Annotated in this window: 52 protein-coding genes (2 of these 52 running past the window's edge); 30 read left to right on the top strand and 22 right to left on the bottom strand. The window is 70.6% G+C overall.

Annotated features, from left to right (window positions below; genetic code table 11):
- Positions 1-862 carry the 3' portion of an allantoinase AllB gene (gene allB, locus QRX50_RS42470; protein ID WP_285968730.1) on the top strand. It extends 548 nt beyond the left edge of the window, so the window shows 862 of its 1410 coding nt (coding positions 549-1410); its start codon lies off the left edge, out of view; it ends in the stop codon at positions 860-862.
- Between the two features lie 552 nt (positions 863-1414).
- Here the strand turns inward: allB and QRX50_RS42465 are convergent.
- Genes QRX50_RS42465 through QRX50_RS42455 form a run of 3 tightly spaced genes read right to left on the bottom strand, consistent with a single transcriptional unit; the run spans position 1415 to position 5324 of the window.
- The gene (locus tag QRX50_RS42465; RefSeq protein WP_285968729.1) at positions 1415-3433 is read right to left on the bottom strand and encodes a dipeptide ABC transporter ATP-binding protein; all 2019 of its coding nucleotides are present in this window, start codon (positions 3431-3433) and stop codon (positions 1415-1417) included.
- 21 nt (positions 3434-3454) lie between these two features.
- Positions 3455-4351: an ABC transporter permease gene (locus tag QRX50_RS42460; protein ID WP_285968728.1), complete on the bottom strand. Its 897-nt coding sequence runs from the start codon at positions 4349-4351 to the stop codon at positions 3455-3457.
- Positions 4352-4376: 25 nt separating this feature from the next.
- On the bottom strand, positions 4377-5324 hold the full coding sequence (locus tag QRX50_RS42455) for an ABC transporter permease (protein WP_285968727.1): 948 nt from the start codon (positions 5322-5324) through the stop codon (positions 4377-4379).
- Between the two features lie 350 nt (positions 5325-5674).
- On the opposite strand from QRX50_RS42455, the gene QRX50_RS42450 reads away from it, so the two are divergent.
- Genes QRX50_RS42450 through QRX50_RS42425 form a run of 6 tightly spaced genes read left to right on the top strand, consistent with a single transcriptional unit; the run spans position 5675 to position 11531 of the window.
- Positions 5675-7312: an ABC transporter substrate-binding protein gene (locus tag QRX50_RS42450; protein ID WP_285968726.1), complete on the top strand. Its 1638-nt coding sequence runs from the start codon at positions 5675-5677 to the stop codon at positions 7310-7312.
- Entirely contained in the window at positions 7309-8289 is a 981-nt protein-coding gene (locus QRX50_RS42445; RefSeq protein ID WP_285968725.1) for a Gfo/Idh/MocA family protein, read from the top strand. Before QRX50_RS42450 ends, QRX50_RS42445 begins: the two co-directional genes overlap by 4 nt.
- Positions 8286-9023, top strand: a complete 738-nt coding sequence (locus QRX50_RS42440; protein ID WP_285968724.1) for an SDR family NAD(P)-dependent oxidoreductase — start codon at positions 8286-8288, stop codon at positions 9021-9023. Before QRX50_RS42445 ends, QRX50_RS42440 begins: the two co-directional genes overlap by 4 nt.
- Positions 9024-9043: 20 nt before the next feature.
- Positions 9044-9970: a polysaccharide deacetylase family protein gene (locus QRX50_RS42435; protein ID WP_285968723.1), complete on the top strand. Its 927-nt coding sequence runs from the start codon at positions 9044-9046 to the stop codon at positions 9968-9970.
- A complete protein-coding gene (locus QRX50_RS42430; RefSeq protein WP_285968722.1) occupies positions 9967-10773 on the top strand; it encodes a sugar phosphate isomerase/epimerase family protein in 807 nt (268 codons plus the stop codon). The genes QRX50_RS42435 and QRX50_RS42430 overlap by 4 nt, the downstream gene beginning before the upstream one ends.
- The gene (locus QRX50_RS42425; RefSeq protein ID WP_285968721.1) at positions 10770-11531 is read left to right on the top strand and encodes an SDR family NAD(P)-dependent oxidoreductase; all 762 of its coding nucleotides are present in this window, start codon (positions 10770-10772) and stop codon (positions 11529-11531) included. The genes QRX50_RS42430 and QRX50_RS42425 overlap by 4 nt, the downstream gene beginning before the upstream one ends.
- Positions 11532-11591: 60 nt before the next feature.
- On the opposite strand, the gene QRX50_RS42420 is transcribed toward QRX50_RS42425, so the two are convergent.
- Positions 11592-12314: a GntR family transcriptional regulator gene (locus QRX50_RS42420; protein ID WP_285968720.1), complete on the bottom strand. Its 723-nt coding sequence runs from the start codon at positions 12312-12314 to the stop codon at positions 11592-11594.
- Positions 12311-13669, bottom strand: coding sequence for a dihydroorotase (locus tag QRX50_RS42415; RefSeq protein ID WP_285968719.1), 1359 nt, complete (start codon positions 13667-13669; stop codon positions 12311-12313). Before QRX50_RS42415 ends, QRX50_RS42420 begins: the two co-directional genes overlap by 4 nt.
- A gap of 72 nt (positions 13670-13741) precedes the next feature.
- Between QRX50_RS42415 and QRX50_RS42410 the strand changes: the two genes are divergently transcribed.
- From QRX50_RS42410 to QRX50_RS42355, 12 genes are all read left to right on the top strand, one after another.
- Positions 13742-14506, top strand: coding sequence for an SDR family oxidoreductase (locus tag QRX50_RS42410; protein ID WP_285968718.1), 765 nt, complete (start codon positions 13742-13744; stop codon positions 14504-14506).
- Positions 14507-14897: 391 nt separating this feature from the next.
- Positions 14898-15851, top strand: coding sequence for a LysR family transcriptional regulator (locus tag QRX50_RS42405; RefSeq protein ID WP_285968717.1), 954 nt, complete (start codon positions 14898-14900; stop codon positions 15849-15851).
- 118 nt (positions 15852-15969) lie between these two features.
- Positions 15970-17328 (top strand): MFS transporter, encoded by a 1359-nt coding sequence (locus tag QRX50_RS42400; protein ID WP_285968716.1) that lies wholly within the window; start codon positions 15970-15972, stop codon positions 17326-17328.
- Positions 17329-17435: 107 nt separating this feature from the next.
- Positions 17436-19058, top strand: a complete 1623-nt coding sequence (locus QRX50_RS42395; RefSeq protein WP_285968715.1) for a dihydroxy-acid dehydratase domain-containing protein — start codon at positions 17436-17438, stop codon at positions 19056-19058.
- 9 nt (positions 19059-19067) lie between these two features.
- The gene (locus QRX50_RS42390) at positions 19068-20357 is read left to right on the top strand and encodes an FAD-dependent oxidoreductase (protein ID WP_285968714.1); all 1290 of its coding nucleotides are present in this window, start codon (positions 19068-19070) and stop codon (positions 20355-20357) included.
- Positions 20358-20360: 3 nt separating this feature from the next.
- Positions 20361-21656 carry an aconitase X gene (locus tag QRX50_RS42385; protein WP_285968713.1) on the top strand — a complete coding sequence of 432 codons (1296 nt, stop codon included), beginning with the start codon at positions 20361-20363 and terminating at the stop codon, positions 21654-21656.
- Positions 21653-22072, top strand: a complete 420-nt coding sequence (locus tag QRX50_RS42380) for an aconitase X swivel domain-containing protein (RefSeq protein WP_285968712.1) — start codon at positions 21653-21655, stop codon at positions 22070-22072. The genes QRX50_RS42385 and QRX50_RS42380 overlap by 4 nt, the downstream gene beginning before the upstream one ends.
- 156 nt (positions 22073-22228) lie before the next feature.
- Entirely contained in the window at positions 22229-22981 is a 753-nt protein-coding gene (locus QRX50_RS42375) for an SDR family oxidoreductase (RefSeq protein WP_285968711.1), read from the top strand.
- Entirely contained in the window at positions 22978-23748 is a 771-nt protein-coding gene (locus QRX50_RS42370) for an SDR family oxidoreductase (protein ID WP_285968710.1), read from the top strand. Before QRX50_RS42375 ends, QRX50_RS42370 begins: the two co-directional genes overlap by 4 nt.
- Before the next feature lie 212 nt (positions 23749-23960).
- Complete coding sequence (locus tag QRX50_RS42365) at positions 23961-25616, top strand: AMP-binding protein (protein ID WP_285968709.1); 1656 nt, start codon at positions 23961-23963, stop codon at positions 25614-25616.
- A gap of 12 nt (positions 25617-25628) precedes the next feature.
- The gene (locus tag QRX50_RS42360; RefSeq protein WP_285974695.1) at positions 25629-26603 is read left to right on the top strand and encodes a phosphotriesterase family protein; all 975 of its coding nucleotides are present in this window, start codon (positions 25629-25631) and stop codon (positions 26601-26603) included.
- Between the two features lie 54 nt (positions 26604-26657).
- On the top strand, positions 26658-27269 hold the full coding sequence (locus QRX50_RS42355; RefSeq protein WP_285968708.1) for a TetR/AcrR family transcriptional regulator: 612 nt from the start codon (positions 26658-26660) through the stop codon (positions 27267-27269).
- 58 nt (positions 27270-27327) lie between these two features.
- On the opposite strand, the gene QRX50_RS42350 is transcribed toward QRX50_RS42355, so the two are convergent.
- From QRX50_RS42350 to fabG, 10 genes are all read right to left on the bottom strand, one after another.
- A complete protein-coding gene (locus QRX50_RS42350) occupies positions 27328-27888 on the bottom strand; it encodes a GrpB family protein (RefSeq protein ID WP_285968707.1) in 561 nt (186 codons plus the stop codon).
- A gap of 56 nt (positions 27889-27944) precedes the next feature.
- Positions 27945-28145 carry a hypothetical protein gene (locus QRX50_RS42345; RefSeq protein ID WP_285968706.1) on the bottom strand — a complete coding sequence of 67 codons (201 nt, stop codon included), beginning with the start codon at positions 28143-28145 and terminating at the stop codon, positions 27945-27947.
- Positions 28142-29974 carry an amidase gene (locus QRX50_RS42340; RefSeq protein ID WP_285968705.1) on the bottom strand — a complete coding sequence of 611 codons (1833 nt, stop codon included), beginning with the start codon at positions 29972-29974 and terminating at the stop codon, positions 28142-28144. The genes QRX50_RS42345 and QRX50_RS42340 overlap by 4 nt, the downstream gene beginning before the upstream one ends.
- A 202-nt stretch (positions 29975-30176) precedes the next feature.
- Complete coding sequence (locus tag QRX50_RS42335; protein ID WP_285968704.1) at positions 30177-31031, bottom strand: alpha/beta fold hydrolase; 855 nt, start codon at positions 31029-31031, stop codon at positions 30177-30179.
- A gap of 156 nt (positions 31032-31187) precedes the next feature.
- Positions 31188-32306, bottom strand: a complete 1119-nt coding sequence (locus tag QRX50_RS42330) for an acyl-CoA dehydrogenase family protein (protein ID WP_285968703.1) — start codon at positions 32304-32306, stop codon at positions 31188-31190.
- Complete coding sequence (locus QRX50_RS42325) at positions 32303-33481, bottom strand: acyl-CoA dehydrogenase family protein (protein ID WP_285968702.1); 1179 nt, start codon at positions 33479-33481, stop codon at positions 32303-32305. The genes QRX50_RS42330 and QRX50_RS42325 overlap by 4 nt, the downstream gene beginning before the upstream one ends.
- The gene (locus QRX50_RS42320) at positions 33478-34701 is read right to left on the bottom strand and encodes an acyl-CoA dehydrogenase family protein (protein ID WP_285968701.1); all 1224 of its coding nucleotides are present in this window, start codon (positions 34699-34701) and stop codon (positions 33478-33480) included. Before QRX50_RS42320 ends, QRX50_RS42325 begins: the two co-directional genes overlap by 4 nt.
- Before the next feature lie 2 nt (positions 34702-34703).
- Positions 34704-35729, bottom strand: coding sequence for a phosphotransferase family protein (locus QRX50_RS42315; protein ID WP_285968700.1), 1026 nt, complete (start codon positions 35727-35729; stop codon positions 34704-34706).
- A 156-nt stretch (positions 35730-35885) separates the two neighbouring features.
- Entirely contained in the window at positions 35886-36338 is a 453-nt protein-coding gene (locus QRX50_RS42310; RefSeq protein ID WP_285968699.1) for a MaoC family dehydratase, read from the bottom strand.
- A gap of 5 nt (positions 36339-36343) precedes the next feature.
- Entirely contained in the window at positions 36344-37105 is a 762-nt protein-coding gene (fabG, locus tag QRX50_RS42305; RefSeq protein WP_285968698.1) for a 3-oxoacyl-ACP reductase FabG, read from the bottom strand.
- A gap of 216 nt (positions 37106-37321) precedes the next feature.
- On the opposite strand from fabG, the gene QRX50_RS42300 reads away from it, so the two are divergent.
- From QRX50_RS42300 to QRX50_RS42280, 5 genes are all read left to right on the top strand, one after another.
- Positions 37322-38095 (top strand): LuxR C-terminal-related transcriptional regulator, encoded by a 774-nt coding sequence (locus QRX50_RS42300; protein WP_285968697.1) that lies wholly within the window; start codon positions 37322-37324, stop codon positions 38093-38095.
- A gap of 5 nt (positions 38096-38100) precedes the next feature.
- A complete protein-coding gene (locus QRX50_RS42295) occupies positions 38101-38724 on the top strand; it encodes a TetR/AcrR family transcriptional regulator (RefSeq protein WP_285968696.1) in 624 nt (207 codons plus the stop codon).
- Between the two features lie 136 nt (positions 38725-38860).
- Positions 38861-40078: an acyl-CoA dehydrogenase family protein gene (locus QRX50_RS42290; RefSeq protein ID WP_285968695.1), complete on the top strand. Its 1218-nt coding sequence runs from the start codon at positions 38861-38863 to the stop codon at positions 40076-40078.
- Positions 40079-40117: 39 nt separating this feature from the next.
- On the top strand, positions 40118-42049 hold the full coding sequence (locus QRX50_RS42285) for an AMP-binding protein (protein ID WP_285968694.1): 1932 nt from the start codon (positions 40118-40120) through the stop codon (positions 42047-42049).
- A gap of 119 nt (positions 42050-42168) precedes the next feature.
- On the top strand, positions 42169-42561 hold the full coding sequence (locus QRX50_RS42280) for a hypothetical protein (protein ID WP_285968693.1): 393 nt from the start codon (positions 42169-42171) through the stop codon (positions 42559-42561).
- A 20-nt stretch (positions 42562-42581) separates the two neighbouring features.
- Here QRX50_RS42280 and QRX50_RS42275 read toward each other — a convergent pair whose 3' ends face one another.
- Complete coding sequence (locus QRX50_RS42275; RefSeq protein ID WP_285968692.1) at positions 42582-43247, bottom strand: DUF998 domain-containing protein; 666 nt, start codon at positions 43245-43247, stop codon at positions 42582-42584.
- 204 nt (positions 43248-43451) lie between these two features.
- Between QRX50_RS42275 and QRX50_RS42270 the strand changes: the two genes are divergently transcribed.
- Entirely contained in the window at positions 43452-45908 is a 2457-nt protein-coding gene (locus tag QRX50_RS42270; RefSeq protein ID WP_285974694.1) for a M14 family zinc carboxypeptidase, read from the top strand.
- A 50-nt stretch (positions 45909-45958) separates the two neighbouring features.
- On the opposite strand, the gene QRX50_RS42265 is transcribed toward QRX50_RS42270, so the two are convergent.
- Both QRX50_RS42265 and QRX50_RS42260 read right to left on the bottom strand, forming a co-directional pair.
- The gene (locus tag QRX50_RS42265) at positions 45959-46564 is read right to left on the bottom strand and encodes a LysE family translocator (protein ID WP_285968691.1); all 606 of its coding nucleotides are present in this window, start codon (positions 46562-46564) and stop codon (positions 45959-45961) included.
- A 196-nt stretch (positions 46565-46760) separates the two neighbouring features.
- Complete coding sequence (locus QRX50_RS42260) at positions 46761-47849, bottom strand: J domain-containing protein (RefSeq protein ID WP_285968690.1); 1089 nt, start codon at positions 47847-47849, stop codon at positions 46761-46763.
- Between the two features lie 225 nt (positions 47850-48074).
- Between QRX50_RS42260 and QRX50_RS42255 the strand changes: the two genes are divergently transcribed.
- Positions 48075-48701 carry a TetR/AcrR family transcriptional regulator gene (locus tag QRX50_RS42255; RefSeq protein ID WP_285968689.1) on the top strand — a complete coding sequence of 209 codons (627 nt, stop codon included), beginning with the start codon at positions 48075-48077 and terminating at the stop codon, positions 48699-48701.
- Between the two features lie 3 nt (positions 48702-48704).
- Here the strand turns inward: QRX50_RS42255 and QRX50_RS42250 are convergent, their stop codons facing one another.
- Positions 48705-49766 carry an ROK family protein gene (locus QRX50_RS42250; protein WP_285968688.1) on the bottom strand — a complete coding sequence of 354 codons (1062 nt, stop codon included), beginning with the start codon at positions 49764-49766 and terminating at the stop codon, positions 48705-48707.
- A 100-nt stretch (positions 49767-49866) separates the two neighbouring features.
- On the opposite strand from QRX50_RS42250, the gene QRX50_RS42245 reads away from it, so the two are divergent.
- Genes QRX50_RS42245 through QRX50_RS42235 form a run of 3 tightly spaced genes read left to right on the top strand, consistent with a single transcriptional unit; the run spans position 49867 to position 55117 of the window.
- Positions 49867-51318, top strand: coding sequence for an APC family permease (locus QRX50_RS42245; protein WP_285968687.1), 1452 nt, complete (start codon positions 49867-49869; stop codon positions 51316-51318).
- Positions 51315-54230, top strand: coding sequence for a glycosyl hydrolase 2 galactose-binding domain-containing protein (locus QRX50_RS42240; protein ID WP_285968686.1), 2916 nt, complete (start codon positions 51315-51317; stop codon positions 54228-54230). Before QRX50_RS42245 ends, QRX50_RS42240 begins: the two co-directional genes overlap by 4 nt.
- On the top strand, positions 54227-55117 hold the full coding sequence (locus QRX50_RS42235) for an ROK family protein (RefSeq protein ID WP_285968685.1): 891 nt from the start codon (positions 54227-54229) through the stop codon (positions 55115-55117). Before QRX50_RS42240 ends, QRX50_RS42235 begins: the two co-directional genes overlap by 4 nt.
- 85 nt (positions 55118-55202) lie before the next feature.
- Here QRX50_RS42235 and QRX50_RS42230 read toward each other — a convergent pair whose 3' ends face one another.
- Genes QRX50_RS42230 through QRX50_RS42220 form a run of 3 tightly spaced genes read right to left on the bottom strand, consistent with a single transcriptional unit; the run spans position 55203 to position 57406 of the window.
- Positions 55203-55814 carry a class I SAM-dependent methyltransferase gene (locus QRX50_RS42230; RefSeq protein ID WP_285968684.1) on the bottom strand — a complete coding sequence of 204 codons (612 nt, stop codon included), beginning with the start codon at positions 55812-55814 and terminating at the stop codon, positions 55203-55205.
- Positions 55811-56371 (bottom strand): TetR/AcrR family transcriptional regulator, encoded by a 561-nt coding sequence (locus QRX50_RS42225; RefSeq protein WP_285968683.1) that lies wholly within the window; start codon positions 56369-56371, stop codon positions 55811-55813. Before QRX50_RS42225 ends, QRX50_RS42230 begins: the two co-directional genes overlap by 4 nt.
- A gap of 39 nt (positions 56372-56410) precedes the next feature.
- Positions 56411-57406 (bottom strand): LacI family DNA-binding transcriptional regulator, encoded by a 996-nt coding sequence (locus QRX50_RS42220; protein WP_285968682.1) that lies wholly within the window; start codon positions 57404-57406, stop codon positions 56411-56413.
- A gap of 250 nt (positions 57407-57656) precedes the next feature.
- Here QRX50_RS42220 and QRX50_RS42215 point away from each other — a divergent pair, with 250 nt between their 5' ends.
- Positions 57657-57671: the beginning of an NADPH-dependent FMN reductase gene (locus QRX50_RS42215; protein WP_285968681.1), read on the top strand. 555 nt of this gene lie beyond the right edge of the window; the window shows 15 of its 570 coding nt (coding positions 1-15); it begins with the start codon at positions 57657-57659; the stop codon falls past the right edge of the window.

Below are 57671 nucleotides of genomic sequence, written 5' to 3'. Positions count from 1 at the left end.
ACTGGTGCATGCCCTGCACTGCGAGCACGAGCAGATCCTCACCGTGGCGGGGGAAGCCGCCCGGCGGCAATACGGCCTGCCCGGCGCGATCCATGCGGCGGCCCGGCCGGAGATCGCCGAAGACGCCTCGGTGGCGACGGTGCTGGCGCTCGCGGCTGCCACCGGTGCGCGGGTGCAGCCCGTCCACGTGTCCAGCGCCGAATCGGTGGTGCTTGCCGCCGAGGCGCGGGCGCGCGGGGTACAGGTGACCGTGGAGACGTGCCCCCACTACCTGCAGCTCGACGAGAAAGCGCTGTTCGAGTTCGGCTCGTGGGCGAAGTGCAATCCGCCGCTGCGCAGCGCCGCGACGGTGGAGCGGCTGTGGGACGAGCTGCGCGCGGGCCGGATCGACGTGATCGGCACCGACCACTGCCCCTACCGTCCGGAGGAGATCGCCACGGGCGAGGACGACATCTTCCTCTCGCCACCCGGACTGCCGGGGCTGGAGACGATGCTGCCGATCCTGCTCACCGCCGTGCACCAGGGCCGGCTCACGATGCCCGACGTCGCCCGGCTCACGTCCGGCCGGGCCGCCGAGATCTTCGATCTGCCGGCCAAGGGCCGGATAGCTCCGGGTGCGGACGCGGACCTCGTGCTGGTCGACACCGCCAGCGAATGGACGTTCCGCCCGGAGGGTTTCTCGAAGGCCGCACCGAACGCCACGTTCCTCGACGGTTCCCGGTTCACGGGGCGTGTGGTAACCACTTTCGTACGCGGGCAGCGTGTTTTCGATCGAGGGCAGATCGTCGCCGAACCCGGCCACGGCCGGTTCGTCAGGCCCGATCGGGCTCGTGTGTCGGCTCGCCGCGCAGTGGCGAGCTGACACGGCGGGGTCCCTCGGTTTGTTCCCGGTATCAGACGTGCGCCACTTCGGATTCGAGCGGCGATCGCCTGCGCCTCGACTTGTCGAGCGTGCCGCTCACAGCTGTGACGCCGTGTGACCGCGACATGCAATTGAGGACAGTCCTACAGATCCCCGGGATGCGGGGCGCTCGGGGTGCCGTGCCACTGGCCGCTGCGAACACCAAGCACGGCCTTCGAAGACTTCCTCGGCGTTCTCGGGATGCAGGCTCCCGAAGCGTTCGGCGCACAAGTCGACTTGCAACAGGCCGTCGAAGCGGGTGAACCGAGGCGGATCGCAGAGCCTCCAGGAGAACCCGACCCGCTCGTCGATGCGGAACCGTTGCACGTCGAGCAGGTCCAGGGATACCGGTTCCGAGCGAAGATTCTCGCTCAGGACTCTGGCGTCGATCACGAGCCTGGCGACCCGTGTTGCTGGCGGGCCGCAGTCGGGGTACTGGTCCTGGAACGCCACTCAGGGGGAAAGGCGGTTCCGGCCGGGGTCGGGGGTCGGCCGGAACCGCCTGAGTCTGTCCTACTCGGACTTGATCCTGCGCAGGAGGTCCTCCGGCGCGATGTGGCAGCGGTATCGGTTGCCCTTCCCGGTGTCCTGCCACGGCGGCTCCTGCGTGCGGCACACGTCCCCGAGCGCCCGGGGGCACCGCGTGTGGAACCGGCACCCGCTCGGCGGAGCGGAGGCGCTGGGGTAGGTGCCGTCCAGGCGGATGCGCTGGCGGGTCTCGTCCGGGTCGAGGTCGGGTGCCGCCGAGAGGAGCGCTTCGGTGTAGGGGTGGTGTGGTGGCTGGAAGACGGCGTCGGCCGTACCGATTTCGACGAGCTGGCCGAGGTAGAGCACCCCGATCCGGTCGGCGAGATACCGGACGACGGACATGTCGTGCGAGATGAACAGATAGGCCACGTCCTTGGCCACCTGGAGTTCGACCAGCAGGTTCAGGATCGCGGCCTGCACCGAGACATCCAGGGCCGAGACCGGCTCGTCGCACAGCACGAGCGAGGGCGATCCTGCGAACGCCCGCGCGATCGCCACGCGCTGCTTGAGCCCGCCGGACAACGCGCTGGGTCGCACGTCGAGGTGGCGCGGTTCGAGTCGTACCGACGATGTGAGCTCTTCGACGCGGTCTTCGCGCCCCCGGCCGCGGAGGCGGTCGTTCAGCAGGGCCACGGCGCGACCCAGGATCCGCCGCACGGGGTGCCGCGGGTTGAGCGCGTTGTCGGGGTTCTGGAAGACCATCTGGATCTTCCGGCGCGTCGTTCGCTCGGCGCGCCGGGGGCTCTTGGAAAGCGTGATGTCCTCGAACTGCAGCGTGCCTTCGGACGGGTAGGTCATGCCCGCGATGCACTTGGCGATGGTGCTCTTGCCGCTCCCGGATTCGCCGACCAGGCCGAAGACCTCGCCGCGGTGCAGGTCGAAGGAGACGTCGGAGACGGCGGTGAACTCGTGTCCACCGGTGCGGTAGCGCTTGGTCAGGTTGCGGACTTCCAGCAGCACTTCCTCGGTCGTCCGCTCGGTTTCGGAGAACCGTTCGACCTCGCCCACGGTCCGGGTCTGGTCGTGGTGGAAGCAGCTCACGGCGTGGGCGGTGCCGAGCGATTCCGACGGCGGCGTTTCGCGGTGGCAGCGGTCGGTGGCGAGTTCGCAGCGCGCGGCGTACGGGCACCCGGTGAGTGCGGCGCCAGGCGCCGGCAGCGATCCGGGGATCGTCGCGAGCAGACCGGCCGACTTTGTCACGCCGTGCCGTGGCACCGAGCGCAGCAAGTCGCGGGTGTACGGGTGCCGAGGAGACGCGAACAACTCGTCCGCGGGCGCTTCTTCCACCAGTCGGCCCGCGTAGAGCACGCCGACGCGGTCGCAGATCTGTGCCACGATGCCGAGGTTGTGGCTGATGAAGAGCACGGCGGTGTGGAATTCTTCGCGCAACTGCTTGATCAGCTCGAGTACCTCGGCTTCGACGGTCGCGTCCAGGCCGGTGGTGGGTTCGTCGAGCACCAGGAGGTCGGGATTGCCGGAGAGCGCCATCGCGATCATCACGCGTTGCTGCTGGCCACCGGAGAGCTCGTGCGGGTAGCGGCGAGCGCACGAGTCCGGGTCCGGGATCCGGACGTTGGCCAGCATCTCGAGCGCCTTCTCCTTGCACTCGGCATTCGACAGTCCACTGTGCACCCTGATGCCCTCGGCGACCTGCGCTCCAATGCGCATGGACGGGTTCAAGGACGCGCCAGGGTTCTGGTACACCATGGCGATCCGTCCGCCGCGCCACTGGCGAAGCGTGCCCTTTCCCGCAGCCAGGGCGTCCTCACCGGAAAACGTGATGCCGCTGCCGTCGCTGACGACCGCGTTGTCCGGCAGATACCGCATGATCGACATGGCTACGGTTGTCTTGCCGCAGCCGGATTCGCCGACGAGACCGTATGCCTCGCCCGGTTGGATCGTGAACGATACGTCGCGCACGACCGGCGACACCCTTGAACCCCTGCGGTAGCTGATGTCCAGGTTGCGCACGGCCAATGTCGGCTGTTCCAGCGTGGTGGTCATAACGTTGCCTTCCGGGGGAGATCAGGCGTCCAGCACGCGCTGGAAGCCGTCGGCGACGAGGTTGACGGCGACGACCAGCGTCGCCAGCGCCAATGCGGGGAACAGGACGATCCACGGCGCGACCTGCAGGTAGACCTGGCCCAGCGAGATCGTGAGACCCCAGTCCGGCGACGGCTGCTGGATGCCGAGCGTGAGGAACGACAGCGTTGCCGACGTGAAGATGGCGTAGCCGAGCCGGACCGTGCCTTCGACGATGATCGGACCGGTCACGTTCGGCAGGATCTCGGTGAACATGATCTTCGGGCCCGACGCGCCGGCCAGCTTGGCGGCGGCGACGTACTCGAGCTCCCGCTGCGTGAGCACCGCCGCGCGCACTGTCCGGGCGACGCCGGGGACGAAGGTGACCGCGATCAGCAGGATCACCGGCAGCTCGCCGGAACCCAGCACCGTGAGCACGAGCACGGCGATGATCACGAGCGGGAACGCGAGCACCGCGTCGACGATGCGCATCGCGACGTCGTCGAGCACGCCGCGGTAGTACCCGGTGAACAGGCCCAGCACGACGCCGCCGAGGAGGCCGAGCGCGGTGGCCGCAGGAGCGATGGTGAGCACCGGGGAGGCGCCGGCGAGCAGGCGCGAGAACACGTCGCGACCGAGGTTGTCCGTTCCGAACAAGTGGACACCCGACGGGCCCTGCAGTGTCTGCGGGAAGATCTGCTGCGGATCGTGGGGGGCGAAGGCATGCCAGAAGATGGCGTCGACGACCCAGAACAGCAGGATCACCCCACCGATCAGGAACGTGGGGGAGCGCAGCAGACCGCGCACGATCTCGCGCCGGCGGGCCTTCGCGGCCGTGGACGCCTGGCGGGGCGCCGCCTGGCCGGTGGCAGGCACGGCCATCGTCTCCGTTGACGTCATGAAAGCTCCTTCTCGTCCGGCCGGGTCACGCCGCAGCGAGCCGGATGCGGGGGTTGAGCACGCCGTAGAGGAGGTCGGCGCAGAGGTTCGCCACGGTGTAGATCACGGCGATCACGAGCACGGCCGCCTCGAGTACCGGGAGGTCGTGTCCGGTCGCCGAGGTGTAGATGAGCTGGCCGATGCCGGGGTAGTTGAAGAGCTTCTCGACTACGACGAGGCCGCCGACGGCGTACCCGACTTGGGCGCTGACGACCGTGATGGCCGGCAGCAGCGAGTTACGCAGGACGTGCTTGCCGATGACGCGGCCCGGTTTCAGTCCTTTGAGGACGGCTGTGCGCACATACGCGGATTCGAGCACGTCGACCGTCCCGGCGCGCGCCATGCGCGAGATGTAGCCGAAGAGGACGAACATCAGCGGGATCGCCGGCAGCATGAACTGTCGGAACACGTCCACGATGTTGGGCAGCGGCACCGAGGACGAGACCGGGAACCACTTGAACGACACGCCGAACACCACGAGCAGGACCGTTCCGGCGACGAACTCGGGCAGGGCGATGAGGGACAGCCCGGTCACGGAGATCGCGCGGTCCGTGAACTTGTCCCGCCTAAGGGCTGCCAGCACGCCGAAGCCGAGCGAGATCGGCACGGCGATGACGAGCGCGAACCCGCCGAGCAGCAGCGAGTCGCCGAGGTGCCCGAGCACGAGACCCGTGACCGGTTCCTGCAGGAGGTAGGACTTGCCCCAGTCGCCGTGGAGAAAGCCCCACATGTAGTCCAGGTAGCGCACGGGCAGGGGCCGGTCGAGCCCGAGCGTGTGGTTCAACTGCGCGACCTGGTCGTTGGTCGCGTACGGTCCGAGGATCGTGCGTCCCACATCGCCGGGGAGCACTTGCGAGACCGCGAACACGATGATCGACACGAGCAGGAGCGTCAGCACGCTCAGCCCGAGCCGTTTGGTGATGAATCCGATCATGTCTGAGCCCAGCCTGTCGTCTGGTGGGGCGCACCCGGGGAGAACGCCGGGGATGGCTTGTCACGGGCGAGTACCGCGTCCGGCCCGTTGATATTCTGTATAGCGTATCTGTCGACCAAGAGGGAAGCAACGGGCTGCCGCGGTCTCGCCGTGTTACGTTCTTGTTGCTCCGTGTGTAACAATATTGCTGGTCAAGGCGTAATAGTGCGTTGCAGGTGGACGCCGTCGCGTGGGGGATTGTGCTCTGCAGGCTGAAGGAGCTAACTTATATGGAATATCAAATCCCGATCTGAGTCTGAGGATCGGAACCCGGTGACGCCGTTCGGTGCGCCCCGAGTGAGGAACTGCCGATGGACGACTACGAGTACCACCTGTTCGAAGAGGTGCGGGCCCGGCGGCTGAGCAGACGCGGATTCCTGCGTCGGGCCAGTGTGCTGGGGCTCGGCTTGCCGGCCGCGTCGGCAATCCTCTCGGCCTGCGGTCAAGGCGGTGGCATCAACTCCGTGCCGGCGGTCGGCCCGCCTCGCCGAGGTGGCACGGCGAATGTCGCGATCACTCGGCCGGCCTCGCTCGTGGACCCGGTGACGCTCTACAACCAGGGCGGTCAGACGACAGCGCAGATCGCCGGTGAATACCTGTGCTTCCCGCGCGCCGACTACACCCTGGACCCGCGGCTCGCGGTGTCGTGGTCGGCCAAGCGACCGGACACGTGGACCTTCGTACTACGCCAGGGGGTGAAGTGGCACGACGGCAAGCCCTTCACCGCGGATGATGTCGTGTACACGATGAACCTGCTGACGGACCCGAAGGTCAACTCGTCGGCTCTGTCGGCGTTCAAGGGGATCTTCTCGCACGGCAACATCGAGAAGGTCGACGACCACACGGTCACGTTCCACCTCGACCAGCCGTTCGTGGACTTCCCCTATCTCGTCTCGGCATTCAACTTCAACGCGATCATCCTGCCGAAGAACTACCAGATCGGTGATTTCGCGAAGGGGCGCGTCGGGACTGGTGCCTTCGTCATGACCGGCTATCAGCCAGAGACCGGCGCCACCTTCGCGCGCAACCCCGATTACTGGGACAAGCGCTACCCCTACCTGGACAACCTGCGCCTCACCTACTACGCGGATGACAGCACCATCGCCCTCAACATGCAGGGTGGTAGGGAAAACGTGTGGCCGATCGCCCCGCACCAGAGTGCGCAGGCCCTGCAGGAAACCCCGAACCTGAAGATCATCAAGAGTCCGTCCAGCGAGTACCGCGGCTTCCACATGCGGACGGATCAGGCGCCGTTCGACAATCCGCTGGTGCGCCAGGCCGTGGCCGCCTGTTTCGACCGGCCCGCGCTGGTTCAGGCGCTGCTCGGAGGTGATGGCGAGCTCGGCAACGACCACTCGTTCGCGCCGGTCTTCCCGGTGTCGAAGCAGGCGATTGCCCAGATTCCCCAGCGGAAGCAGGATTACGCGCTGGCGAAGTCCCTGCTCGCCCGCGCCGGGCACCCGAACGGTTTCCCGGTCACGCTGACCACCGAGCAGTACCTGGAGATCCCGCAGTACGCGGTCCTGGCGCAGCAGGCGCTGAAGCCGGCGGGAATCAACCTGCAGCTCAACGTGCAGCAGCAGAGTGCCTACTACGGCACGGGCAACAGTCAGCCCTGGCTCGAAGTGCCGATGGGCATCGTCGACTGGGGTGCGCGCGGTGTCCCGAGCCAGGCCATCCTGCCCGCATACACCTCGGGTGGCATCTGGAACGCCGCGCACTGGAAAGACCCCGGCTTCGACCGCGCCTTCGCCGATCTCAACGCCTCGCTGGACGAGCAGACCCGGCTCAAGGCCGCCGCGCGGATGGCCGCGATCCAGCACGATCAGGTGCCGGCGATCATCGGCTACTGGATCAAGAACCTGCGCGTGACGGGCGTGTCCATCGGCGGTCTGGCCGAAGGCCCCGCGAACCACTTCGACCCGCGAACCCTTTGGAGCGCAGTATGACCACGGCGATCGGGCTGGTCGGCCTCGGCTGGATCGGCGACAGTCACCTCACGGACCTCGCCGCTCGTGCGGACGTGGAGATCCAGGCGGTGTGCGATGTGGATGCCGCGCGGACGGCGGAGTTCGCGGGACGGTACGACGCCCGGGCTTGTAAGGACGTCGACGAGTTGCTCGCTACTGAGCTCGACGCCGTGTGGATCTGTACTCCGCCGCAACACCACCTGGCGCCGGCGCGGCAGGCCCTCGCTCGCGGGATCCCGGTCTACCTCGAGAAGCCCGTCGCCCGCGATCTGGCCGAGGCGACGGAGCTGACCCGGCTCGCGGAGGAGTCGGGTGTGGTGTGCGCCGTCGGTTACCAGTGGCGCGCAATCGAACTGCTCGACGCCGTGCGCTCGGAGCTGGCGTCTTCCGACGTCGTGAGCCTGTCCGGCTACAGCGTGGGTCCGACCGCGGCCCGGCCCTGGTTCCTCGATCAGGCCCAGGGTGGTGGCAATCTCCTGGAACGCGGGAGCCACCAGATCGACCTGGCGCGGGCTGTGGCCGGTGAGGTCGAATCGGTGCTCGCCGTCGGCAGCGCTGTGCGTGTCGACCGGCCCGGTGTCGCCGCGCGGAACATCGACGACGCGCTCACCCTGGTGCTGCGTATGACCAGCGGCGCCGTCGCGACCGTCGTGATCGCCTGGACTCCGGCGGACGTGCCGGGCCGCTACGGACTGGACGTCGTCACGGACTCCGGGGTGCTGCGGATGGCGCTCGACCCGGAGTTCAGGCTGACCGGACGCAACCGCGGTCTGGAAGTGTCCGCAGGGGTGACCGAAGAGCCGTTCAGCGCGTCGAACTCGCGGTTCCTCGCCGCGGTGAAGGCGGGTGATCCCGCCGCGGTGGCCTGCACCCCCGCGGATGCCCTGGCCACTCTGCGGGTCGCGCTCGCGGGGGAAGAAGCGCTCGCGACCGGACGAACGGTCACGGTCTCGTGACCGCACCGAACGTCGTCGTCACGGGCGCGACCTCGGGAATCGGGCGCGCCGTGACGCAGCTGTGCCTCGCCACGGGCGCGCGCGTGGCCGGCCTCGACCTCGGCGCCGGTGCCGCACATCCCGGTTACGAGGAGACGTACGTTCCGCTGGCGGCCGACGTGTCGGACGAGGGGTCGGTGAGCGCGGCGGCCGCGGGGATTCGGACTGAGTTCGACGGCGTCGACTGGCTCGTCAACTGTGCCGGGATCGGCGGGTACACCGGCGACGTCACCGAGACCTCACCGGAGTCCTGGCGGCGAACGCTGGAGGTGAACCTGACCGGTGCGTACCTGGTGTCCCGCGCGGTGTTGCCCCTGATGCGTGGCAGGTCGGGCGCGGCCGTCGTCCACGTCAGCTCGCAGTACGGCATGGTCGGCGGCGCCGGGTTTCCGGCGTACTGCGCGGCGAAAGCCGGCCTGATCGGGCTCACCCGGGCAATGGCCGTCGACCACGCGCCGGACGGGATCCGCGTCAACTGCGTGTGCCCGGGGCCGACCGACACTCCGATGCTCGCGCGCAGCGGCCGGGACGAAACCGGCGGCCGCGAAGCCGAGCGCGTGCGGGAACGGAACTTGTTCGGCACCCCTGCGCCGCCGCAGGACGTCGCCGAGACGATCGCGTTCCTGCTGGGACCGGGATCGGCCTCGATGACCGGTGCCGTCGTCCCCGTGGACGGCGGCTGGACCGCAGGGTGAATCACGAGAGGGAGCGGATAGTGGCAGAGACCACGCGCGTACGGGATTTCGTCGGGTACGGGCGGAACGCCCCGCGGGTGCGGTGGCCCGGCGAGGAGAAGCTGGTCATCAACATCGTCGTCAACTACGAGGAGGGCTCGGAGTACTCCGTACTCGACGGCGACGACCACAACGACGGTTGGGGCGAGTACGACTACGAAGTCGACCCGGCGATCCGGGACTTCGGCAGCGAGACGCATTACGAGTTCGGCAGCCGGGTCGGCATCTGGCGGCTGGCCCGGCTGTTCGACCGGTTCGACGTGCCGGTCACGATCGGCGCGTGCGCCACGGCGCTGGAGCGCAATCCCGAAGTGGCCCAATGGGTTCGGGAGAGCCGGCACGACGTGATCGGCCACGGCTACCGATGGCTCGAGTACAACCGCGTGGACCGCGAGGTGGAACGTGAGCACCTGCGGCTGGCCGTCGAGTCGCTCGAACGCACGACGGGGGAGCGGCCACTCGGCTGGTACCTGCGGTCGTTCCCGAGCGAGCACACGCTCGACCTGCTCGTCGAGCAAGGCGGCTTCCTCTACGACTCCGACGTGTGCAACGACGAGCTGCCCTACTTCATGGAAGTGTCCGGGCAGCAGCTGCTGATGGTGCCGTACTCGAAGGTCTACAACGACACTCGCTACCTGTTGAACCCGACATACGGCTCGCCTTCACAGTTCTTCGAGAGCATGCGCCTCGGGATCGACTACCTCTGCGACGAGATCGACCACGGGCTCGGGCCCAGGATGCTCACGGTCGGGCTCCACCCGCGGTGGAGCGGGCAGGCGAACCGGGCGAGCGCCGTGCGGGATCTGCTGGAGTACGTGTCGGGCAAGGAAGGTGTGTCGTTCATGCGGCGCCTCGATATCGCGCGCTGGTGGCTGGACCACCACGCCGAGTGGACGGGGGCTCGATGACCGCGGTACCGCTCGCCGTCGCGAGCGCGGCGCTGCCGGACCAGGATCCGCGGCGGCTGTGCGCAGTCGCCGCGGAGCACGGGCTCGACGGCGTCGAGTGGGGCGTCGGGGTGGGGCATGCCCTGGCGCTCACCGCTTCGGACGCCCAGCTCGCCGCCGTGGCCGGCGCCGCCGAGGAAACCGGGCTCGCCTGCGCGGGCGTGGCGGTGCACGAACCGGACGCCCTCGCCTACCCCGGCCCGCTGTGGCAGCGGGTGTGCGAGCTGGCCGTGGCGCTCCACGCCCCGCACGTGCGGGTCTACGCGACAGGCCACGGCACCGACTTCGACACCGACTTCACCGGCCTGCGCTCGCAGCTGGCGGACAAGGCCGCGGAATGCGCTGCGCGTGGTGTGCGGCTCCTGCTCGAGCCCGCTCCCAGCACGCTGGTGCCGGATCCGTCGCTCGCGCGGCGGGCGCTGTCCGAAGTGGACGTCGACCACGTCGGTGTGGTCTACGACCCAGGCAGCCTCGCCCGCGAGGGGTGGCAGGACCCGTTCCTGGCCACCGGTGTGCTGGGGCCGCTGTTGCGGCACGTACACGTGAAGAACGTCGCGCCCGAGCGGGCGGAGGACGGGACTTGGGTGTGGCGGCGTACGGCGCTGGACACCGGGATCGTCGACTGGCCGCGGGTGTCGGACGCGCTCGAAGCGGCCGGCTACTCCGGTTGGTTCGTGCTGGACCACCTGAGCTCCCAGGAGTCCGGCAGCCTGGCCACCGATCTTGTCCAGCTGAGGAAACTGACGGAGATGAGCCGAACGTGAGCGACCTCAGCGGACGGGTGGCCGTGGTGACCGGGGCGGCGTCCGGGATCGGCCGGGCCATCGCGTTGTGCTTCGCCGAAGCCGGTGCGCACGTCGTGGTCGCGGACCGGGTGCGTGAAGCGTGGCACGGTGGCGAGCCGACCGACGAGCTCGCGGAGAGTGCCGTCTTCGTGGAGTGCGATCTGGCCGATCCGGTCGCGGTGGACGGCCTGGTGCCCGTAGCCGTCGCACGCTTCGGGCGGCTGGACGTGCTCGTGAACAACGCCGCGACAAGCGTCGGGCACGAGCTCCTCGAGACGACAGACGACGAGTGGAACCGGGTTCTCGCTGTCAACCTGACGGCGCCGTTCGTGCTCAGCCGTGCGGCGGTGCGGCAGATGCTGGCCCAGGAAGGGCGGCCGGAGGTCCGCGGCCGCATCGTGAACGTGACGTCGCAACACGGGATCGTAGCGGCGCGCGAGGACACCGCCTACGGCGTGTCGAAGGCCGCCTTGAGCCAGCTGACGCGCCAGATTGCGGCCGAGTACGCAGGGCGCGGCATCGTCTGCAACGCCGTGGCGCCCGGCAAGATCGAAACCGGCCCGAGTCCGCGCGCCGGCGACCCTGCGTGGCAGGAGTACTGGACGAGCCGCACTCCGTGGCCGCGCCTCGGCCGTCCCGAGGACGTCGCCCGCGCTGCGCTGTACCTGGCCGGTGACGACGCCAGCTACATCACGGGTACGACGTTGATGGTCGATGGCGGCTGGACCGCCCGCTGACCGGACCGGTGGTGTGGCGATCAGCCCGTCACGCCACCGGTCCACCCGACGACGACGTGGTCAGGCGTGCTGCGGCGCCCCGTGGTCGGTCAGATACGCCACCACGTTGTCTCCGACTGACCGTACGTGTTCTTCCATGAGCTTGCTCGAGAGCTCGACGTCGCCGTCCAGCAGCGCCTTCGAAATGGCCATGTGCTGGCTCGCGCAAACCGGCGAGGCATCGATGCCGGGAAGGTCGCGCTGGCGCAGCGCGATGATCATCGCGTTCGCGTCGTCGATGAGGCGCGCGAGCCTGGCATTGCCGGTGGCCCGCGCGATCGTCGTGTGGAAGGCCTCGTCGGCGGCGCGGTACGCGGCGAAGTCGCGCTGGTCCGCGGCGACCACGGTGCGCTCGGCCTCGTGCCTGGCGGCGAGGAGGACGTCGCGGTGACCGCGCTCGGCGGCCAGGCGCGCGGACTTCATCTCGAGCGCTTCACGCACCTCGTACGCGTCCCGCAGCCGGACCGCGGACGGTGTGACGATGCGGTCCGCGCGAGGGCCGTCGGACTCGACCAAACCGACCTCCTTGAGGCGCAGCAGCGCCTCGCGCACCGGTGTCTTGCTGACACCGAGCTGCTTGGCGAGGCCGGCTTCGGTGACGCGGCTCGCGGCGGGCAGCTTCCCGTCCACGATGGCCTGGCGGATGGTGTTGTAGACCGACATCGCGAGACTGTCGGGACGGGGTGCGAGACCGAGCGAAGCCTCGCCCGCGCTCTCCTCGGTCCTGTGCGTGAGTTCCGTCATCGCGTCTTCCCTCCCCTTTCCGGAATCAAGTGCCGTCCCGGCTCCCCGGAACCGGTGAACTCGCCTTCGTGCACCAGTTCGCGCCCGCGCGTCCAGACCGAGCGGATCCGGCCGCGTACCGCCGTGCCCGCGTATGGGCTGATGCTCGTGCCGTCGGCGAACGAGGACTCGTCCGCCACCCACCTCTCAGCAGGATCCCACAACACCAGGTCGGCGTCGGCGCCCGGCGCGATCCGGCCCTTGCCGGGGTGGCCGAAGGCGTCGGCCGGACCGGTGCAGAGAACGTGCACGAGACGGTCCAGCGGGACGCCGTTGTCGAGGCCCCACGACAGCATCAGCGGCAGTCGCGCCCCGATGCCGGGGATGCCGTAATGAGCGTCGCCGCACGGCGAGATCCGCCGGTCGACTTCGGTTCGCTCCTGCGAGTGGTCGGAGCCGATCGTGTCCAAGGTTCCGTCGCGCAGCGCTTCGCGAACGGCGGCGACGTGGTCTTCGGCTCGCAGCGGGGGAGCCACGAGCAGTGCGCCCGCGCGAGGCCCGTCGTACTCGTCTTCGGTGAACAGCAGGTGGTGGAGGCAGGCTTCGGCGGTCACTTCGGTCTCACCGGCCACTCGCGAGGCCCGCACGTGGTCGATCGCCTGGCGGCTCGACAGGTGCGTCACGTAGAGACGTCCGCCGGCGAGCCCGGAGATCCCGAGTGCCCGGCGCACGGCGACCTCCTCGAGCACCGGTGGGCGCACACCGCCGAACGTGCGCGGCCCGCGGCGACCCTCGGCCGAGGCTTCTTCGACGAGCGCCTCGACCATCTCGCCGTCCTCGCAGTGGACCTGGACCGGCAGGCCGACGGCCTTCGCCGCCAGCATCGTGCGGTACAGCCCGTCCCCGGTCGCCATGATCCCCAGCTCGGGGTAGGCGAGGAAGACCTTCACGGCGTCGGCGCCGAGCTCGGCCAGCTCGGCCACGTCGGCGACGGTGAGCTCGTTGGGGCGGTAGCACATCGCGTGCAGGCCGAGGTCCACGGCTGCGAGGTCCTGCGCCACGAGGTCCTGGGCCCGGTTGAACGCCGACACGGTCGCCTCGCCGTCCTCGGGCAGGGAGAACGACAGCGCGGTGGTGGTTCCGCCGAGCGCGGCCGCGCGGGTCGACGGGGTAAGTCCCGCCATGAGGTGACAGTGCGGATCGACTCCACCGGGCAGGACGTGCAGGCCGTCGGCGTCCACGACCCGCTCGGCGCTCACGGTCCCGGGCTCTTGGATCGCGACGATCCGGCCATCGGACACGGCCACGTCGGCGAGCCGCGTGCCCGTGGGCGTGGTCACCAGGCCGCCGCGAAATGCGAGCTTCACATCGTGCACGTCCTGAGGTTAGCATGACGGAACTTCATACAGCGAATATGTTATGCGCTGTCCCCACTGTGAGAGGTGTCCATGGATCTCGGTCTTTCGGAACGCGTGTACGTGGTGACCGGCGGTACGAGCGGGTTGGGCTACGCCACGGCGGAGGCGCTCGTCCGCGACGGAGCGAAGGTCGTCGTCTCGTCGCGCGACGAGGAAAAGGTCGCGAAGGCCGTCGCTTCGCTGGGGGACGCGGCGACCGGGGTCGCCGTCGACAACGCCGATCCCGACGCTCCGCGCCTGCTCACCGAGGCCGCACTGGCGGCGTTCGGCCGCGTCGACGGCGCCCTGGTGAGCGTCGGCGGGCCCAAGCCCGGGGTCACCACGGCCGTCAGCGACGAGGTGTGGCGGCAGTCGTTCGAGAGCATCTTCCTCGGTACGGTCCGGCTCGTGCGTCACCTGGCTCCGCTGCTCGCGAAGAGCGAGGACCGGGCCGACGGCGGGGCGATCGCCTTCGTCCTGTCGAGCTCGGCCAAGACGCCGCTGCCACGGCTCTCGGTGTCCAACGGGCTGCGCGCGGGTCTGGGCATGCTGGTGAAGGACCTGTCCGACGAACTCGGCCCTCAGGACACGCGCGTACTCGGCCTCTTGCCCGGCAAGGTGCTCACGGACCGCACTCTCGCACTCGAGAAGGGTGACCCGGAGGCTCGGGCGCGGGCGGAAGCGGCGATCCCACTGCGCCGCCTCGGCGACCCGGCCGAGTTCGGACGCATGGCCGCGGTCCTGCTCTCGCCGGCCGCGTCCTACGTGACCGGGAGCCTGGTCTCGATCGACGGCGGAGCCATCCGCGCGCTGTGACCACTCGGGCGGCAACGGCCTTCCGGCGAGCTCATCGAGGAGGACGACAGCCATCAGTTCTCCGTCCACCGGCCCGAAGCGGGCGAGGGCTTGCCGGTGGACTCGGGTGACGACCAGCTCCGGAACGGTGTGGACCAAGAGAACGTCCGCTCGTTGCTGATCGCCGGCAGGACCCGGTCCGCCGGCTCGGAGCCCGCATCGTGAGCGCGGCGCGGCGGGCACCTTGACGCGCAGGCCGGGCCCCTGTGAAAGCACCGTCTGGGTCCTGGCGGAAGAGCACGGCGGTGCCCGGCCTCCGCCCGTGCCCGGGAGACACGTCACAGCGCCTCGCCGCGGCGACCTGGCCCCGTAAGGTGACGGGAATGGTCGGGCACACAGACGGCGGGGCGGGATGAGCCGCCGCACGACGCAGCTGGCCGGGCTCGACCTCAACCTGCTCGTCGTCCTCCGGGAGCTGCTGCGGGAGCGCAACGTGACCCGCGCGGCGGAGCGGGTCGGTGTCAGCCAGCCGGCGTTGAGCGCGGCTCTGGCGCGGCTGCGGCGGCACTTCGAGGACGATCTGCTGGTCCGGTCCGGGCGCGGCTACGTGCTCACGCCGCTGGCGCGGCAGCTCACGCGTCAGGTCGAGGACGTGTGCGCGGCCGCCGAGCAGCTGTTCGCCACCGGCTCGAGCTTCGCGCCCGACACGTCGGTGCGGGAGTTCACGCTGCTGATGGCCGACTACACGCTCACCGTGATCGGGCAATCCCTCGCCGAGCTGTTCGAGCGGGAGGCGCCACGCGCCCGGCTGCGGATCCGGCTCGTCCGTGAGTCGCTCAGCGCCGACCTGCCCCGGGTCGTCCGGTTCGTCGACGGGGTGATCGCGCCGCCGATCGAGTTGGAGGAGCAGCCCAAGCTCCGGTCGGCCGAGCTGTTCCGCGACGAGTGGGTGTGTGTCGTGTGGGCGGGCCACGAGCTCGGCGACGCCGCGCTCTCCCTCACCGACCTGCAGCGGCTGGACTGGGTGGTGCCTTATCACCGGGAGCCGGGGGTGGCGCTGCCGCCCGTGCCCCGCCGGCTCGCCGCGCTGGGCATCGCGCCGCGGGTCGCGCTGAGCGTCGAGAGCTACCAGGCCGTGCCCGCGCTGGTGGCCGGCACCCACCGGATCGCGCTGGTGCAACGCCGCCTGGCGCTCCAGTTCGCCGAGCGGTTCGACCTCAGGGTTCTCGAGTGCCCCGGCGAACCGGAGGGGATCGTGGAGAGCCTGTGGTGGCACGACGATCTCGATCCCGACCCGGCGCACGCGTGGCTGCGCGAGGCGCTGAGCGGCATCGGCGAGGGGCTGCGTGACCATAACCCAGGCTGATAATCGGGATCAGCATTTCTGACTTCCGGGCCCTGGTGCGGATTCCTAGACTCTTTCGGTGGCAGCGATATATCGCATCGGTGCGGTATTCGTGATCGGAAGGAATTCCTGGATGTCGATGACCGTACCCCTGACAGAAGAGCGACTGACTCCCGAAGCACGACGATCGGTCATCGGCGGCATCCTCTCGCTGTTCGTCGACAGCTTCGACATCTATCTGCCCGCGCTCGTGCTGCCGGCGGTGATGGACTACTTCGAACCCGCCTCGATGTCGGCCACGACGAAGGTCACCCTCGTGACCGTCATCTTCGTCGTGACCCTGCTGGGGCGGCCGATCGGCGGCCCGATCTTCGGCAATCTGGCCGACCGGATCGGGCGGCGGCGCGTCACCATGATCACCGGGGTCGGGTTCACCGTCGTGACCCTGCTGATCGGCCTCATGCCGGGGTACGCGAGCTGGGGCTACGGGTCGATCGTCGGGCTGATCCTGCTCCGGCTGATCGGTGGGATCTTCCTGGGCGGCGGATACGCGGGGCCGGTTCCGCTGGCCATCGAGCGCTCGCCGATGCGCCGGCGTGGCCTGGTCGGCGGCGTGATGGCCGCCGGAGCGCCCGCGGCGATCACGCTCATCAGCATCATCCAGCTCGTCGTGCTGGAGCGGTTTTCCGGCCCGGCACTGCAATCCTGGGGCTGGCGCATTCCCTTCTTCTTCGGGTTCCTGCTCGGAATTGCCTACGTCGCGTATTACTCGCGCGTCAAAGAGGTTGATCTCGAGGAGCTCAAGAAATCCCGGGAAGGAAATCGCGCGCCGCTTTTCCAGCTGTTCGACCGGAAGAACATCCGCGGTTTCGGCCAGGTTTTCCTCCTGATGACCGGAATGTGGTTCGCCGCGCAGATCGTCCTGTCCTTCATGCCCGGGCTCCTGGTCGGGGTCCTGCACCAGAATCCCTCCGACGTCAGCACCCTGGAGATCATCGCCAACGTCGCCACGATCCTCGGCATGATCGGCGCCGGGGTGTGGGGGCAGCGGATCGGCCGCCGCAAGCTGCTGCTCGGCTGCGCCGTCGCCATCACGATCGGGGCGAGCCTCGCCTACGTGTCGCTCGTGCTGCTCGCACGATCCGGCGCGGGGTTCTTGCCGATCGGGATCGTCGCGATCGTCGCCTTCGTGCTGCCCAACGCCCCGCTCGGGTGCCTGGTCGTGTACCTCAACGAACGCTTCGGCGCCGGCGTCCGCTCCTCGGGTTACGGCACCGTCTACACCCTCAGCCTCATCCTGCCCGCGCTCTACAGCGTGTGGATCACCGTCCTGCAGGCCGTGCTGCCGTACGAGTACACCGCCGTGGTGCTGATCGTGATCGGCGGCGTGCTCTTCTTCGCCGGCGCCTGGATCGGCCCGGAGACCCGGGGCACCGTGCTGCTCGGCGAGCCGGCGGCCGGCCCGGTCGGCCGGCGCGCGGAAACCGCTTCCGAATAGTCCACACCGAACTCCGGGAGGTCACCATCTCCACGAGACCCGAGCTGCGCAGCAACCACCCGGTCGGCTCGCCCCGGTGGGCGACGACCCGCACGCAGTGGAAGTCCATGGGCTACACCGACGAGCAGATCCGGCGCCCGAAGATCGCCGTGGTCAATTCGTCCTCCGGGCTGGCGCCGTGTTTCGCCCACCTCGACGTGATCGCCGCGGCGGTGAAGGACTCGATCGACGCCGCGGGCGGGCTGGGCTTCGAGATCCGGACCGTGGCTCCGACCGACTTCATCATGGCCGCCGGCCGTGGTGGTGGTTATGTCCTCTCGGGCCGGGACCTGGTGTCCTACGACATCGAAGCCGTCGTCGACGGGGCACAGCTCGACGGGATGGTCTGCCTGGCCTCGTGCGACAAGACCACACCCGGGCAGCTGATGGCCGCCGCGCGCACCGACGTGCCGACGCTGGTCATCGCCTGCGGCTACCAGAGCTGCGGAGCCCTCGACGACGGCCGCCACGTCGACATCGAGGACGTGTTCGTCGACGCCGGGAAGCTCGCTTCCGGTGCGATCGGCTTCGAGGACCTGTGCGCCATGTCGGACCGGGCGATCACCGGCCCCGGCGTCTGCACCGGCATGGGCACGGCGAACACGATGCACATCGTCGCCGAGGCGCTGGGCATGGCGCTGCCCGGCACGGCGCCGACCCGCGCCAACAGCGACACCATGTGGGCCGCGGTCCGCGCCTCGGGCGCCGCGATTCTGGCCGCGGTCGAGGCCGATCGACGGCCCAGCACCGTGATGACGCCGGCTGCGGTCCGCAACGCGGTGGCGGCGGTGATCGCCGTCAGCGGGTCGATCAACGCGGTCAAGCACCTCGAGGCGATCGCGGCCGAGCTCCCGGGCGGCCTCGACGTGCACGGCCTGTTCGAAGAACTCGGCCGCAACGTCGGCCCGCTCGCGGCGGTGCGGCCCAACGGGCCCGCGTCGATCGAGGAGTTCGACGACGCCGGCGGTGCTCGCGCGGTGCTGGCCCAGCTCGGCGACGTCGTCGACGGCTCGGTCGTGACGATGAGCGGGCGGACGATGGCCGAGAACCTCGCCGGCGTGGCGGTCGACCCGGCCGTGATCAGAGCCGAACCGATCCGGCCGGACTCGACGATCGTGTTGATGCGGGGCAACCTCTGCCCCGGCACCGGGATCGTGAAGCTCTCGGTCACCGAGACACGCGCCCGGGCTTTCCGTGGCCCCGCAAGGGTTTACGAGTCGGCGCCGGAGGCCACCGCGGCGATCGAGCGCGCCGAGGTGCGGCCCGGTGAGGTACTCGTTCTCCGCGGGCTCGGCGTCACCGGAACCCCCGGGATGGGCATGGCCTCCAGCGTGGTTTTCGCGCTCAACGGGGCCGGGCTGAGCGAGCAGGTCGCCTTCGTCACCGACGGGCAGCTCTCCGGGCTGGTCAACAAGGGCATCGTCGTCGGGGAGGTCACCCCCGAAGGCGGGGTCCCCGGCCCGCTCGGGGTGGTGCGCACCGGGGACGAGATCGCGATCGATGTGCCGGCCCGCACCGTCGATCTGCTCGTGGAACCGGCCGAGCTCGAGCAGCGGCTCGCGGACTACCCGGTCACCCGGGCTCCGCAGACCTGGCCGGCTCGCCCGGGTTCGTGGCTCGGCGTGTACGCCGACGCCGTGGTGCCCCTCGACCAGGGCGCGACGCTGCGCCGTTCGTCCCCTTCGTCCTAAGGAGTTGTGTTGCCTCACGCGCTGACCGATCTGCGGGTGAACACCGTTACCCGGCCCGTCGACCGTTCCGTGGAATCACTCGAAGCCGACATCCTCGTCGTCGGCGCAGGAATCGCCGGGCTGACCGCCGCGATCGACGCGAAACGGTGCGGCCGCGACGTCGTGCTCGCCGACGCGCTCCCTGTCCTCGGTGGACAGTGCGTGAACTCCATGATCGGGCTGTTCTGCGGAATCTACGGAAACGCTCCCGAGTACCACCAGCTGACGCACGGGATCTTCGACGAGATGTTCCCGGCGCTGGAGCGCTCCGGCGACATCGCCTACAACCGCACGCACACCCAGACCGTCCCCTACGACGAGGTCGCGTTGGGCCGGTGGTTCGAGAACCTCGTTTCGGAGCTCGGGATCAAGGTCGTCCTGGGTGCCTCGATCAGCGGGGTCGCCCTCGACGGCGGCGTGCTCGAGCGGGTGGATTTCGCGAGCCGCTACGGTCCGGTTTCGGTCCGCGCCAAGGGATTCGTGGACGCGACCGGCGACGCCGCACTGGCGTGGGAAGCCGGGCTGCCGTGCCGGGTGCCGGAACGGACGGTGTGGGGCTCGCAGCAGATCCGGCTCACCGGCCTGGTCGAGTCGGCCAAACCCGACCCGGCCGAACTGGTGGCCCGCGTCGCCGAGAAAGCCGACGAATACGGCCTCGTCCGCCGCGACGGGCTCGCCTTCTTCTTCCCGGGGCGCGACACCGCCGTGATGAACATGACGCACGTCGAGGCACCGCTGACGGCGGTCGAGGCCGCCGAGGCGCAGCTGCGCGGACGGGCCCAGGCCGACCGGGTCGTCGAGTTCCTGCGCACCGAGTTCCCGGCGGCCTTCAAGGACGCTTCCGTGCTGGCGTACGGCTTTCCGGGCCGGCGGCAGACCCGGTGGCTCGCCGCCGACCATCAGCTCACGCTCGAAGAGGTCCGCCACGGCACCGGCTTCGAGGACGCGGTGGCGCGCACGGCGTGGCCGGTCGAGCTGCACGACCGGGTGTCGGGTTATGTCTGGGAGACGTTCGGGCCGGACCACGTCCACTACGTCCCGCTGCGCAGCCTGACTTCGCCGGGCGCGCGGAACCTGGTCGCGGCCGGGAGGTGTGTCGACGGCGACGCCGCGGCGTTGTCGAGTGTCCGGGTGATGGGCCCGTGCTCGGCGATGGGCCGCGCCGCCGCGCACACGCTGGACCTGACCCTGGGCGGCGATGTCCACGACGTCGATCTGACCGCGTTGCGGGATCGTATCCGCGACAACGTGGAGGGCTGAGCGATGGTGGGACTCACCGACGAAGAGAAGCGCATGCGCGACGGTGCGGAAGGCGACGCGGTCGCGGCCGCGATGGATCTGCTGATCCGCTACGCCGACGCGCTCGGCGCCGAGCGGCTGTGCGAAACCCGCAACGTCGCGGGCACGACCACCCAGCCTTCGCCGGCCAAGGAAAAGCTGGTCGCCGAGGGCGGCTGGGCGAAGGCGTTCTCGGTGATCAGCCTCGACTGCGACGACGACCTCGAGATCCCGCCGATGCGGGTCCCGACCTGCCAGCTGCAGCACGGGTTCGGCGAAGACGCGCGCGGCATCATGCCCTACCCCGGGCACAAGATCGACCTGCAGGCCGAGGCCGAGTCGTTCGCCAGCAGCCGCGGCGTCAACGTGCTCGCCACCTGCACGCCCTACCAGGTCGGCAACCTCCCGACCTACGGCGAGCACGTCGCCTGGATGGAGTCGTCGGCGGTCGTCTACGCCAACTCCGTCCTGGGCGCGCGGACCAACTGCGAGGGTGGTGCGTCGACGGGCGCCGCGAGTCTGACCGGCCGGATCCCGTGCTGGGGCAACCACCACCGGGAAAACCGCTACGGCACGCACCTCATCGAGACGACGCTGGCGCCGGACGGCTTCCAGGACTGGGGGATGCTCGGCTACTTCGCGGGCGACGTCGTCCAGGAGGAGCGGCCGGTCGTGATCGGTGAGCTCGGCAGCCCGGATCTGGCCGACCTCAAGCACTTCGGTGCCGCCGCCGCGTCCTCCGGCGGCGTGGAGATGTACCACCTGCCGGGCCGTACGCCGGACGCGCCGACTCTCGAAGCCGCCTTCGGTGGCCGCGCGATCCCCGAACCGATCCGCTACGGCGAGGCCGAGCGCCGGGCGGTCTACGAGTCGCTGAACTCGATCGGGGACAGCGAGGACGTCGACTTCGTCCTCCTGGGCTGCCCGCACGCTTCGCTGGAGCAGGTCGGCCGGGTCGCTCGCGCGCTGGAGGGGCGCACGCTTTCGTCCGGGTGCGAACTGTGGCTGATGACCCCCCGCGCGTTGCGGACGGTCGCCGACCGCAACGGCTGGACCGAAACCATCCGGCGGGCCGGCGGGCGCGTGCTCACCGACTCCTGCCCGGCGATGTCGCGCGTCGCTCCGGAAGGCACGAGGGTGTTCGCGACCGACTCCGCGAAGCAGGCCCACTACCTGCCCGCGATCCTCGGGATCGAGGCGTGGTTCGGCACGCTCGAGGACTGTGTCGACGCCGCCGTCACCGGGCGGTGGCGCGGCTCGCTCGGGAAGGCAGCTCGATGACGGCGGCCGGGGTGCTGCTCCACGGCCGGGGAATCGTGCCCGGCCGGGTTGTCGGCGAGGCGCTGGTCTCCCGCGAAACGATCTCGGGCTGGGGCGGGATCGACCCGGCGACGGGCACGATCATCGAACGGCGCCACGAGCTGTTCGGTGTCTGCTTCACCGGGAAAGTCCTGGTGTTCCCCGGCGCCAAGGGATCCTCGGGGTGGTCGGGCTTCTTCCAGTCCACGCGGTTGCTCGGCACCGCGCCGCTCGCGATGGTCTTCACCCGCCTGACCACGAAGGCCGCGCTCGGCGCGATCGTGACCCGGGTCCCGGCGATCACCGACTTCGACGACGACCCGGTCGCGCGCATCACCACCGGAGACCTCGTGGAGGTCGATGCCGACCACGGGCTGGTGCGCGTGCTCCGGCGTTGACGTCCGGGACCGGTACGGAGAGTGTCGGGAACCATCACTTCCCGTGATTCCCGGGTGAGCCCGGGGCCGCGGACTTGAGTCCGGCCGGATCGCCGTTACCCTGCAGTCTAAGCGAGCGCTTAGCCGCCATCGGCTGCAGAACAGGAGACCAGTGCTGTGAACTCGTTCAAGGACCGCGTGGCGATCGTGACCGGCGCCAGCCGCGGGATCGGCCTCGGCATCGCGAAGGCCCTGGTCGAGCGGGGCGCGAAGGTGTGCATCACCGCGCGGAAGCCCGAGCCGCTGGCCGAGGCCGTCGCCGAGCTCGGGGGCGAGGACTTCGCGATCGCCGTGCCCGGCAAGGCCGACGACACGGGGCACCAGGACGAGGCGGTCGCCAAGACGATCGAGCGGTTCGGCCGGCTCGACATGCTCGTGAACAACACCGGCATCAACCCGGTCTACGGGTCCACGCTCGACATCGACCCGGCGGCCGCGGCGAAGATCTTCGCGGTGAACGTGCTGGCGCCGATCGCCTGGACCCGGCGCGCCCGCGACGCGTGGATGGGCGAGCACGGCGGCTCGGTCGTCAACGTCGCCTCGATCGCCGGCCTGCGCGCGTCGCCCGGCATCGGCATGTACGGCGTGAGCAAGGCGGCGCTGATCCGCCTCACGCAGGAGCTCGGCGCCGAGCTCGGGCCGAAGATCCGCGTGAACGCCGTGGCCCCGGCCGTGGTCAAGACCAAGTTCGCAACCGCCCTGTACGAGGGCAAGGAAGAGGAAGTCGCCGCGGCCTACCCGATGAAGCGCCTCGGCGTGCCCGAGGACATCGCGGGCGCGGTGGCGTTCCTGCTCTCCGACGAGGCGGGCTGGATGACCGGCCAGACCGTGGTCCTCGACGGCGGCGTGACCCTGGGCGGTGGCCTGTGAGCGCCGGGGTTGTCATCACGGGTGGCGGCGGCGGAATCGGCCGGGCGCTGGCCCGGCGCTTCGCGGCCGACGGTGCGCGCGTGGTCGTGGCCGACCTCAACGGCGAAGCCGCCGCGGAGGTGGCCATCGAGGTCGGTGGCACCTCGTTCGCCGGCGACGTCGCGAGCGAAGACGGCGTCGCGAAGCTCCTCGCGGCCGCCCGCGAGACGCTGGGCGAGATCGACGTCTTCTGCGCCAACGCGGGCGTCGCCCCCTTCGGCGACGAACAGGCCACCGAAGACGACTGGGCCCGCACCTGGGACGTCAACGTGATGGCCCACGTCCGCGCCGCCAAACAGCTGCTGCCCGCGTGGCTCGAACGAGGCAAGGGCCACTTCATCGCCACCGCGTCGGCCGCTGGCCTGCTCACCACGCTGGGCTCGGCGCCGTACTCCGTGACGAAGCACGGCGCGCTGGCCTTCGCCGAGTGGCTTTCGGCGACCTACCGCCACCGCGGCATCACGGTGCAGGCCATCTGCCCGCAAGGCGTGCGCACCGCGATGCTGGAGAGCAGCGGCCCGCGCGGCCAGCTGCTGATGGGCGCGTCGGCGATCGACCCCGACCAGGTCGCCGACGCGCTGTTCACCGCCATCGACGAGGGCCGGTTCCTCGTGCTGCCGCACCCGGAGGTCGCGGAGTACTACGCGCTGCGCGCGACGCAGACCGACCGCTGGCTCGGCGGGATGAACAAGCTGCAGCGCAAGATCGAGGCCCTGCCCGAGGACTGAACACCCCAATGCCGCATTGGGTGCGTTGAGTGCACCCAATGCGGCGTTCGGTGCGTTGGGTGCACCGAACGCCACATTGGGGCGCTTTCGGCCTCGCGGGTGCCCGCCCGTACCGTCCGGCGTGTCCGTCCGGGTGCGCGGGGTTGACGCACGGCCAATGGGGTCTCTAGCGTCCCCATACCGACTGGTCGGTGTCCAAGGGAGGCCGCGGGATGAGCTGGTACGACGCGAAGCCCTGGCTGGCGAGCTACGACGAGCAGCGCGCCGCCGCGAGCGAGTTCACGCCGACCACGCCGTTGGTCACCTTCCGCCGCACGGTCGGGCAGGCGCCGGAGACCACGGCGCTGGCGTACTTCGACGGGCGGATCTCCTACCGCGAGCTGGACGAGCTCTCCGACGCCTTCGCCCGCCACCTCACGGCCTCCGGGTTCGGCCGCGGCGACCGGCTCGCCCTGGTGCTGCAGAACATTCCTCAGTTCGTGATCGCCCTGCTCGGCGCGTGGAAAGCCGGCGGGATCGTGGTGCCGGTCAACCCGATGTACCGCGCGGGCGAGCTGAGCCACGTGCTCTCCGACGCAGGCGTGAAGGCGCTCGTCTGCTCGCAAACCGCGTGGCACGACTACGTCGGCGCCCTCGTGCCGGACAGCTCGGTGACGATCGCCGTGACCACGAGCGAGCTCGACCTGCAGACCCGCGACGACGAGCGCGTGCTCGGCAAGGTGCGCCGCGAGGCGACGCCCGGCGCGGCCGACCTGCTCGAGGTCCTGCGCTCGACTCCCGGTGACCCGCCGACTGACCTCGGGCTCGGCCTCGACGACATCGCGCTGATCAGCTACACGTCGGGCACGAGCGGGAAACCCAAGGGCGCCACCAACACCCACGGCAACCTCGGCACGAACGCCGTGATCCTCGCCGGCGCCGGCCGTGTCGAGCCGGGCGCGACGGTGTTCGCGCTCGCGCCGCTGTTCCACATCACCGGGATGGTGTGCGAGGTCGCCTACGCCATCGAGATCGCCGGCACCCTGGCGCTCGCGTACCGCTTCGAAGCCGGCGTGGTGCTCGGTGCGCTGCTGGAGCACAAGCCCGCGTACATGGTCGGCCCGTCGACGGCGTACATGGCGCTGATGGCGCACCCGGACGTCACCCCGGAGCACTTCGCCTCGTTCGACGCGCTGTACTCCGGCGGCGCGGCGCTGCCGCCGGCGGTGGTCAACGCGTTCCGCGACCGGTTCGGCCAGTACATTCACAACGGCTACGGCCTCACCGAGACCACGGCCGGCTGCGTCGTGGTGCCGAGCGGGGTCGAGGCGCCGGTGGACCCGGCGTCGGGCACGTTGTCGATCGGGCTGCCGGTGCCGGGCGTGATCGTGCGGATCCTCGCCGACGACGGCACGGAGCTGCCGTTCGGCGAGGCGGGCGAGATCGCCGTCGAGGGGCCCATGGTCGTGCCCGGTTACTGGAACCGGCCCGAGGCCACGGCCGAGGCGCTTCCGGGCGGGCGGCTGCTGACCGGCGACGTCGGGTTCATGGACGAGCGCGGCTGGGTCTACGTCGTGGACCGCAAGAAGGACATGATCAACGCCTCCGGGTTCAAGGTGTGGCCGCGCGAGGTCGAGGACGTGCTGTACACGCACCCCGGCGTCCGCGAGGCGGCGGTGGTGGGCGTGCCGGACGAGTACCGCGGCGAGACGGTGAAGGCGTACGTGAGCGGGGCGCCGGGCGCTGCGCCCGATCCGGACGAGCTGGTGGCCTACTGCCGGGAGCGGCTGGCCGCCTACAAGTACCCCCGATCGGTCGAGGTGCTCGCCGAGCTGCCGAAGACCACGAGCGGGAAGATCCTGAGGCGCGAGCTGCGTGCCCGAGGCTAGGAGGACGTGACAGTGGTCGAGACGGTCCGCGGTGCGGTGGAGCCGGCGGCGCTGGGCAAGGTGCTCATGCACGAGCACATTTTCGTGCTCAGCCCCGAGTTCGTGGCCAACTACCCGGAGCACGACGGGTTCGACGAGTCGATGCACGTGCCGGAGGCGATCGCGAAGCTGCAGGCGCTCAAGGACGCCGGGATCGACACGATCGTGGACCCGACCGTCATCGGACTCGGGCGCTACGTGCCGCGGGTGCAGAAGGTCGCCGCCGAGGTGGGCCTGCAGATCGTGGTGGCGACAGGGCTGTACACCTACAACGACGTGCCCCACTACCTCTCGCTGCGCGGACCCGGCACGATGCTCGGCGGTGACGACCCGCTGGTCGCGATGTTCGTCGGCGACATCACCGAGGGCATCGCCGGCACGGACGTGAAAGCCGGGATCCTCAAGTGCGCCACCGACGAGCCCGGCCTGACACCCGGCGTCGAGCGGGTGCTGCGCGCGGTCGCGAAGGCACACCGGGCCACGGGCGTGCCGATCATGACCCACACCCACGCTGGCACGCGGCGCGGGCTGGAGCAGCAGGACGTGTTCGAGTCCGAGGGCGTGGACCTGAGCCGCGTGCTGATCGGGCACAGCGGCGACTCGGCCGACCTCGGCTACCTCACGGCCCTGGCCGACCGCGGTTCGCTGCTCGGCATGGACCGCTTCGGCGTGGACGTCTACCTGCCGTTCGAACAGCGCGTGGCGACGGTCGCGGCGATGTGCGAGCGCGGGTACGCCCGCAGCATGGTGCTCTCGCACGACGCTTCGTGCTACTTCGACTGGCTCGAGGCCCCGGTGCGCGAGGCCGTGCTGCCCAACTGGCACTACCTCCACATCACCAACGACGTGCTCCCCGCGCTGCGCGAACGCGGCGTCAGCGAAGCTGACCTCACCACGATGCTCGTCGACAACCCGCGCCGCCTGCTCGACCACGGGGACGGGTACTGACCGGCCACGGCCGGTAGGCTGGCTGTTCTCTGAGTTCCCGGAGGGGGTGTGGCGATGACCCGGGCCGGCACTCGCAAGGCCGTCGTCTCCGACGAGTCGCCCGCGGTGCCTCGCCGCCTGCTTCAGCACGCGACGAAGCTCTTCGCAAAGAAGGGTTTCGACCGCACCTCGGTGCAGGAGATCGTCGAGGCCGCCGGCGTCACCAAGGGCGCGATGTACCACTACTTCGGCTCCAAGGACGACCTGCTCTACGAGATCTACGCCCGCGTGCTGCGCGAGCAGACCTCCCAGCTCGAACGCGTCGCCTCCAGCGCCGCACCCGTGCGCGAACGCCTGGCCGCCGCCGCGTCCGACGTGGTCGTCAGCAGCATCGACAACCTCGACGACAACACCATCTTCCTGCAGTCCATGCACCAGCTCAGCGCCGACAAACGCAAGGCCGTGCGCGCCGAACGCCGCAAGTACCACGAACGGTTCCGCGGCCTGATCGAAGAAGGCCAGGCTTCCGGCGAGTTCCGCACGGACAAGCCCGCGGACCTGGTCGTGGACTTCTTCTTCGGCTCGGTCCACCACCTGGGCACGTGGTACCGCCGCGGCGGATCGCTGTCGGCGCGCGAGGTGGGGGACCAGTTCGCAGATTTGCTTCTCTCGATGTTGCGCCGGTAATTTCTGCCTCGGCTCCGCCGAGGCGTGCGAGATCGCGCTGTGGCCGGGTTGGGGCACCTCATTCCACCGGCAGCACCACCCCGTGGCGCGCCAGGACTTGGGTGACGAAGTCCGTTTTGCCTGCCGTGTAGGCCTCGCGGTCCGTGGTTTCCGTGGTGAGGCGGCGTTTCAGTGCGGCGTACTCCGCGCTCACAGCCGGGTCCGCGCGCAGGGCGTCGCGGAAGGTGAGCTGAGCTTGCCAGCGCGGGTGGCCGGCTGGGAGCACGTGGAGGTGGGCCACCCGGTGCTCGCCATTCGCGTCGGGGAGCACGAAGAAGCGCCGCCACGGCGAGGCGACATCGAGCGACGGCGGCACATAGGCCCAGCCGTCCGCCGCGAGAGCCGAACCGGCGGAGGCCACCACCACGTCGACGTCGGTTACCGAAGCCATCACATCCACGACCGGTTTCGCCGCCAAACCGGGCACCGCCGTGGATCCGACGTGCTCCACCCTGTCGACCAGCCACTGCTCCAGCACTACGGCCAACCGCGCGCACAATTCAGCACCGCGCACCGCCCACGCAGGGTCGGCAGCGGCAACGTGCGGTTTCTCGTGAGCCCAGGCCGGGGGTTCGGTCATGGTCGCCGAAGCTACCGGCGGGCACCGACATTTTCGGTGTCGGTGCCCGCCGGGGATCACGGGCGAGGTGGCGTCCGATCGGTCGGCGCTGTTTCGTCCGCCGGGTCAAAGGGCAGGTAGGTCGTGCCGAGCCGGGGAGCCCAGCCGATCGTCAGCGGGGACACGGCGGGGATCTCGGCGTGCTGGGGGAGGAACCCGATGTCCACCGGGGTCGAGAAGTCCACGGTCAGGAACCGGGTGGGTTCGGCGACGCTCACGAGAGAGCCCTCCGGATCGCTTCCTCGCCCAGGATCGGGTCGTTGGTCGGGTCCTCGGAGGCCGGGGCGAGGGCGCGCGGCGCCGTCTTCGGGGTGGCGGTCCCGAAGACCGGGTCCGGTGGGGCCGCGGTGTGGTACTCGGGGAAGTGGGCCTGGTAGTCGACCATGGACTGGACGAGGGCGGGCTCCGCGAAGCGCGGTCCCCAGAACTGGGCCGAGATCGGCAGGCCGGCGGTGTAACCGACGGGGAAGCTCACCATGGGCCAGCCCAGCGCGTTCGGTACCTGGTAGTACGCCCGGTACACCGGGAAGCCGGGGCCACCGCCGGCCCGTTGGCCGACCACGTCGCCCAGGGCCAGCACGAGCATGAAGTCGACGCCGGCGTCCTCCAGCGCCCGGGTGTAGTTGGCGATGAGCCGGCGCCGCCGCTGTTCGCCTTCGTAGCGGACGGAGGCGGGGATGCCGCCGTTGAAGCGGTCGGCGCTGGCGAAGCTCGCCGCCGTCTCGCCGGGCGCACGCCGGCCGTACTGGCCGGTGAGGGTCGCGACGGCGTCGGCCGTCGGAATGCCGCTCGCGCAGAAGTCCGCCACCGCCGCGACGAACCGGACCTCGTAGCGGTTGGCGTTCACCACCGCGGCCGACGGCGACACGGGCGAGCCGTCCATCGTCGCCAGCACGTCCGCCGACGCGAAGTACGGGTTCTGCGCGGGGTCGGTCATGTCCAGACCTGGGAACTCCTTCACCTGCGCGCCCAGGCTCTTCAGCTGGCCCACCAGCCGGTTGAACGCCTTCAGGTGCTCGGCGCCGTAGGTGTCCTGCGGGCTGACCCCGGTCTTGATGGTGCCGTCCACGTTCATCCAGTCCGTCTGGGGGACGCCGATCGTCAGGCCCCGCAACGGTGTCCGCCCGGGCCGGGGCGACGACGGGATCACCGGGAACGGCAGGGGCGCCGAGAGCGTCTGCGGGTCGTTCACCGCGTCCGGACCGAGGATCGTGCTCAGGACCAGCGCCGAGTCCCGTGCGCTGCGGGAGATCGGGCCGAGCACGTCGTAACCCGGCGAGAGCGGCATGAGCCCCGCGATCGACACCGTGCCCAGCGACGGCTTGATCCCGCTGGCGCCGTTCGCGGCCGACGGCATGATGATGCTGCCGCCCGTCTCCTCGCCGATGCACGCCGCGGCCAGCCGCGCGACGGGCGCGACCCCCGAGCCCTGGCTCGATCCACCCGGCACGTGCGACGGGCTCCAGGCGTTGCCCGCGAACGTGCCGGTGATCGATCCGGAGAAAGCCGAGCAGATGGTGTTGCCCAGCAGCACCACGCCGGCCGCGCGCAGCCGGGCGACGACTGTGGCGTCCTGCAGCGCCTTGTTGCCCGTGAACGCCGGGCTGCCGTCCTGCGCGTTCAGGCCTTTGATGCCCACGGAGTCCTTGATGCCCATGGGGATGCCGCACAACGGCGACAGGTCGCCGCCGTGCCGGCGCCAGTTGGAGATCCGCTGGTCGGCGGCTCGCGCGGCAGTGAGTGCGCCGGCGGTGTCGACGCGCACGAACGCGTTGTACGCGCCATTGTCGCCGTAGACCTCGAAGGGACCGTTGAGCTTCGAGATCCGGCCGAGGTAGGCCTGGGTGATCTCCACGCTGGACGTGCGGCCCGCGCGCAGGAGCGCGGCGAGCTCGGTGATCTCGTAGTCCACGAGCCGGCCGCGGTGGGGGATCTGGTTCACCGCCGGCAGCGCCGGGCCGCCGGACGGCGCCGCACTCGCCGGCGCCGCACCCAGTGTGAGGGAAAGGGTGCCACCGGCGACCGCCGCACCGGCGCCGCCGAGCACGGATCTCCGAGTGAGTCTTCCTGGTTGTGCCACGTACTGCCTCGCTTCTGAGCCGATGGGGAAGGGCACGCGAGACGCTAAGACCCCGTGGTTGCCGGGGAGTTTTCGTAGATAACGAGCACATTTCCGGTCCAGACAGACCGGACTGTGTTTTCTGTGATCTTGCGCTGTGGCTGGCGCAGGGATCGGGTTGTGAGGCGAACTAGTGCCGCTTCAGGTGGTCCAGGATCCGGGGCATGATGAATTCCCCGGCCTCTTCCGGCAGCCAGTGGCTGGCGCCTTCCACGACCTCGAACTCGTACTCCCCGTCGACGTACGAGCGGGTCAGCTCGGCCGCCGTCCGGCCCAGGTACGGGTCCTCACTGCCCCACAGGTACAGCGTCGGCACGGAGATGCGCCCGGCGGGGATGTCGAACTCGCTGGCGGCCGGACCGCGGTACCAGTTGAGCGTGGCCGTCAAAGCACCCGGCTCGGTCAGGCGCGTGATGTTGCGTTCGATCAGCTCGGCGGGCACGCGGTCGCCGTAGGCGGCGCGCAGTTCGGCGGCGTCGTCGGCGAGGAGGGAGGCCTCGGCGCGGCCGTCGAGGTGGCGGAAGAAGCGGACGTAGCCCAGGTCGCGGAACTGGCGCGTGTCGTCGGTGGCGGCGCGGTGCAGGGCGGCGGGGTGCGGGGTGGTGAGGATCGTCAGCGAGCGCAGCTGGTCGGGGTGCGCGCTGGCGAACGCCCAGCCGACCATGCCGCCCCAGTCGTGCGCGACGAGGTGGAAGCGGTCGGACCCCAGCGCCGCGGCGAAGGCGATCACGTCGGTGATGAGGTGACGCACCGAGTACTGGTCGACGTCCAGCGGCCGCGCGCCCGAGGCGTAGCCGCGCTGGTCGACCGCGACGGCGCGGTAGCCGGCCGCGCCCAGCGCCGCGAGTTCCGTGGTCCACGAATCGGCGAACTCGGCCCAGCCGTGCAGCAACAGGACGAGCTCCCCCGACGCGGGGCCGGCGGCGAGCGCGCTGTGCCGGTGGGTGCCGACGGTGATCGTCAGCTGCTCGGTGCCCGGGACCATGATCACCAGGCTAGGAAGCCGAAGCTTCCGGCCACCACAAGAAAAAGTGCACTCTTGCCGCCTGTTCGTACGCGCCGGGCACCACCGTCCACAGTGTCCACCACGTGCCGGGGCCCCGCCAGCCGAAACGGCGGGCGGGGCCCCGGAAACACGACCTCAGGCCGGCAGGTCCACGAGATCAGCCAGCCGGGCGCGGTGCCGGCCCGGCGTGCCGAACGCGAGCTCGTCGCTCTTGGCGCGCTTGAGGAACAGGTGCGCGGGGTGCTCCCACGTCATGCCGATCCCGCCGTGCAGCTGGATCGCCTCCTCCACGGCGTGCACCGCGATCGGCGCCACGCGCGCCTGCGCCACGGCCACCGCGATCGGCACGTCGAAGCCGCCGGCGAGCGCGTCGGCCGCGTACCGCGCCGTCGCGCGTGCGTTCACCAGGTCCGTGTACAGGTTCGCCAGCCGGTGCTTGAGCGACTGGAACCCGCCGACCGGGCGCCCGAACTGGTAGCGGCCCTTGAGGTAGGTGACGGTGGTCGTCAGCGCCCACTCCGTGAGCCCCGTCTGCTCCGACGCGAGCAGCCCCGCCGCCGTGGTCAGCGCGTTGTCCAGCGCCGCCTCCGCGGCCGCGCCACTCACGACGAGGCGCGCCGCGGCGTTGGCCAGCTCGACGTCGGCCACCCGCCGCGTGAGGTCGAACGACACCAGCTCGGTCACCTGGGCCGCCGAAGCCTCCACCGCGTACAGCCCCGGCCCGTCGGGCCCGGTCGCAGGCACCACGAGCAGCTCGGCCACGGAGGCGTCGACGACCGTGCCGGCGCGTCCGCTGAGCGTCCCGTCACCGTTCACGGACACCGTCGCCGGGAAAGCCGCACCCGGCGCGGTCGACAGCGGCACGGCCAGCGCGCCCGTCAGCTCACCCGCGGCGAGCCGGGGGAGCAGCTCGGCGGCCACCGAACCGCCCGCCGCCAGCAGCGCCGACGTCGCCAGCACCGCGCTGCCGAGGAACGGCACCGGCGCCACGCTGCGGCCCAGCTCTTCGAGCACCACGGCTGTCTCCCGCGCCGAAGCGCCGTGCCCGCCGAGCTCCTCGGGCACCATCAGCCCGGCCGCGCCGAGATCGGCGGCGAGCGTCTTCCACAGCTTCAGGTCATACGGCTCCGAGGTCTCCACCCGCGCCAGCAGCGCCGCGGGGGAGGCCTGGTCGGTGAGCAGATCCCGCACCGACGCGCGCAGGTCCTCCTCGACCTCGGAGTACAGCAGGTCCGGGGTGGGCAGCTCGCTCATCGCGGCAGGTCCTTCCAGGCGACGTCCTTGTCCACCCGCGGCTCGGACGGCAGCCCCAGCACGCGTTCGGAGATGATGTTGCGCAGGATCTCCGAGGTCCCGCCCTCGATCGAGTTGCCCTTAGCGCGCAGGTAGCGGTAACCCGCCTCGCGTCCGAGGAAGTCGACCTTCTCCGGCCGCCGCGGCGTCCAGTCGTCGTAGCGCAGGCCCTCCTCGCCGAGCAGCTCGATCTCCAGCCCGGTGAGCTTCTGGTTGAGCTCGGAGAACGCCACCTTCATCGCGGAGCCCTCCGGCCCCGGCGCGCCCGCGGTGAGCTGCTGGCGCAGCCGGGAAGCCGCCAGCCGCAACGACTCGGCCTCCACCCAGTGCTGCACGAGCCGGTCGCGCAGCTCCGGCGTGCGCAGCTCGGGCCGCTCGCGCCAGGTCTTCGAGACCATGCCGATCAGGCCGCCTTCCCGCGGCAACGCGTTGCCGCCGATGGCCACGCGCTCGTTCATCAGCGTGGTCTGCGCGACCTTCCAGCCCTCGCCGACCGCGCCGAGTCGCTGAGTGTCCGGGATCCGCACGCCGGTGAGGAACACCTCGTTGAACTCGGCCTCGCCGGTGATCTGGCGCAGCGGCCGCACCTCGACGCCGGGCGCGGTCATGTCGCACAGGAAGTACGTCATGCCCTGGTGCTTCGGCACGTCGGGGTCGGTGCGCGTGACGAGGATGCCCCACCGGGCAGTGTGCGCGCTCGAAGTCCACACCTTCTGTCCGGTCACGACCCAGTCATCGCCGTCGCGCACCGCGCGGGTGGCCAGTGCGGCGAGGTCGGAGCCGGCGCCGGGTTCGCTGAACAGCTGGCACCACACTTCTTCGCCCGTCCACAGTGGACGCAGGTAGCGCGTGCGCTGCTCGTCGGTGCCGAACGCGAGGATCGTCGGCGCGGCCATGCCGAGCCCGATGCCGATGCGGCGCGGGTCGTTGTCCGGCGCGCCGGCCGCGGCGAACGCGGCCTCGACGACGGGCTGCAGTGCGCGCGGCGCACCCTGGCCGCCGAGGCCCTCGGGGAAGTGCACCCACGCCAGACCGGCGTCGTAGCGGGCGCGCAGGAACTCGAGCCGGTCGGTGGTCTTCGGGTCGTGCGCGGCCAGGAACCCGGCCACCTGGGCCTGGAGGTCGTCGGGGGTCATCGGCCGGCCTCCGTCCGGTACTTCTTGAGCTCGCGCCGCGCCAGCGAGCGCTTGTGCACCTCGTCCGGGCCGTCGGCCAGGCGCAGCGTGCGCACGCCCGCCCACAGCTCGGCCAGCGGGAAGTCCTGGCTCACGCCACCGGCGCCGTGGGCCTGCACGGCCTTGTCGAGGATCCACTCCACCGTGATCGGGGTGGAGATCTTGATGGCCTGGATCTCGGTGTGCGCACCCTGGTTGCCCACGGTGTCCATCAGCCACGCGGTCTTGAGCACCAGCAGCCGCTGCTGCTCGATCTTCACGCGCGACTCGGCGATCCAGTCCTGCACCACACCCGACTCGGCGATCGGCTTGCCGAAGGTCTCGCGCGAAAGCGTGCGGCGGCACATGAGTTCCAGCGCCCGCTCGGCCATGCCGATCGCGCGCATGCAGTGGTGGATGCGGCCGGGGCCGAGGCGAGCCTGGGCGATCGCGAAGCCGGCGCCCTCGTTGGCGATGAGGTTCTCCGCCGGCACGCGCACGTCCTCGAACAGCACCTCGGCGTGGCCGCCGTGGTCGCCGTCGGTGTAGCCGAACACGTGCATGCCGCGCTTGATGGTCACGCCGGCGGCGTCGCGCGGCACGAGGATCATGCTCTGCTGCTGGTGCGCGGGCGCGTCCGGATCGGTCTTGCCCATCACGATCATGATCTTGCAGTTCGGGTTCATCGCACCGGAGATGAACCACTTGCGGCCGTTGACCACGTACTCGTCGCCGTCACGGCGGATGCTGGTGGCGATGTTGCGCGCGTCGGAGGAGGCCACGTCGGGCTCGGTCATCGCGAACGCGGAGCGGATCTCGCCGTCGAGCAGCGGCTGCAGCCACTGCTTCTTCTGCTGCTCGCTGCCGAACATGTGCAGCACTTCCATGTTCCCGGTGTCCGGCGCGGCGCAGTTCACCGCGGTCGGGGCGAGCCGGGGGCTGCGGCCGGTGATCTCGGCCAGCGGCGCGTACTGCAGGTTGGTCAGGCCCGCGCCGTCCTCGCCGGGCAGGAAGAAGTTCCACAGACCGCGCTTGCGCGCCTCGGCCTTGAGCTCCTCCACGACCGGCACCGACGACCAGGGGTTCTCGCGCTCGGCGAGCTGCTCTTCGAAGACCGGTTCGGCGGGGTAGACGTGCGAATCCATGAAGTCGAGCAGCTGCCCGCGCAGCTCCTCGGTGCGCGCGTCGAACGCGAAATCCATGACTACTTCTCCTCTTTGAGCGTCTCGTAGCCGTGCGAGACGAGCGGGGCCACGGCGTCGCCGATGCCCTCGAACCCGGACCCGACGGTCTGGCCCTTGCTGTAGCGGAAGTAGATGCCTTCCAGGATCACTGCGAGCTTGAAGAACGCGAAGCTCACGTACCAGTTGAGCGCCGACACGTCGCGGCCGGAGCGCTCGGCGTAGCGGGCGATCACCTCGTCGGTGCTCGGGTAGCCGGGTGCGGAGCTGGCGTTGGACACCATCTGCAGCGACACCTTGTCGCGCTCGGCGTAGGCCACCAGCAGCGCGAGGTCGGTGAGCGGGTCGCCGAGGGTGGACATTTCCCAGTCGAGCACCGCGGTGATGCGGTCGTCGCCGTCCACGAGCACGTTGTCGAGCCGGTAGTCGCCGTGCACGATCGTGGCCGGGCCCGAGGCCGGCAGCTTCGCGGCCAGGCTTTCGTGCAGCTCGTCGGCGCCGGGCAGGTCGCGGCTGCGGGAGCCGTCGAGCTGCTTCTTCCAGCGGCGCAGCTGGCGTTCGAGGAAGCCGTCGGGCCGGCCGAAGTCGCCGAGCCCCACCGCTTGCGGGTCCACGGCGTGCAGGTCGACGAGCGTGTCCACGAGCCGGAACCCGATCTCGCGCGTGCGCTCGGTGCCCAGCACCGCGAGCTCGGAGTCGCTGCGGTACGGCGTGCCGGCCACGAACTCCATCACGTAGAACTGCGCGCCGAGCACGTCGGTGTCCTGGCACAGCACGACGGTGCCCGGCACCGGGACCGCCGTGCCGGCCAGGCCGGAGATCACCTTGAACTCGCGCGCCATGTCGTGTGCCGTCGGCAGCACGTGCCCGAGCGGCGGACGGCGCACGACCCAGCGGTGGGTGCCGTCGCCCACGATGTAGGTGAGGTTCGAGCGGCCGCCCTGCACCACCTCGGCGGTCAGCTCGCCGGTGACCAGACCGGGCCGCTGCTCGTCGAGGTAGCCGCGCAGGCGGGCCAGGTCGAGTCCTGGTGGGTCGGACGGGGTCATCGGGCCTCCTCAGGGGTCACCGGCCCACGCTACCGACTAGTCGGTATGTCGTACAGCCACCGGCCCGGGTGTCCCCGGGCCGGGTGCCTCTCGCGTGGTCAGGCGGGTTGTCGGGCAGTGCCGCGGGCGGCGCTGCCAGGCAATGTCGCGGGCAGGTCAGGCGATCATGCGGGCGACGAACTCGGCGACGCAGGCCGGCTTGGCCTCGCCGTCGATCTCGACGGTCCACCGCACCACAGCCTGCTTGCCGCCGGCCACGTCTGTCACCTCGAGCAGGTCCGCGCTGCCGCGCACCTTCGCCCCGACCTTCACCGGCTGCGGGAACCGCACCTTGTTGAGGCCGTAGTTGATGCCCATCTTCAGGCCGTCGACGCGGTAGACCTGCGAGCCGAAGTGCGGCAGCAGCGAAAGCGTGAGGAACCCGTGGGCGATCGTGGTGCCGAACGGCCCCGCCGCGGCCTTCTCGGTGTCGAGGTGGATCCATTGGTGGTCGTCGGTGGCGTCGGCGAACTGCTGCACCCGCTCCTGCGTGACGGTGAGCCACTCGCTCTCGCCGAGGTGCTCGCCAGCCGCGGCGGCGAACTCGTCGACGTTCGTGAACACGCGCATGGCCATCAGTCCTTCGGTCCGCCGGCGACGTAGATGACCTGACCCGAGACGAAGCCCGCGCCCTCGCTCACGAGGAACGAGGTCAGGTGGGCGATGTCGGCGGGCGTGCCCACGCGCTGCACGGGGATCTGCGACGCGGCCGCCTTCTTGAAGTCCTCGAAGTCCATGCCGAGGCGCTCGGCCGTGGCCGCGGTCATGTCCGTGGCGATGAAGCCGGGCGCGATCGCGTTGGCGGTGACGCCGAACTTGCCCAGCTCGATGGCGAGGGTCTTCGTGAAGCCCTGCATGCCGGCCTTGGCGGCGGAGTAGTTGACCTGGCCGCGGTTGCCCAGTGCGGAAGTGCTGGACAGGTTCACGATCCGGCCCCACTTCGCTTCAGTCTGGTACTTCTGCACCGCACGCGTCATGAGGAACGAGCCCTTGAGGTGCACGCCGAGCACGGAGTCCCAGTCGTTCTCGGTCATCTTGAACAGCAGGTTGTCGCGCGTGATGCCGGCGTTGTTGACCAGCACGGTCGGCGCGCCGAGCTCCTCGGCGACGCGGGTGACGGCGGCCTCGACCTGGTCGGCGTCGCTGACGTCCAGCGAGACGCCGACGGCCCGGCCACCCTCGGCCACGATCGCCTCGGCACCCGCCTTCACCGCGGACTCGTCGAGGTCCAGCAGGCCGACGGCGAACCCGTCGGCGGCGAGGCGGCGGGCGACGGCGGCACCGATGCCGCGGCCGGCTCCCGTCACGATGGCAACCCGGGCGGGGGAATCGGTCACGAGGACCCTCCTCATCGTTGAGAAACAGCGATCGGGCACGCAGTCTGCCCGCTAAGCGGATGCTTAGGAAGATACCCGGAAGGGCTCGGCGGGCCACTGTGACCGGGCTCATGTTCGCCCGGACGGGCGCCGAATTTTCAAGAGTCGACTAGAAATCCTAGGAGTCCCTCCGTAAAGTGATGTGGGTCTCTCGGCAGGTGGCGGAAGGAGGCGCGGATGTCGACGGTGACACCGCAGGTCCGCGTCGATGGGGTGCTTCGCGCCGTCCGCGCGCTCGAGCCGGTGGACATCGCGTTCGCGGCCCGGGTCGACCGCGGCACGGGCACGTTCGTGCTCGACCGGTTCGACGGCGCGCGCACCGACCTGCTGCGCAACCTGGTCATCCCGCGGGGCGAGGGGGTCGGCGGCCGGTGCATCGCCCTGGAACGGCCGGTGTTCGTCCGGGACTACGTGGCGGCCAAGGGCATCACGCATCGCTTCGACGGCGCCGTGGCGGGTGAGGGCCTGAGCGCGATGTTCGCGGTGCCCGTGAAGACCGACGGGGTGGTGCGCGACGTCGTCTACGGCGCGGCGCGCACGTCGGTGGAGTTCGGTGAGGGCCTGATCGACCGGGCGGTCGACCTCGTGAAGCGCTCGGCCGCGCAGGAACCGCCGAGCCCGTCGCGGCGCTCGGCCGGCGACATCGCCGCGGAGCTCGAGGACATCGCGGCCGCCGCCACCGACCCCGAGGTGCGCCGGCGGCTGCGCGAGCTGGGTGCGAGCCTGTCCGGGACGCCGGTCGCGGACGACCTGCCGATCCGGCTCTCGCCGCGTGAGCTGGACGTCCTCACCGCTGTCGCGATGGGACACGCCAACGTGGACGTCGCTCGCCGGCTCGGTCTCACCGTGCAGACCGTGAAGTCGTACCTGAAGAGCGCGATGGCCAAACTGGACAGTCACACCCGCGGCGAAGCCGTCTACCGCGCGCGGATGGCCGGCTTGCTACCGTGACCGCGGTGGGGAGCCTGACGGCCGGCGGGTCCGGCGAGGTACCGGTGACCCGGGCCGAACGCAAACGGGCCGAACGGGTGGCGCGGCTCGAACGCGCCGCAGCACGCGTGTTCGCCCGCCACGGTTACGAAGGCGCGAACTTCGACCTCATCGCGGCCGAGCTGGACCTGCGTGGCGCCAGCCTCTACTACTACGTCTCCTCGAAGGAAGAGCTTTTCCTGCGCTGCCTGCGCCAATCGGCGGCCGACGTGTCCGCCCGGCTGCGGGCGATAGTCGAGGCCGAACCCGAGCCGCGGGAACGGCTGCGGCGGCTGTTCCGCGAACAGGTGCTGATCGAGGTCCGCGACTACCCCGAGTACGTGCCGCTGTTCTTCAAGGCGCGGGTGAGCGTGCCCGCGCTTGCCGACGCCGTGCTGAGTCTGCGGCGCGAGCACTCGACGGTGTTCGAGGAGACGGCGCGGGAGCTCGGCACGGACCCGCGGAAAGCGCGGCTGGGCCTGGAAATCGCGTACGGCACGCTGGCCTACCTGCCCGACTGGTACGACCCGGCCGGCGCCGTGAGTCCCGCCGAGCTGGCGGACGAGCTGGCAGAACTGCTCGTGGCGCCGTTCCTCCGCACGGACGGCTGACCACCCCCACTCGTGGGTATCTGCGCGAACGCCGCGCGCCTACCGTTGGTCCGGATGGCCCAGTCCCCGGCTGGGTCCGACGATCCCGTGCTCCCGCCGCCCCGAGGCGGGGACCCCCGAGAACAGGTGATGCCGAATGACCGCGACCACCACGAACTCCGTGCGGGGTGGCCAGCTCGCCGACCACGGGTACGAGCTGCCCTGGGCCTTCACCCCCGAGCACCTGCAGTGGCGCGACACCGTGCGGGAGTTCACCGCCGAAGTGGTGGCGCCCGAGGCCGCCCGGCGCAGCATCGAGTCGAAGTTCGACGCGGACCTGGTCCGCGCGGCGGGCCGGCTCGGGGTCTTCGGCTTGATGGTGCCGGCCGAGTTCGGCGGCGCCGGCGCCGACCTGCGCACGCTGTGCCTCACGATCGAGGAATTGGCCACAGTGGACTCTTCGCTGGCGGTCACGGTGCACGTCCAGGCGATCTGCGCCGCGCTGCTCGCGCACCTGGCCCAGGACCGGCCCGAGCTGTGTCAGGAGATCCTGCCCTCGGCCGCCACCGGCGAGACGTTCATCTCGATCGGACTCACCGAGCCGTCGGGCGGGTCGGACGCCGGCAACATCAGCACCCTCGCGCGCCAGGACGGCGACGGCTGGATCATCAACGGCGCCAAGCAGTTCATCACGAACTCGGGCACCCCGTTCTCGCGCTACGTGATCCTGCTCGCCGCGGTCGGCGACGACAAGCGCGGCCGGCCGCCGGTCTCGGCGTTCCTCGTCCCGCTCGACGCGCCGGGCGTCACCGTCGGCAAGGGGTACCCGAAGCTGGGCTGGCGCTCCTCCGACACGCACCCGCTGTTCTTCGACGACGTCCGTGTGCCGGGCGACGCGCTGCTGTCCGAACCGGGCCGCGGCTACCGCGACGCGCTCGAGTTCCTCACGTGGGCGCGGCTGCCGATCGCAGCGATGAGCGCCGGGCTCGCCCGCGGCTGCCTGGCCGACACCCTGCGCTTCGTCACCGAACGCACGTCCTTCGGCCAGCCGCTGGGCCACCACCAGGCCGTGGCGTTCCAGACCGCGGACATCGCGGCGCTGGCCGCCACCGCCCGCACCCTGACCTACGACGGCGCGTGGAAGTACGATCACGGCTTGTCGATCAGGGAGGCCGCCGCCACGGCGAAGCTGGTCGCGTCCGAAGCCGCGAACAAGGCCGCCTACCTGGCGACCCAGCTGCAGGGAGGCTACGGCTTCATCGAAGAGACGGCCGCGACCCGCCACCACCAGGACGCCCGCATCCTCACCATCGGCGAGGGCACGTCCGAAGTGCAGCGGATGCTGATCGCGCGTTCACTGGGGCTGGCCGTCTGAGCAGGTGCCGATCGATCGAACACACAAGGGAGCGTGCCCGTGGCCGACAGTGTGGAACAGCTGATCTCCGTTCCGTTGCAGGAACTTCCCCAACGGTGGCGCTCCGCGAGCCGGGCCGAGGAGATCGCCCGCGCGCGGGCGCTGCACGATCGCGACCCGGACGAGTACTGGGCGTGGGCCGCGGGCAAGCAGCGGTGGATGCGGCCGTGGGACGAGGTGCGCAGCGGTGACCTGCCCGAGTTCCGGTACTTCACGGGCGGGCTGCTCAACGTGGCCGACAACTGCGTCGACCGCTGGGCCGAGGACCCCGCGACGGCCGACCGCGCCGCCGTGGTGTGGGAGGGCGAGCCGGGGGACACCCGCACGGTGACCTACGCCGAGCTCGCCCGGGAGACCTCGGCGTTGGCCGCGGGGCTGCTGGAGCTGGGCATCGGCAAGGGCGACGTGGTCGCGATCTACCTGCCGAACCTCGTCGAGGCGTTCACGGCCATCCACGCCTGCAACCGGATCGGCGCGATCTACACGGTGCTGTTCTCCGGCTTCGGCAAGGACGCCGTGACCGCGCGGCTCAAGGTCTCCGGCGCGAAGGCCGTGGTGGTCGCCGACGCGTCCTACCGGCGCGGGAAGCTGGTGCCGCTGCTGGAGACCCTGCGCACCGCCCGGCCGGGCCTGCCCGACCTCGGCCACGTCGTGGTGCTCGACCGCACCGGCCGCGACCTGCCGCTCGAAGCGGGCGAGGTCTCCTACGCCGACCTCGTCGCCCGGCACCCCGAAGGCACGCCGGCCGTGCCGCTGGAGGCCAACGACCCGGCGTTCCTGATCTTCACCAGCGGCACGGAGTCGACGCCGAAGGGCGTGGTGCACTCGGTCGCCGGGTTCCTGGTCGGGACCTGGGCCAACGCCTACTGGCAGGCCGGCCTCGAACAGGGCGACGTGTACTGGGTGGCCGCCGACGTCGGCTGGCTGACCTTCCCGATCCAGGCCGTGATCGGCGGGCTGGCGTGCGGGACCACGATCGCGTGTTACGAGGGCGCACTCGACACCCCGACGAAGGAACGCTTCTACGAGTTCTGCGAACGCCACGAGGTCACGCAGGTGCTGGCCGCGCCGACCGTGCTGCGGATGCTGCGCTCGTTCGGCGAGGACCTGTGCGCCGCGCACCCGCTGCCGCACCTCAAGCTGATCACCGTGCAGGGCGAGCCGCTCGACGCGGAGACGTTCACCTGGGCCGGCGCGCACCTCGACGTCCCGATCGTCAACGCCTACGGCCAGACCGAGACCGGCTCCACCTGGACCTACCCGGTGACCGGCGTCGACGCCTTGAAGGCGGGCTCCGCCGGGCGTCCCCTGCCCGGCCACGACTGCGAGATCGTGGACGACGACGGTCTGCCGGTTCCCGCCGGTACCAAGGGAAACCTGGTGATCACCCGGCCGTTCCCGACGCTGGCGCGCACGGTGTGGGGCGACCACGAGCGCTACCTCTCGGCGTATTTCAACCAGTTCCCCGGCCGGTACAACACCAAGGACGAAGCTGTCCTCGACGCCGACGGCCACCTGTGGGTGCTCGGCCGCGCGGACGACGTCATCAACGTCGCCGCCCACCGCATCTCCACGATGGAGATCGAAGGCGTCGTGACCGCCCACGAGCGCGTCGCCGAGGCCGCCGTGGTCGGCGTGCCCGACCCGACCAAGGGCACGGTCCCGATCGCCTTCGTCACGCTCCTGGCCGGCGCCGACGCCGACTCCGTGTCGGCCGAGCTGATCCGCCGCGTGGGCGAGGAACTCGGCGGCTACGCCCGGCTGGCCAAGGTCTACCCCGTGACCGCGCTGCCCAAGACCCGCACGGGCAAGACCATGCGCCGTCTCCTGCGCGACGTCCTCGTCGAGGGCGCTCCCCGCGGCGACACCAGCGCGATGGAGGACCCCGGCGCGCTGGACGCGGTGCTGACGGCGGTGTCCGCGGCCCGCTGACCTTGTCGCCCGCCGCCCGTACCGGTGGCGCGTCCGGTTCGCCCGGAGCGTGTGCCGGGCGGGGCGGGGCGGCGGCCCGATAGGCTGGCACCGTGGCCGAGGGGCGAGAGGTGTCGACCGTGACGATCTGGAACGACGTGATCAGTTTCGTGCGCCTGCGTTACGAGGTGCTCGAGGACCACGACGGCTGGCTGCGCTTCCGCCTGCCCACCGACGACGGCCGCAGCCAGCAGGCGACCGTCCACCTGCTGCCCGACCACGGCGGGGTGGCGTGGGCCGAGCTGTCCTCGCCCGTCGGCTGGGCCGACCGCGTCGACCTGCGCCGGCTGCTGGAGCTCGTCGGCGAGTCCGGCGTCGGCGGTGCGGCCGTGGTCGACGGCGTGGCGCTGATCAAGCACGCCGTGCCGCTCGCGTCGCTGGACATCGAGGACGAGCTGGACCGGCCGTTGCGCGCCCTGGTGGCTCGCGCCGACCAGCTCGAACACGAGCTCGGGCAGGGCGACGAGTTCTGATCGCCGGCGCGGGCTGAGTTTCAGCTCGAAACGCGGGCCGGTTTCTCCGCGCGCACCGGAGCTGCCAGCACCGCCAGCGCGACCAGCTCCGTGATCGCCATCCCGCGTTCGACCAGGCCGAGCGGGATGAGCAGCCACCAGCGTTCGTCGTTGACCGCGGCGACCGCCACGGCGCCGACGATGATCGCCAGCCAGCCCAGCGACAGCGCGGCGAGCAGCCGAGCGGCAAACCGGCGGCGCGGCGAGTGCGGGAACGTCGTGCGCGCGGCCACCAGAATGGCCAGCGGCAGGCAGACGAACGCGACCACGCTCGCCACCCGGTGCAGCGTGCCGCCCGCGGCGCCACCGGTGGCCGTGGCCCAGTTGGTCTTCGGGAACGCCACGATCACGAGCAAGCCGATCGTCCACAGTGCACCGAACACGGCCGAGACCACGGGCAGGCGCCGTTGCAGCCGCAGCACGGCGAGCGTCACGGCGGAGCCCACGGCCACCAGCACCACCGCGAGGTCGAACACCCACTTGTTGTCCGACAGGCCGTACTCGCTGATGGTCCGGCTGGTCACGCTGATCTCATCGGTGGGCGGCACCAGCTGCAGGAGCAGGACCAGAGCGGCGCCGATCGCGAACGCGGCGATGCCGGCGATCGACAGCAGAGCGGGGCGGCGGTCCTCGGCGAGGGCGGTCATCCTTCGAGATTAGCCAGGACGGGTATGTGCCCACTGTGAGCGGATGATCCCGTACTTCCGAAGGTTACCCGGGGCGTTTTGCGTCGATATGGTCGTTCGCTGCCGGAGCGTCCCTGCTCCCGGCTCGGCCCTGGGAGGTCCGCGAACGTGGGTAATTCACCTCTTTCACAACGACTTTCACTCAGAAGATCCAGACCGTGGGTTCTGCTGGCCACGGCCGGCGTCCTGGCGGGGACGTTCGTCGCCCTGCCGACGTCGGCCACGGCCGCGCAGAACGTGGTGCACGCCGACCGCTCCGTCGTGCGGTCGTGTTTCGCCGCGCTCCAGCCGGCCGGCGCGCCCGGCACCGACCGCCGCGAGGTCGCCTCGACGGTCGACGGCCTGGTCCAGGCCCGTCTGACGCCGGGTGCCGGCGCCGAGGGCGACTGGGACCTCGCCGTGTTCGACAAGGCCACCGGGGCGCTCGTCGCGGCCTCGGCGGCCTTGCGCAGCCACGAGCTCGCCGAGAGCTTCGTGAAGAAGGGCCAGCAGCTCGTGATCCAGAGCTGCCGGTACGCGGGCAACGCCAAGGAGGCGAAGCTCGGCGTCGACTTCCTGGCGCTGACCCCGCAGGGCACCCCGACCGGATCCGCCGCGCCGGCCCAGCGCGCCGAACTCGTCCGCGTGCACACGCCTTCGCGCGCGGACAAGAACAAGCTCCTCGGGCTCGGCCTCGACGTCACCGAAAAAGGTGACGCGACGGGCGTCGAGGTCGTGCTCGCCGGCGACGCCGACCGCCGCACGCTCGCGGCGAGCGGGCTGAAATCCACCGTCGTCGAGCCGGACCTGTCGGCAAAGTCGATCCGCGACGCGAAAACCGACCGCGAGTACGCCGCGAAGACGGCTGCCTCGGTGCTGCCGTCCGGCCGTACGAGCTACCGCCATCTGTACGACTACGAGTACGAGATGAAGGAGCTCGCGCGCAAGAACCGCAAGCTGGTCAAGGCGTTCACGCTGCCGGAGCCGACGTGGGAGGGCCGCGACGTCGTCGGGCTCGAGATCGCCACGGACGTCGCGAACACCGCCGACGGCAAGCCCGTCGACTTCACGATGGGTGTACACCACGCGCGCGAATGGCCGGCCGGTGAGACCACGATGGAGTGGGCCTACCAGCTGATCAACGGCTACGCCCACGACACCACGATCCGCGGGCTGGTCGGCAAGACGCGCAACATCATCGTGCCGATCGTGAACCCCGACGGCTTCTCGATCTCCCGCGAAGCCGAACCCCGTGGGGATTTCACGAGGTTCGACTACGAGATGAAACGCAAGAACTGCAACGCCGCCGATTCCCCGCCGCAGTTCGCCACCGGAGTCTGCAAGGCGAACCCGGGCGGCGCGCAGCGCGGCACCGACCCGAACCGCAACTACGCCGGCTTCTGGGGCGGCGGGGGAGCGGGCCTGTCGTGGAGCAGCGAGACGTTCCGCGGTTCGGCCCCGTTCAGCGAGCCGGAGTCGCGCAACATCCGTTCGGTCGTGTCGTCGCGGCAGGTGACGAACCTGATCACCTTCCACACCAACGCGGCGCTCGTGCTGCGCCCGCCGGGCGTCGCCGACGTCCGGCCGCCGCTCGAGGACCCCGTGTACCAGGCGCTCGGCGACAAACTGGCCTCCCACAACGGTTACACGAGTGAACCGAGCTGGGCGCTCTACGACACCACCGGTACCACGGAGGACTGGTCGTACTGGGCCACCGGCGGCTGGGGCTTCACGATCGAGATCGGTGGCGCCGGCTTCCACACGCCGTACGAGGTGGGTGTGGTCGCCGAGTACGCGGGCCTGGCCCCGGCGCCGGGCGCGGGCAAGGGCGGCAACAGCGGCGCGCTGCTGGAGATGCTGCGCAACACCGCCGACCCGGCGGCGCACTCGACGCTGATCGGCACGGCGCCGAAGGGCTACCAACTCAAGCTGCACAAGACGTTCCAGACCCCGACGTCGCCCGTGCTGCAGCCGGACGGCTCCACCAAGCCGCCCGTGTACGTGACCGACGACCTGAACTCCACCTACACCTCGACCGGCGGCCGGTTCGCGTGGTCGGTGAACCCGTCGACGCGGCCGTACGTCGCCGGCCGCTACGGGCGTGACCCGCAGGGACCGGCGCAGGCCGGGTACGCCGTGACGAACCCGGCGGGTGTGCCGCCGATCAACGAGTCGTACCCGGACAACCCGGCGTCGGAGAGCTTCACGTTCCACGTCGACGGGTTGCCGAAGGTGGACAACGGAAAGTTCAGCGTGGACGTGAACTGGGCGAACCCGGACACCGACTGGGACCTGTACGTGTACGACGCCGCGGGCAACGCCGTGACGTCGTCGGCCAACGGCGGCACCACCTCGGAGCACGCCGTGCTGTTCGACCCGCCCGCCGGCGACTACCGCGCGGTGCTGGTGAACTACGCCCAGGCCGACCCGGCCCAGGTGGACGACTGGACCGGTGGCGTGTCGTTCGCGTCGCCGGTGCCGCCGACGTACGGGCCCAAGGAGGCCTACCAGCTGACCTGCACCAACGCGAAGGGCAAGCCGGTGGGCATCGCGGACGTCTACCTCGACCGCGGCCAGACCATCGACGTGGGCGAGATCTGCACCAACTCGGCGCGCGCGGCGAAGAACCGCTCGCACGGCTGAGTTCCCGGTCCGTGAAGGGCTCCTGTCTCGGGGCCCTTCACGGACCTATCTCACCCGGTTACGGCCAACGCGACCCCGAGCACCACGAGCACTGCCCCGACGACCCGGTTCAGCACCGGCCGCGCCCGGTCGTACCAGCGTTGCGTGGCGGGGGAGGAGAACAGCAGTGCCACGGACAGGTGCCACGTCGCCGACGCCAGCACGATGAGCCCGATCGCCGCGACCTTCGTCGCCGTGGGCTCCGTCGGCGGCAGCGTGGCCGTCAGCACGCTTCCGAAGAACACGGCGGCCTTGGGGTTGGTGACGTTGCTCAGCATCCCCTGCCCGAACGCGTTCTTGTGCTCGGCCGGCGGTTCCCGGTCGGGCGCCCGGGCTGCCAGCCACAGCCTGATCCCCAGCCACGCCAGGTAAAGCCCGCAGACGATCCGCAACGCGGTCGCCAGCCACGGCGTCGCCGCCAGCAACGCGCCCAACCCGAACACGGCCACCGTCGCCAGCAGCCCACCCGCCACTACCACCCCGGCCGCCACGGCGACCGCCGCCCGGCGCGACCCGGCCGCCGCGGTGTGCGCGATGAGCACGAAGTTCGGCCCCGGCGTCACCGCCGCGGGGGCGTAGACGAGCAGCACCGTGCCGAGAGTCGCTGCGGTGTTCACATGGACATCTTCTCGCGTGCCGGTCGGCAGTGTGCGGGGCAGGGGAGATGACCGCGCAAACCCGCGCCGAGTCCGGCTGCCGTCCGCGCGAGGGCCCAGCGAGGTTCGCGGCCACGGTCGGCGAGATCGCCACTGCCCGGCGGCCGGAATCCGCGCCGCCCGCGTCACCGACCGGCACTTACAACCGGCGCCGCGGTTACGCGGCCCGGCCACTCCCCACGACCTGCCCCCGCACCGTCCGCAGCGCGTTGTGGTCCACAGTAGACGGTTCGGCCGACAGCCAGCCGCCGATTTCGTGCAGGAACTGTTCCGGCGTCATGGGCGGGGTGCCCTCGGCGGGGTCCGCGGTGGTGATGGCGCCCGCGCGGCTGGGGTAGACGATCATCGCGCCGCGCAGGGTGATGCCGGGGAGCAGGTCGTGGTAGGAGTCGAGGCTTTCGGCGAGGCGGGAACCGCCGCCGCGGAAAGGGCGGCCGTTGCGGAGCAGGCGGCCGTCGTCTGCGGTTTCGTAGTGGCCGGGCAGCCATTGTTTCGACTCGATGAGCACGAGGCGCTTGCCGCACAGCACGGCGTGGTCGACGTCGGCGAAGACGGAGCCCGGCCAGGCGAGGCCGTGGAAGATGCGGGCGGCGGGCAGCCGCGTGAGGTAGCGCTCGAGGAGGTCGGCCGTGAGGCGTTCGGCGAGCTCGTCGGCCTCCACGCCGGGGCTGCCGAACACCGAGCCGCCACCGAACTCCGCGGCGAACTCGCTGCGAGCGCGCCGCGCGGCGAGGTAGCCGCGGGCCAGGCGCTGAACCAGCAGCGCCGTGCCGGCCGTGAGCGCGAGCCACACGACGAGCACCGGCGGCGTGAAGTCCACGCCCAGCACCAGCGGCGCCAGCACGAGCACCATGCCGGCGACGGCGGCGACCACCGGCGTGTGCCCGGGTCCGCGCCGCCGCCCGTGGCGCACGCGCGGGTCCTGCGCCGCGAACTCCCACCACTCGAGCTCGTCCGGCTCCAGATCCAGCGGCTCGGGCACGAACCCGGGTTCCTCGCTGAACCGGCGGCGTTTCGGCTTCGCCGGCGGGCGCGCGTGCACGGTCGGGATGCCGGCGTCGTACGCAGCGCGAGCGCGGGAATCACTCAGCGTGTCGTAGGCCTCGCGCAGCAGCTGGAACGTGCCGACGGTGCCGCCCGCGTCGGGGTGCAGCGTCTTCGCCAGCCTGCGGTACGCCGCCCTGATCTCCGTGGGCGACGCCGTCTTCCCCACGCCGAGCACCGCGTAGTAGTCGACTTCGGGCACGTTCGCGTTCCACCTCCGAATGGCTGCCGCGCAACGATATGGGGTCGGTGATCGCGATCGCCAACCGCCTCCGCGGCACGCCGGGGTGAACCCCGTTCATCGTCCGGGTCCAGAGACCACTGTGGACAGTGCGGACCACGTTCTGGCTGCGCTCTGTCGCTCGATCGGGTTCCGGTGCGTGGTCTACGCCGTAGACTCGCGGGTATGCGGTGCAGACTCCGCGGGGTGCGCAGACTCAAGACCGCCCGGCGGTCCGAGATCGTGGGCGCGGCTCTGGAGCTGGCGGCCGAACGTGGCCTGCGCGCCCTGTCGATGCGCGGCCTCGCCGCCCGGCTCGGCCTCACGCCCATGGCGCTGTACGGCTACTTCCGCAGCAAGGACGACCTTCTCGACGGCCTCGCCGCCCACCTGCTCACCCTGCTGCCCACGCCTGCCCCGGACCTCGACCCCTTCACCCGATTGCGTGAACTGGCCGGGGGAGCGCGGGCGGTCGCGCGCGAGCACCCCGCCGTGGCCGGGCTCCTGTTCACCCGTCCGGCGGCGAACGAGCAGTCCCTTCTCCCGGCCGAACGCGTATACCAAGCCCTGCTGGACGCGGGCGTGCCCGAAGCCGAGGTCCCGCGCCTGGAACGCCTGCTGTCCACGTTCGTCCTCGGCTACGTCCTCTCGGAGGTCGAAGGCCGGTTCGCCGCGAGCGCCCGCCTCGCCCGCTCGCGCCGCGTCGAGCTCGGCCCCGCCGACCTGCCCGCGCACCACCGTCTCGGCCCGCTGCCGCACCACGTCGACCGCGACGCCGAGTTCGCGAAAGACCTCGAAGACCTCCTGACGATCGTCGAAGCCGCCGCGAAGTGACGCTCAGGCGCGCGCGGCCGTCCGCCTCGGCTCGCGGCGCTCGAACGCCAGCTCCCGCGCCGTGCCCAGCGCCGTCGTCACCGCGCTCGCCAGCACGGCCTCCGGCCCCAGCTGCCCGGCGACGATCTCGGGGGCGAACGCCGTCGTCGCGGCCAAGGCGCGCCGCATCGGCGCGGCGAGCAGCGCCGCGTTGCTCCCGATCCCGCCGCCCAGCACGATGAGCCCGGGATCAAGCACGGCCGTCACCGCGGCCACCACGTGTGCCAGGTGCGCGGCCTCCTCCTCGACCACGCGCAGCGCCACCGGATCCCCGTCCGCGGCGGACAGGAAGACCTCCCGGGCGCTCCGCGCGGACAAGCCCAGCGTGCGGCACCGCGCGACGATCGCGTGCGCCGAAGCGATGTCCTCCATCGGCCCCGGCCGGTGAGCGCGCGCCCCGGAAGCGCGGGCGCCCGCCGGCAGGTCGGCGATCTCGCCCGCCGCTCCGTGCGCGCCCCGGAACAGCTTCCCGCCGACCAGCACGCCCATCCCGACGCCGGTGCCCACCGTGAGGTACACCAGCACGTCGACACGGAGCGCCGCGCCCAGCGCGTGCTCGCCGACGGCGCACAGATTCGCGTCGTTCTCCACCACGAGGTCCGAACCGTGCGCGCGCAGCCGTTCGGCCAGCGAGTGCAGCAGCCCCTTGCGCTCCCACCCCGGCAGGTTCGGCGCTCGGTGCACGGTTCCGGTGCGCGCGTCCGGAACGCCCGGCGTGCCGACCACGGTGGCCGCCACTTCGGCCGGCGCCAAACCAGCCGACGCGACGGCTCGGCCCACCGCGTCGCCGACGGTGTGGATGAGCGCACTGCCCGAACGGCACCGGTTCGGCTCGTCGTGCCGCGCGACGATGCTCCCGTCCAGATCGGCGACGGCTACGCGAATCGAACGCCGGCCGATGTCCACGCCCACGACGTGCCCGGACTCGGGCGCCACGCGGTAGACGACGGCGGCGCGCCCCGGCCCCGACGGGCTGTGGCCGGTGGCCCGGACCAATCCGCCCTGCTCCAGATCGAGCAGCGCCATGCTCGCCCTTCGCCGTTTCGGCAACTTTACGAACGCGGCTCTTCCGACCCCGCAAATCTTATGTTAAGAACCTTTACTAACTATTGGATGGAGGCACGACGTGAGCTCACCCACCCGTTCGGGGGGTTCCGGAACGGCGGATCTTCCACGGACCGGTCTCGAACGCAAGATCGGGCCGCTGCAGGCGACCGCGATCAACATGACGCAGATGTGCGGGATCGGCCCGTTCGTGACCATCCCGGCGATGGTCGCCACGATGGGCGGCCCCCAGGCGATGTTCGGCTGGATCATCGGCGCGATCATCGCGCTGGCCGACGGTCTCGTGTGGGCCGAGCTCGGCGCGGCGCTGCCCGGCGCCGGCGGCACCTACATCTACCTCCGCGAAGCCTTCCAGTACCGCACCGGGCGGCTGATGCCGTTCCTGTTCGCCTGGAGCGCCGTGCTGTTCATCCCGCTGATCATGTCCACGGGCATCATCGGTCTCGTCCAGTACCTCGGGTACCTCATCCCGGGTGTGGTCGACGACGGTGGCGTGACACCGCTGGGCAAGATCATCGGCATCGTCATCATCGCCGTGATCGTGCTGGCGCTCTTTCGGCGCATCGGCCAGATCAGCAAGCTCACCACCGTGCTGTTCATGATCATGCTCTTCGCCGTGTTCACGGTGATCGTCGCGGCCTTCTCGCACTTCAGCGGCGGCCAGGCGTTCGCCTTCACGCCCGGTGCGTTCGGCTCGGGCGGTGCGTTCTGGGGCGGCCTCGGTGCCGGCCTCGTGATCGCGATCTACGACTACCTCGGCTACAACACCACCGCCTACCTCGGCGGTGAGGTCCGCAACCCGGGCCGCACGATCCCGCGGTCGATCATCTTCTCGATCCTCGGCATCATGACGCTCTACTTCCTGCTGCAGGTCGGCGTGCTCGGCTCGATCCCGCTCGACCAGCTGAAGAACGCGACGTCGGTCGCCTCCACCGTGCTGGAGCAGGCGTGGGGCACGGTCACCGCGAAGGTGATCACGGTCTTCATCATCATCGCCGCGATCGGCTCGGTCTTCGCTGGTCTGCTCGGCGGCTCGCGCGTGCCGTTCGAAGCCGCGCGCGACAAGGTGTTCCTGCCGGTGTTCGCCAAGCTGCACCCGAAGCTGAACCTGCCGACCGCCGGCGTGCTGACGATGGGCGTGATCACCGCGATCGGCTCGCTGTTCACCCTGACCGACGTGATCAACGCGGCGGTGACGGTGCTGGTGATCATCCAGTCGCTGGCGCAGGTCGCCGCGATCTGGGTACTGCGCCGCCGCCAGCCGGCGCTGAAGCGGCCGTATCGCCAGTTCCTCTACCCGATCCCGACGATCATCGCGCTCGCCGGCTGGGTGTACATCTACATTTCCGCCACGACGCTCTCGATCATCCTCTCGGTGGCGTGGATCGTGCTCGGCGTCGTCGCATTCGGAATCTACGCGGCGGCGGAGAAGACGTGGCCGTTCGGGCCGAAGGAGATCCGCGAGGAGTTCGTCCTCGCGCAGAAGTCGACCGAAGAGGGGCTTGAGGCATGAGGAAACCGCTCGTCGCCGGGATCGCGGCGGCCGCCGCGCTGATCCTGGTCCCCGGGGTGGTGAGCGCGACGGCGTCGGCCCAGGCGCCCGCCGCGTCGCCGTCGCCCCAGCACCACGCTCCGCATGAGCAGGGGCTGTCCACCATCGGCACGTCGGGCTGGCAGGTGCTCACCACCGCGAGTGTGAAGGACGGCGGTGACCGCGTTTCGCAGCCCGGGTACTCGACGAAGGGCTGGCTGCCGGTCAAGGCCGATGACGCGGGCGCGCCGGGCACGGAGATCAACGCGCTGGTGCAGAACGGCAAGTGCCCTGACGTCTTCTACTCCGACAACATGCGCAAGTGCTTCGGGTATGTCGACAAGCTCGGCCCCGTGACCACGAAGCCGTTCGCCGACCCGTGGTGGTACCGCACGGACTTCGACCCCGGGTTCGCCAAGGGCAAGAACGGTAAGCTCACGATCCCGGGCATCGTCGGCGAGGGTGACGTGTGGGTCAACGGCACGCTGGTGGCGGGCAAGGACGTGGTGAGCGGTGCGTTGGCCGGCCACACCTTCGACGTGACCAAGCTGCTGAAGCAGGGCAAGAACACCCTGGCGATCAAGGTCTACCCGAACAACCCGCTCACGATGTACACGCTCGACCAGGTCGATTGGGGCCAGATCCCGCCGGACAACAACACCGGCATCCAGTATCCGCCGACCCTGCAGCTGTCCGACGCGCTCACCGGCGACAACGCACACGTGGTGCAGGACAACGCGGCGGACCTGTCCACGTCCTCGCTGACGGTGAAGGTCGACGTCACCAACAATGCCGGCTCGGCGCAGACCGGTGACGTCACGGCCACGGTGAACCCGCCGTCGGGCGGGCCGATCGTGGTCAGGCAGAGCGTGACGGTGGCGGCAGACGCCAAGCAGACGGTGATGTTCACGCCGGCGAAGTTCGCGGCGCTGAAGATCCGCAAGCCGCAGGTGTGGTGGCCGTACTCGATGGGTGCGCAGCCGCTGTACACTTTGGACACCTCGGTGGCCCAGGGCGGCGTCGTGTCGACGTCTTCGTCAGACACCTTCGGCATCCGCACGGTGACCTCGAAGCTCGTCGGCAAGTCGGCGCCGCTGCCGCAGGGCTCGCGGCTGTTCGCGGTGAACGGCAAGGACTTCGTGTTCCGCGGCGGCGGTTTCGCGCCGGACCTGTTCCTGCGCTACGACAAGGCCGACACCGCGCACCAGATCGCGCTGATCAAGAACATGGGCCTGTCCGGTGTGCGGCTCGAAGGCCACGACATGCCGCAGGACTTCTACGACCAGGCCGACCGAGCGGGCCTGCTGGTGATCGGCGGCTTCCTGTGCTGTGACGCCTGGCAGCCCGAGGACGCCTCGAAGCTCACCGATCGCGACTACCGGATCATGCACGACTCCGCGTACTCGATCGCGCAGCGCGAGCGCAACCACCCGAGCGTGTTCAACTACGGCTGGAGCGACAACGAACCCGTCGCGCGCCAGGAGTCCGAGACGCTGGCCGCGTTCAAGGAAGCCGATTTCCAGGTGCCGGTGATCGCCTCGGCGGAGTACAAGAGCACCCCGACGCTCGGTGTTTCCGGTGAGAAGGAAGGCCCGTACGACTGGGTCCCGCCGGCCTACTGGTACGACACGTCGCACTTCGACTCCGGTGACTCCAGTCGCACCAACGCGGGTGGCTCGTGGGGCTTCGCGAGCGAGCAGAGCGCCGGGCACACCGTGCCCACTTTGGACTCGATCAAACGGTTCCTCTCGCCCGAGGAGCAGGCGAAGCTGTGGCAGGACCCGGCGTACAACCAGTACCACGCCAATTTCGAGCCCGACCACGGCGGTTACGCGTTCGGCACGCTGTACACCTTGGACAACTCCATCGCCCAGCGCTACGGCAAGTGGACCTCGCTGGAGTCCTATGTGGAGTCCGCGCAGGTCGCGAACTACGAGAACACCCGTTCGCAGTTCGAGTCGTTCATCGCGCACTCGACGGACAAGGACAACCCGTCGACCGGGGTCGTGTACTGGCAGCTGAACAAGGGCTGGCCGACGCTGCTGTGGTCGCTCTACAACGACGACGGTGACCAGCCGGGCGCGTTCTTCGGCGCCAAGAAGGCCAACGAGCCGCTGCACGCGATCTACGGCTACGACAACGGTTCCGTGACCGTGGCCAACCTCGGCGGCGGCACGCAGGCGGGCGTTTCGGTGCAGGCCAAGGTCTACGACACCGCGGGCAAGGTGCTCGACGACCAGACGGCGAAGAACGTGACGCTGAACGCGCAGGGCGTCGTCACCGGGTTGCTCGAGCCGAAGGTGCCGGCCGAGACGAAGGCACCGGCCAAGGCCCAGGTGTACTTCGTGGAGCTGCAGGTGACCCAGGGCGGGAAGGTCGTGGACCGCAACGTCTACTGGCTCTCCACGCAGAAGGACGTCGTCGACTGGAACAAGACCCTGGGCGAGCCGCAGGCGACGCTCAGCCAGTACAGCGACATGTCGGCACTGCGCGACCTGCCGAAGGCGCAGATCGGTGTCGAGAGCTCGACGAAGCACGTGGCGGGTCCGGATGGGGCCGACACGGCGACCACGGTGACGGTGACCAACACGTCGAAGACGCCGTCCGTCGGGTTCTTCCTGCGGGCCGACGTCCGCCGGGGCACCGCTTCCGGTGGTGTCGCGTCCGGCGACAGTCAGCTCGCCGCGGCGACCTGGAGCGACAACGACATCACGCTGTGGCCCGGCGAGTCGCAGACGCTGACGGTGACCTACCGCTCCGCCGACCTGCACGGCGCACCCGCCGTGATCACGGTCGACGGCTTCAACACCGGCAACGTGGTCGTGCCCGCTTCCCGCGGTCACCACGGCGGCTACGCCGTCCGCCCGCCGGCGATCGAGGGGACTCGCGAGTGATCCTGGGTATCGACTTCGGCGGCACGAAAGTGGCGCTGGGGCTCGCCGACGACGCCGGAACCCTGCTGGCCACGCGCCGGCTGGACACCGACGCCGAGGCGGGGGCCGAGCAGGTGGTGACGCGCGCGCTCGCCGGGGCCAAGGCCCTGGCGGCGGACGAGGGCGCGCGCGTCGACTCGGTCGGTGTCGTCAGCCCCGGGATCGTCCTGGAGGACCGGATCCTGCTCGCGCCCAACGTGCCCGGGTGGGAACAGCTGCACCTGCGCTCGCTCGTCGCGGCCGAGTTCGGCGGTGTCCCCATCGCCACCGGCACGGACGCGAAGGCGGCCGCGCTGGCGGAATGGGAGTTCGGCACCCTCGCCGGCGCCGACCCGGCGGTGTTCCTCTCGCTGGGCACCGGCATCGCCGCCGCGGTCCTGATCGGCGGGGTCGTGCTGGCCGGCGCCAACGGGGCCGCGGGCGAGATCGGCTACAACCTGCTCACACCCCAGGACACCGACGGCTTCGCCAGCGGCTCGGCGCCGCTGGAGGAGGCGGTCGGTGGGCGCGGGCTGGGCCGCCGGGCCGCGGAGCTGCTGGGCCGTCCGGTGACGGCGGCTTCGCTGTTCGCGTTGGCTCGGGAGAACACGCAGGCGAAGGAACTGGTCACCTCGGCGTTGGACGAGTTGTCCATGCACGTCGCCAACCTGGCCATCGCGTTCGATCCTTCGCGGATCGCCGTGGGTGGCGGGCTGGTGCGCTCGGCCGATGTGCTGCTGCCGGTTTTGCGCGACCGCTTGGCGGGCGCGGTGCCGTTCCCGCCGGAACTGGTGGCGGCGCGGTTCGACCAGGACGCGTCGTTGCTCGGCGCGGTCGCTCTGGCCATGCGGCTGGGTACGGGGGGATAGCTGCCCGAAGGTGTGCCGGTGCCCCGACCCGGCACAGCTTCGGGTACCCGCGTGCTGAGGGGCGGTGTCGTTTCGGTGCCGCCCCTCAGGCGTTTCCGGGCTTGCGCAACCGCAGGGCGGTGACGAAAGGCAGCCCGGCCAAACGGAACACCGTGGCTTGGCCGGCGAAGTCGAGGCCGGCGTTGTGGGCCAGCGTGACGACTTCCTCGATGCTTTCCGTGCGGTTGCGGCTCGGCAGGAGGCGAGCGGCAAAGCGCAGCCACCCGCGGGTGAAGTGCTCGGCCACGACCGCCGTGCCGCCGGGAGCGAGGACGCGGTGGATTTCCGAGAGGCCCCGGGCGGGGTCGGCCCAGTGGTGGAACGACATCGTGGACAGCACCAGGTCGAAGTTCCCCGAAGGGTAGGGGAGGGATTCCACGGAGCCGGCGGAAAGCGTGGCCGGGAAGGGCTTTTCGCGCGCCCGCGCGAGCATCCGGGCCGCGGGGTCCACACCGGACAGACCAGCATCCGGGAACCGACCGTGAACCAGAGCGAGCAGTTCGCCGGTGCCGGCGCCCACGTCCAGGACCGAACGGGGCGCACCAGTGGCGGCGAAGGAGAGCGTTGCACGGTGGACGGCGCCGAAGAAGCCCTGCATGGCCGACTTGTCGTAGGTGTCGGCGCGGGCGTCGAAGCGGCCGACGTCGTGGTAGGTCATGGCGCTCCGATCGTGGTGATCAAGGCGGCTGAGGCGGCGTCGATGGCGGTGGCGACAGTCTCTTCGGAAGCGGGGCGGCCGGCGTCGAGCCAGGTGAGGATCGTTTCCACCGTGAGGGTCGTCAGCAGAGCCGCGGCCCACGAACGGCCTGCGGGATCGGGGATTTCGGCCGGCAGCGCCGATTCGGCCACCATCGAGCTCCGTGAGCGGAAGTCGGCCGCCCATTCGCTGAACTCCGGTTCGCGCGCGACGTGGCGGAACAGCAGCCGGAAGCCGTCCGGGTCGGAGGCCGCCGCGGAAACCGCCGCGCGCACCGGGTCGGGACGGTCCGCCGTGGCCGCCCGCAGGCGGTCGCGGACGTCGTCGAGGACGGCGCGGTACAGGTCGGGCTTGCCGGCGAAGTGGCGGTAGATGATCGTCGCCGTCACGCCGGCCTCGCGGGCGACCAGCTCGATCGTGGTGGCCGCGTAGCCGTCGCGGGCGAACGCCGTGCGCGCCGCGGCGAGGATCTGCGCGCGGCGTTCGGCGCGGGGCAGGAGCTTGCGGCCGGTGTCCACGAAGTGTTTATAACCCTCTGTACACTCCGGTGTAAACAGTTACCGCCGAACGCGCGTCGACTCCCGCACCACCAGCTCCGGCGTGAACACCTCTTCACGGTGCGGCGGCGGGTTTTCGTCTGTCTCCGCCAGCAGCTGCTCGGCGGCCGTGCGCCCGAGCCGGAACGCGGGCTGGCGCACGGACGTGAGCGGGACGGCCGCCGCGCCCGCGAACTCGATGTCGTCGTAGCCGACGATGGCCATCTCGTCCGGCACGCGCACGCCTGCGCCGACCATCGCCTGCAGCACGCCGAGCGCGAGCAGGTCGTTGGCGCAGAACACGGCCGTCGGCCGGGGGCTCATGCCGAGCAGGCGCGCGCCCGCGTCGCGGCCCGACGCGACGTCCAGGCCGATCGCTTCCACCGCCGACAGCTGCGCGCCCGAGCCGGTGAGCACGGAACGCACGCCGGCGTCGCGGTCGCGGCACTGCGTGAGGAGGGTGGGGCCGTTCACGAACCCGATGTGCCGGTGCCCGGTCTCCAGCAGGTGCCGCGCGGCGAGCGCGCCACCCGCGACGTCGTCCACCGACACGGAGCTCGCCTCGTCTGCGGGCACCTTGCGGTCCACGAACACGTACGGGATCCCGCTGCGCCGGAAGGCGCGCATCGCGTCGCCGGCGGTGTCGACCGGGCTCAGCAACGCGCCGCGCACCCGCTGCTCGGCGAGCATCGCGAGGTACGACGCCTCGGTCTCCACCCGCTGCCCGCTGTTGCACGTGATGACGTTGATCCCCTGCGCGTGCGCGGCTTCCTCGGCGCCGCGCGCGACGTCGACGAAAAACGGGTTCCCGAGGTCGAGCACGAGCAGCGCCATGATCCGCGAACGCCCCGCGCGCAGCTGTCGCGCGGACTCGTCGCGCACGTACCCCAGCTCCTGGATGACCGACAGGACCCGGTTGCGCGTGGCCGTCGCGACGACGTGCGGCCGATTGACCACATTGGACACTGTGCCGATCGAAACGCCTGCGCGCTTCGCGACTTCCTTGATGCCGACCACGGCCCTCCCTCGCCCTCGGGACGGCCAGCCTAACACGATGATGAAACGTTTCAACGGATACTGCCGGCGCGGGACCGGTCTCGGTGGGAGCGCATGGGCGTCGGCGCAGTGAACACATCGTGTTGTGGTGTGCCCAGTGGGCGCTCGCGGTGGTGTTCCTCTTCTCGGTGTTCGTGCGCCTGGACGCCTGACCTCTCGCCTGCCAGATCCGATCTGGCGACGGCTCGCGCGCATCTGGCGCCCTGAGGGTGTGCAGGAGAAGCTG

The organism is Amycolatopsis sp. 2-15 (assembly GCF_030285625.1).
In the GTDB taxonomy this organism is placed as follows: domain Bacteria; phylum Actinomycetota; class Actinomycetes; order Mycobacteriales; family Pseudonocardiaceae; genus Amycolatopsis; species Amycolatopsis carbonis.
This window is presented reverse-complemented; position numbering and strand designations above follow the sequence as displayed.

Excerpts from the sequence above, each read along its gene's own strand:
- QRX50_RS42465 (WP_285968729.1), bottom strand. The coding sequence starts at position 3,433 with ATGACCACCACGCTGGAACAGCCGACATTGGCCGTGCGCAACCTGGAC.
- QRX50_RS42460 (WP_285968728.1), bottom strand. The coding sequence starts at position 4,351 with ATGACGTCAACGGAGACGATGGCCGTGCCTGCCACCGGCCAGGCGGCG.
- QRX50_RS42455 (WP_285968727.1), bottom strand. The coding sequence starts at position 5,324 with ATGATCGGATTCATCACCAAACGGCTCGGGCTGAGCGTGCTGACGCTC.
- QRX50_RS42450 (WP_285968726.1), top strand. The coding sequence starts at position 5,675 with ATGGACGACTACGAGTACCACCTGTTCGAAGAGGTGCGGGCCCGGCGG.
- QRX50_RS42445 (WP_285968725.1), top strand. The coding sequence starts at position 7,309 with ATGACCACGGCGATCGGGCTGGTCGGCCTCGGCTGGATCGGCGACAGT.
- QRX50_RS42430 (WP_285968722.1), top strand. The coding sequence starts at position 9,967 with ATGACCGCGGTACCGCTCGCCGTCGCGAGCGCGGCGCTGCCGGACCAG.
- QRX50_RS42420 (WP_285968720.1), bottom strand. The coding sequence starts at position 12,314 with ATGACGGAACTCACGCACAGGACCGAGGAGAGCGCGGGCGAGGCTTCG.
- QRX50_RS42410 (WP_285968718.1), top strand. The coding sequence starts at position 13,742 with ATGGATCTCGGTCTTTCGGAACGCGTGTACGTGGTGACCGGCGGTACG.
- QRX50_RS42405 (WP_285968717.1), top strand. The coding sequence starts at position 14,898 with ATGAGCCGCCGCACGACGCAGCTGGCCGGGCTCGACCTCAACCTGCTC.
- QRX50_RS42400 (WP_285968716.1), top strand. The coding sequence starts at position 15,970 with ATGACCGTACCCCTGACAGAAGAGCGACTGACTCCCGAAGCACGACGA.
- QRX50_RS42395 (WP_285968715.1), top strand. The coding sequence starts at position 17,436 with ATGGGCTACACCGACGAGCAGATCCGGCGCCCGAAGATCGCCGTGGTC.
- QRX50_RS42385 (WP_285968713.1), top strand. The coding sequence starts at position 20,361 with ATGGTGGGACTCACCGACGAAGAGAAGCGCATGCGCGACGGTGCGGAA.
- QRX50_RS42380 (WP_285968712.1), top strand. The coding sequence starts at position 21,653 with ATGACGGCGGCCGGGGTGCTGCTCCACGGCCGGGGAATCGTGCCCGGC.
- QRX50_RS42365 (WP_285968709.1), top strand. The coding sequence starts at position 23,961 with ATGAGCTGGTACGACGCGAAGCCCTGGCTGGCGAGCTACGACGAGCAG.
- QRX50_RS42355 (WP_285968708.1), top strand. The coding sequence starts at position 26,658 with ATGACCCGGGCCGGCACTCGCAAGGCCGTCGTCTCCGACGAGTCGCCC.
- QRX50_RS42350 (WP_285968707.1), bottom strand. The coding sequence starts at position 27,888 with ATGACCGAACCCCCGGCCTGGGCTCACGAGAAACCGCACGTTGCCGCT.
- QRX50_RS42335 (WP_285968704.1), bottom strand. The coding sequence starts at position 31,031 with ATGGTCCCGGGCACCGAGCAGCTGACGATCACCGTCGGCACCCACCGG.
- QRX50_RS42330 (WP_285968703.1), bottom strand. The coding sequence starts at position 32,306 with ATGAGCGAGCTGCCCACCCCGGACCTGCTGTACTCCGAGGTCGAGGAG.
- QRX50_RS42325 (WP_285968702.1), bottom strand. The coding sequence starts at position 33,481 with ATGACCCCCGACGACCTCCAGGCCCAGGTGGCCGGGTTCCTGGCCGCG.
- QRX50_RS42320 (WP_285968701.1), bottom strand. The coding sequence starts at position 34,701 with ATGGATTTCGCGTTCGACGCGCGCACCGAGGAGCTGCGCGGGCAGCTG.
- QRX50_RS42315 (WP_285968700.1), bottom strand. The coding sequence starts at position 35,729 with ATGACCCCGTCCGACCCACCAGGACTCGACCTGGCCCGCCTGCGCGGC.
- QRX50_RS42310 (WP_285968699.1), bottom strand. The coding sequence starts at position 36,338 with ATGCGCGTGTTCACGAACGTCGACGAGTTCGCCGCCGCGGCTGGCGAG.
- QRX50_RS42300 (WP_285968697.1), top strand. The coding sequence starts at position 37,322 with ATGTCGACGGTGACACCGCAGGTCCGCGTCGATGGGGTGCTTCGCGCC.
- QRX50_RS42290 (WP_285968695.1), top strand. The coding sequence starts at position 38,861 with ATGACCGCGACCACCACGAACTCCGTGCGGGGTGGCCAGCTCGCCGAC.
- QRX50_RS42275 (WP_285968692.1), bottom strand. The coding sequence starts at position 43,247 with ATGACCGCCCTCGCCGAGGACCGCCGCCCCGCTCTGCTGTCGATCGCC.
- QRX50_RS42250 (WP_285968688.1), bottom strand. The coding sequence starts at position 49,766 with ATGGCGCTGCTCGATCTGGAGCAGGGCGGATTGGTCCGGGCCACCGGC.
- QRX50_RS42240 (WP_285968686.1), top strand. The coding sequence starts at position 51,315 with ATGAGGAAACCGCTCGTCGCCGGGATCGCGGCGGCCGCCGCGCTGATC.
- QRX50_RS42230 (WP_285968684.1), bottom strand. The coding sequence starts at position 55,814 with ATGACCTACCACGACGTCGGCCGCTTCGACGCCCGCGCCGACACCTAC.